47 protein-coding genes and 2 pseudogenes (1 of these 49 running past the window's edge) are annotated in these 57,671 nt (G+C 62.0%); 30 read left to right on the forward strand and 19 right to left on the reverse strand.

Translation table 11 applies throughout. The features are described 5' to 3' along the window. From dnaA to ACZLIF_RS00075, 15 genes and pseudogenes are all read left to right on the forward strand, one after another. Complete coding sequence (gene dnaA / locus ACZLIF_RS00005; protein WP_053517222.1) at positions 1-1,332, forward strand: chromosomal replication initiator protein DnaA; 1,332 nt, start codon at positions 1-3, stop codon at positions 1,330-1,332. 275 nt (positions 1,333-1,607) lie between these two features. Next, positions 1,608-2,708 (forward strand): DNA polymerase III subunit beta, encoded by a 1,101-nt coding sequence (gene dnaN / locus ACZLIF_RS00010; protein WP_005411731.1) that lies wholly within the window; start codon positions 1,608-1,610, stop codon positions 2,706-2,708. 703 nt (positions 2,709-3,411) lie between these two features. After that, positions 3,412-4,506 carry a DNA replication/repair protein RecF gene (gene recF / locus ACZLIF_RS00015; protein ID WP_128987815.1) on the forward strand — a complete coding sequence of 365 codons (1,095 nt, stop codon included), beginning with the start codon at positions 3,412-3,414 and terminating at the stop codon, positions 4,504-4,506. Between the two features lie 112 nt (positions 4,507-4,618). After that, a complete protein-coding gene (gene gyrB / locus ACZLIF_RS00020; protein ID WP_065174070.1) occupies positions 4,619-7,078 on the forward strand; it encodes a DNA topoisomerase (ATP-hydrolyzing) subunit B in 2,460 nt (819 codons plus the stop codon). 67 nt (positions 7,079-7,145) lie between these two features. Continuing rightward, entirely contained in the window at positions 7,146-7,991 is an 846-nt protein-coding gene (locus tag ACZLIF_RS00025) for a CPBP family intramembrane glutamic endopeptidase (RefSeq protein WP_128987816.1), read from the forward strand. A 70-nt stretch (positions 7,992-8,061) separates the two neighbouring features. Beyond that, positions 8,062-8,868 carry a M48 family metallopeptidase gene (locus tag ACZLIF_RS00030; RefSeq protein WP_478462235.1) on the forward strand — a complete coding sequence of 269 codons (807 nt, stop codon included), beginning with the start codon at positions 8,062-8,064 and terminating at the stop codon, positions 8,866-8,868. A gap of 132 nt (positions 8,869-9,000) precedes the next feature. Next, positions 9,001-10,194, forward strand: coding sequence for a tetratricopeptide repeat protein (locus tag ACZLIF_RS00035; RefSeq protein WP_128987818.1), 1,194 nt, complete (start codon positions 9,001-9,003; stop codon positions 10,192-10,194). Between the two features lie 143 nt (positions 10,195-10,337). Further along, positions 10,338-11,006: an energy transducer TonB gene (locus ACZLIF_RS00040; protein ID WP_053517215.1), complete on the forward strand. Its 669-nt coding sequence runs from the start codon at positions 10,338-10,340 to the stop codon at positions 11,004-11,006. Between the two features lie 92 nt (positions 11,007-11,098). Next, positions 11,099-11,860, forward strand: coding sequence for a TonB-system energizer ExbB (gene exbB, locus ACZLIF_RS00045; protein ID WP_053517213.1), 762 nt, complete (start codon positions 11,099-11,101; stop codon positions 11,858-11,860). Between the two features lie 61 nt (positions 11,861-11,921). Next, complete coding sequence (locus ACZLIF_RS00050; RefSeq protein ID WP_053517212.1) at positions 11,922-12,347, forward strand: ExbD/TolR family protein; 426 nt, start codon at positions 11,922-11,924, stop codon at positions 12,345-12,347. A gap of 3 nt (positions 12,348-12,350) precedes the next feature. Next, positions 12,351-12,764 carry an ExbD/TolR family protein gene (locus tag ACZLIF_RS00055; protein WP_053517211.1) on the forward strand — a complete coding sequence of 138 codons (414 nt, stop codon included), beginning with the start codon at positions 12,351-12,353 and terminating at the stop codon, positions 12,762-12,764. Positions 12,765-12,924: 160 nt separating this feature from the next. Next, entirely contained in the window at positions 12,925-14,388 is a 1,464-nt protein-coding gene (cls, locus tag ACZLIF_RS00060; protein WP_065182132.1) for a cardiolipin synthase, read from the forward strand. Between the two features lie 40 nt (positions 14,389-14,428). Further along, positions 14,429-14,698 carry a hypothetical protein gene (locus ACZLIF_RS00065; protein WP_053517208.1) on the forward strand — a complete coding sequence of 90 codons (270 nt, stop codon included), beginning with the start codon at positions 14,429-14,431 and terminating at the stop codon, positions 14,696-14,698. Between the two features lie 9 nt (positions 14,699-14,707). Beyond that, positions 14,708-15,451, forward strand: a complete 744-nt coding sequence (locus ACZLIF_RS00070) for a pyridoxine 5'-phosphate synthase (RefSeq protein WP_111187091.1) — start codon at positions 14,708-14,710, stop codon at positions 15,449-15,451. A 77-nt stretch (positions 15,452-15,528) separates the two neighbouring features. Next, positions 15,529-15,765: pseudogene (locus tag ACZLIF_RS00075) on the forward strand (radical SAM protein); the annotation flags it as partial. Positions 15,766-15,924: 159 nt separating this feature from the next. Here the strand turns inward: ACZLIF_RS00075 and ACZLIF_RS00080 are convergent. Next, complete coding sequence (locus ACZLIF_RS00080) at positions 15,925-16,149, reverse strand: helix-turn-helix domain-containing protein (RefSeq protein WP_012478633.1); 225 nt, start codon at positions 16,147-16,149, stop codon at positions 15,925-15,927. A gap of 80 nt (positions 16,150-16,229) precedes the next feature. Between ACZLIF_RS00080 and ACZLIF_RS00085 the strand changes: the two genes are divergently transcribed. The 7 genes from ACZLIF_RS00085 (at position 16,230) to ACZLIF_RS00115 (ending at position 25,451) form a co-directional block, all read left to right on the forward strand. Further along, the gene (locus ACZLIF_RS00085) at positions 16,230-16,565 is read left to right on the forward strand and encodes a hypothetical protein (RefSeq protein ID WP_012478634.1); all 336 of its coding nucleotides are present in this window, start codon (positions 16,230-16,232) and stop codon (positions 16,563-16,565) included. Between the two features lie 150 nt (positions 16,566-16,715). Beyond that, positions 16,716-17,807 carry a PA0069 family radical SAM protein gene (locus ACZLIF_RS00090; protein WP_021204599.1) on the forward strand — a complete coding sequence of 364 codons (1,092 nt, stop codon included), beginning with the start codon at positions 16,716-16,718 and terminating at the stop codon, positions 17,805-17,807. Positions 17,808-18,106: 299 nt separating this feature from the next. Beyond that, on the forward strand, positions 18,107-18,895 hold the full coding sequence (locus ACZLIF_RS00095) for a hypothetical protein (RefSeq protein WP_254620664.1): 789 nt from the start codon (positions 18,107-18,109) through the stop codon (positions 18,893-18,895). A 118-nt stretch (positions 18,896-19,013) separates the two neighbouring features. Next, on the forward strand, positions 19,014-19,487 hold the full coding sequence (locus tag ACZLIF_RS00100) for an NIF family HAD-type phosphatase (RefSeq protein WP_021204601.1): 474 nt from the start codon (positions 19,014-19,016) through the stop codon (positions 19,485-19,487). Between the two features lie 619 nt (positions 19,488-20,106). Then, positions 20,107-21,408 (forward strand): tyrosine-type recombinase/integrase, encoded by a 1,302-nt coding sequence (locus ACZLIF_RS00105; protein WP_012478638.1) that lies wholly within the window; start codon positions 20,107-20,109, stop codon positions 21,406-21,408. A gap of 90 nt (positions 21,409-21,498) precedes the next feature. Then, positions 21,499-23,340 carry a hypothetical protein gene (locus tag ACZLIF_RS00110; protein WP_021204602.1) on the forward strand — a complete coding sequence of 614 codons (1,842 nt, stop codon included), beginning with the start codon at positions 21,499-21,501 and terminating at the stop codon, positions 23,338-23,340. Between the two features lie 44 nt (positions 23,341-23,384). After that, complete coding sequence (locus tag ACZLIF_RS00115; protein WP_478462237.1) at positions 23,385-25,451, forward strand: integrase; 2,067 nt, start codon at positions 23,385-23,387, stop codon at positions 25,449-25,451. On the opposite strand, the gene ACZLIF_RS00120 is transcribed toward ACZLIF_RS00115, so the two are convergent. The 11 genes from ACZLIF_RS00120 to ACZLIF_RS00170 all read right to left on the reverse strand — a co-directional run bounded on the left by ACZLIF_RS00120 (position 25,414) and on the right by ACZLIF_RS00170 (position 39,186). Next, positions 25,414-25,839: a hypothetical protein gene (locus ACZLIF_RS00120; protein WP_125892599.1), complete on the reverse strand. Its 426-nt coding sequence runs from the start codon at positions 25,837-25,839 to the stop codon at positions 25,414-25,416. The two genes, ACZLIF_RS00115 and ACZLIF_RS00120, sit on opposite strands and share 38 nt — an antisense overlap. A gap of 244 nt (positions 25,840-26,083) precedes the next feature. Next, complete coding sequence (locus ACZLIF_RS00125) at positions 26,084-27,505, reverse strand: UvrD-helicase domain-containing protein (RefSeq protein WP_012478642.1); 1,422 nt, start codon at positions 27,503-27,505, stop codon at positions 26,084-26,086. Then, positions 27,495-29,222, reverse strand: a complete 1,728-nt coding sequence (locus ACZLIF_RS00130; RefSeq protein WP_005414983.1) for an ATP-dependent nuclease — start codon at positions 29,220-29,222, stop codon at positions 27,495-27,497. Before ACZLIF_RS00130 ends, ACZLIF_RS00125 begins: the two co-directional genes overlap by 11 nt. 686 nt (positions 29,223-29,908) lie before the next feature. Next, positions 29,909-31,243 (reverse strand): MFS transporter, encoded by a 1,335-nt coding sequence (locus tag ACZLIF_RS00135; protein WP_005414984.1) that lies wholly within the window; start codon positions 31,241-31,243, stop codon positions 29,909-29,911. Between the two features lie 165 nt (positions 31,244-31,408). Then, a complete protein-coding gene (locus ACZLIF_RS00140) occupies positions 31,409-31,648 on the reverse strand; it encodes a hypothetical protein (RefSeq protein ID WP_005414985.1) in 240 nt (79 codons plus the stop codon). A 39-nt stretch (positions 31,649-31,687) separates the two neighbouring features. Next, complete coding sequence (locus ACZLIF_RS00145; protein ID WP_012478643.1) at positions 31,688-32,326, reverse strand: hypothetical protein; 639 nt, start codon at positions 32,324-32,326, stop codon at positions 31,688-31,690. 19 nt (positions 32,327-32,345) lie between these two features. Next, positions 32,346-33,077, reverse strand: a complete 732-nt coding sequence (locus tag ACZLIF_RS00150; protein WP_012478644.1) for a HupE/UreJ family protein — start codon at positions 33,075-33,077, stop codon at positions 32,346-32,348. Then, positions 33,074-36,211 (reverse strand): efflux RND transporter permease subunit, encoded by a 3,138-nt coding sequence (locus ACZLIF_RS00155; RefSeq protein ID WP_423171099.1) that lies wholly within the window; start codon positions 36,209-36,211, stop codon positions 33,074-33,076. The genes ACZLIF_RS00150 and ACZLIF_RS00155 overlap by 4 nt, the downstream gene beginning before the upstream one ends. A gap of 9 nt (positions 36,212-36,220) precedes the next feature. After that, positions 36,221-37,456, reverse strand: coding sequence for an efflux RND transporter periplasmic adaptor subunit (locus ACZLIF_RS00160; protein WP_005411786.1), 1,236 nt, complete (start codon positions 37,454-37,456; stop codon positions 36,221-36,223). Then, a complete protein-coding gene (locus ACZLIF_RS00165; RefSeq protein ID WP_012478646.1) occupies positions 37,453-38,703 on the reverse strand; it encodes a TolC family protein in 1,251 nt (416 codons plus the stop codon). The genes ACZLIF_RS00160 and ACZLIF_RS00165 overlap by 4 nt, the downstream gene beginning before the upstream one ends. 90 nt (positions 38,704-38,793) lie before the next feature. Then, the gene (locus ACZLIF_RS00170) at positions 38,794-39,186 is read right to left on the reverse strand and encodes a hypothetical protein (RefSeq protein ID WP_229298500.1); all 393 of its coding nucleotides are present in this window, start codon (positions 39,184-39,186) and stop codon (positions 38,794-38,796) included. 397 nt (positions 39,187-39,583) lie between these two features. On the opposite strand from ACZLIF_RS00170, the gene ACZLIF_RS00175 reads away from it, so the two are divergent. The 4 genes and pseudogenes from ACZLIF_RS00175 (at position 39,584) to ACZLIF_RS00190 (ending at position 43,103) form a co-directional block, all read left to right on the forward strand. Beyond that, the gene (locus tag ACZLIF_RS00175; protein WP_012478648.1) at positions 39,584-40,171 is read left to right on the forward strand and encodes a cyclin-dependent kinase inhibitor 3 family protein; all 588 of its coding nucleotides are present in this window, start codon (positions 39,584-39,586) and stop codon (positions 40,169-40,171) included. Positions 40,172-40,291: 120 nt separating this feature from the next. Continuing rightward, positions 40,292-41,146 (forward strand): annotated as a pseudogene (locus ACZLIF_RS00180) (PA0069 family radical SAM protein); the annotation flags it as partial. Positions 41,147-41,766: 620 nt separating this feature from the next. Further along, the gene (locus ACZLIF_RS00185) at positions 41,767-41,985 is read left to right on the forward strand and encodes a hypothetical protein (RefSeq protein ID WP_128987638.1); all 219 of its coding nucleotides are present in this window, start codon (positions 41,767-41,769) and stop codon (positions 41,983-41,985) included. A gap of 605 nt (positions 41,986-42,590) precedes the next feature. Beyond that, entirely contained in the window at positions 42,591-43,103 is a 513-nt protein-coding gene (locus tag ACZLIF_RS00190; protein WP_241685915.1) for a hypothetical protein, read from the forward strand. 710 nt (positions 43,104-43,813) lie between these two features. Here the strand turns inward: ACZLIF_RS00190 and ACZLIF_RS00195 are convergent. The 3 genes from ACZLIF_RS00195 to ACZLIF_RS00205 all read right to left on the reverse strand — a co-directional run bounded on the left by ACZLIF_RS00195 (position 43,814) and on the right by ACZLIF_RS00205 (position 47,060). Further along, positions 43,814-44,524, reverse strand: coding sequence for a 2OG-Fe(II) oxygenase (locus ACZLIF_RS00195; protein ID WP_074902476.1), 711 nt, complete (start codon positions 44,522-44,524; stop codon positions 43,814-43,816). Between the two features lie 107 nt (positions 44,525-44,631). Continuing rightward, positions 44,632-45,648: a class 1 fructose-bisphosphatase gene (locus ACZLIF_RS00200; protein WP_128987639.1), complete on the reverse strand. Its 1,017-nt coding sequence runs from the start codon at positions 45,646-45,648 to the stop codon at positions 44,632-44,634. Positions 45,649-45,857: 209 nt separating this feature from the next. Further along, positions 45,858-47,060, reverse strand: coding sequence for an amino acid aminotransferase (locus ACZLIF_RS00205; protein ID WP_053516086.1), 1,203 nt, complete (start codon positions 47,058-47,060; stop codon positions 45,858-45,860). A gap of 171 nt (positions 47,061-47,231) precedes the next feature. Here ACZLIF_RS00205 and ACZLIF_RS00210 point away from each other — a divergent pair, with 171 nt between their 5' ends. After that, entirely contained in the window at positions 47,232-49,346 is a 2,115-nt protein-coding gene (locus ACZLIF_RS00210) for a TonB-dependent receptor family protein (RefSeq protein WP_478462239.1), read from the forward strand. Between the two features lie 25 nt (positions 49,347-49,371). Here ACZLIF_RS00210 and ACZLIF_RS00215 read toward each other — a convergent pair whose 3' ends face one another. Further along, positions 49,372-49,716, reverse strand: coding sequence for a hypothetical protein (locus ACZLIF_RS00215; protein WP_065182172.1), 345 nt, complete (start codon positions 49,714-49,716; stop codon positions 49,372-49,374). A 145-nt stretch (positions 49,717-49,861) separates the two neighbouring features. Here ACZLIF_RS00215 and ACZLIF_RS00220 point away from each other — a divergent pair, with 145 nt between their 5' ends. From ACZLIF_RS00220 to ligD, 3 genes are all read left to right on the forward strand, one after another. Further along, positions 49,862-50,260: a hypothetical protein gene (locus tag ACZLIF_RS00220; RefSeq protein ID WP_053516083.1), complete on the forward strand. Its 399-nt coding sequence runs from the start codon at positions 49,862-49,864 to the stop codon at positions 50,258-50,260. Positions 50,261-50,364: 104 nt separating this feature from the next. Continuing rightward, positions 50,365-51,285 carry a non-homologous end joining protein Ku gene (gene ku / locus ACZLIF_RS00225; RefSeq protein WP_065182127.1) on the forward strand — a complete coding sequence of 307 codons (921 nt, stop codon included), beginning with the start codon at positions 50,365-50,367 and terminating at the stop codon, positions 51,283-51,285. 3 nt (positions 51,286-51,288) lie between these two features. Then, entirely contained in the window at positions 51,289-53,742 is a 2,454-nt protein-coding gene (gene ligD, locus ACZLIF_RS00230) for a DNA ligase D (RefSeq protein ID WP_128987641.1), read from the forward strand. Between the two features lie 36 nt (positions 53,743-53,778). Here the strand turns inward: ligD and ACZLIF_RS00235 are convergent, their stop codons facing one another. The 3 genes from ACZLIF_RS00235 to ACZLIF_RS00245 all read right to left on the reverse strand — a co-directional run. Next, positions 53,779-56,580: a TonB-dependent receptor gene (locus tag ACZLIF_RS00235; RefSeq protein ID WP_128987642.1), complete on the reverse strand. Its 2,802-nt coding sequence runs from the start codon at positions 56,578-56,580 to the stop codon at positions 53,779-53,781. 119 nt (positions 56,581-56,699) lie between these two features. After that, entirely contained in the window at positions 56,700-57,095 is a 396-nt protein-coding gene (locus ACZLIF_RS00240) for a hypothetical protein (RefSeq protein ID WP_128987643.1), read from the reverse strand. A gap of 36 nt (positions 57,096-57,131) precedes the next feature. Beyond that, on the reverse strand, positions 57,132-57,671 hold the 3' portion of the coding sequence (locus ACZLIF_RS00245; protein WP_053516073.1) for a M48 family metallopeptidase. Its footprint extends 240 nt past the window's final position; 540 of the gene's 780 nt are visible here — the last part of the coding sequence; its start codon lies beyond the right edge, outside the window; the stop codon is at positions 57,132-57,134.

A 57,671-nucleotide genomic window follows, 5' to 3' on the forward strand; every position in this document is an offset into this window, starting at 1 on the left:
ATGGATGCCTGGTCCCGTAGTCTCGAACGCCTCGAAGCGGAGTTTCCGCCTGAAGACGTTCACACCTGGTTGAAGCCGCTGCAGGCCGATCTGCGCGTGGACAGCCTGGTGCTGTATGCACCGAATGCCTTCATCGTCGACCAGGTGCGCGAGCTGTACCTGGCGCGCATCCGCGAGCTGCTGGCGCATTTCGCCGGATTCAGCGACGTTTTTCTTGAAATCGGCTCCCGTCCGCGCCCGGTAGAGGCGCAGACCGCGCCGGTTTCCACGCATTCGGCGCACGCAGCCAGCGAACCCCAGGTGCCGTTCGCCGGCAATCTGGACAGCCATTACACCTTCGCCAACTTCGTCGAAGGCCGCAGCAACCAGCTCGGCCTCGCCGCTGCGTTCCAGGCAGCGCAGAAACCGGGCGATCGCGCACACAATCCGCTGCTGCTGTACGGAGGCACCGGACTGGGCAAGACCCACCTGATGTTCGCCGCCGGCAACGCCATGCGCCAGGCCAATCCGGGTGCGAAGGTGCTGTACCTGCGCTCGGAACAGTTCTTCAGCGCGATGATCCGGGCCTTGCAGGAAAAGACCATGGATCAGTTCAAGCGCCAGTTCCAGCAGGTCGACGCGCTGCTGATCGACGACATCCAGTTCTTCGCCGGCAAGGATCGCACCCAGGAAGAGTTCTTCCACACCTTCAACGCCCTGTTCGACGGCAAGCAGCAGATCATCCTGACCTGTGACCGGTACCCGCGTGAGGTCGAAGGGCTGGAAGCGCGCCTCAAGTCGCGGCTTGCCTGGGGACTGTCGGTCGCAATCGAACCGCCTGACTTCGAGACCCGTGCGGCGATCGTGCTGGCCAAGGCGCGCGAACGCGGTGCGGAGATTCCCGATGATGTTGCGTTCCTGATCGCCAAGAAGATGCGCTCCAATGTGCGCGACCTCGAAGGCGCGCTGAATACCCTGACCGCCCGCGCCAACTTCACCGGCCGTGCGATCACCACCGAGTTCGCGCAGGAAACCCTGCGTGACCTGCTGCGCGCCCAGCAGCAGGCGATCAGCATTCCCAACATCCAGAAAACCGTTGCCGACTACTACGGGCTGCAGATCAAGGATCTGCTGTCCAAGCGCCGCACCCGCTCGCTGGCCCGTCCGCGCCAGGTCGCCATGGCCCTGACCAAGGAGTTGACCGAGCACAGCCTGCCCGAGATCGGCGACGCATTCGCCGGTCGCGATCACACCACGGTGCTGCATGCCTGCCGTCAGATCCGGACGTTGATGGAAACCGACGGCAAGCTCCGCGAGGACTGGGACAAGCTGATCCGGAAGCTGAGCGAATGATGCACGGACGCCGATGAGGCGTCATCGCACAAAACGGTGCAGAATCCGGTAGCAAGCGCGGGATGAGTTGTGGATAAAAAAGGCGCCTGACAACGCGCGGAATTTATCCACAACTTTCCCCACCCTCTGGGGGGCGGTAATACAGAGGGTTTCGAGGCCAGAAATCCTTTTTATTACAAAGACTTAACGTTGTTTTCCAGCGATTCTGTCTCTACCAGCACCACCAAGCTTTTGATTTATTCCACATTTTTTAAAGCATAGGGGCACGGAACCACATGCGTTTCACACTGCAGCGCGAAGCCTTTCTCAAGCCGTTGGCACAGGTCGTCAACGTGGTCGAACGCCGCCAGACCCTTCCGGTTCTGGCCAATTTCCTGGTCCAGGTGCAGAACGGCCAGCTTTCGCTGACCGGTACCGACCTGGAAGTGGAGATGGTGTCGCGGATCGCGGTTGAAGATGCCCAGGACGGCGAAACCACCATTCCGGCGCGCAAGCTGTTCGAGATCATCCGCGCCCTGCCCGATGGCAGCCGGATCACTGTTTCGCAGACCGGTGACAAGATCACCGTGCAGGCGGGTCGCAGCCGCTTCACCCTGGCAACGCTGCCGTCCAACGACTTCCCGTCGGTAGACGAGGTGGAGGCCACCGAGCGCGTGGCGATCGGCGAAGCGACCCTGAAGGAGCTGATTGAACGCACTGCGTTCGCGATGGCCCAGCAGGACGTGCGCTACTACCTCAACGGCCTGCTGTTCGACCTGCGTGGCGATGCGCTGCGTACGGTGGCCACCGACGGACACCGCCTCGCCCTGTGTGAAACGGATCTGGCCAAGCCCAGCGGCTCCAAGCGACAGATCATCGTGCCGCGCAAGGGCGTGACCGAGCTGCAGCGCCTTCTGGAGAGCGGCGACCGGGAGATCGAGCTGGAGGTAGGCCGCAGCCACGTGCGCGTGAAGCGGGACGATGTCACGTTCACCTCGAAGCTGATTGACGGTCGTTTCCCGGACTATGAAGCCGTGATTCCGATTGGTGCCGACCGCGAGGTGAAGGTCGACCGTGAGGCACTACGCGCCTCGCTGCAGCGTGCGGCCATCCTGTCCAACGAGAAGTACCGCGGCATCCGCGTGGAAGTTTCGCCGGGCAACCTGAAGATCAGCGCGCATAACCCGGAGCAGGAAGAGGCGCAGGAAGAGATCGAAGCCGATACCACCGTCAGCGATCTGGCCATCGGCTTCAATGTGAATTACCTGCTGGACGCCCTGTCCGCATTGCGCGACGAAGAGGTCATCATCCAGCTGCGCGATTCCAATTCGTCGGCGCTGGTGCGCGAGTCCAGCAGCGAGAAGTCCCGCCATGTGGTGATGCCGCTGCGTCTCTGACGGTTGCGCTGTTCCACGTGGAACCAGAAGACGCCCGGAACGTTCCGGGCGTTTTTTTTGCGGTTCCACGTGGAGCATTCCTGTTCTCCATCGCGCTGCAACAGGCCAGTCCCCTGTGTGACAGATCCCTGTAGCTGTTCTGGCTGTCTGGATCCGCGTAGCTGCTGCTGTTGCTGACGCCACTATCCACAGACGTCGTTACAGGCGGTCTATGTCCTTCCTAGCTTCTAAATCTGGGTATAAATCTAAAGCTAGGTGGTGATGGTAGAGCCAGATTTCGTGGAAAAGAGGGTCATCTCGTTGATTTAATTGGGTTTTAGTGTGATGAAACCCCCTGCATATCGGCGCCTGGGGCTGGGGGGGAACCTGTGGATAGATTTCAGGCAGGGCCAAAGCGGCTTTTTTATCCACAGATTGCCCATACCTTGTGTATAAGTAATACCGGGCCGCTGTGCATAGCGTGAAACCGCTTGCTTGAAATTCTTGAAATCTGTGGAACCGCCACGGGTGTTGGTGCGCAGATTTCAAGGAAATGCGGCAGGTTCTTTGCGGGCCGTCGTCCGTAAGCCGGTCAGGACACGTTCGCAACCGCGCCATGGTCTGCAGGGCGATAGCCTGACGCCCACGGCGGACTTGACCGATGCAGTAAGCTGATGGATTCCCTGCCCCTTTACCGCTTCGTGCGGATGGTCCTTCGCACCCCATGCAGATCCGTCGCCTCGTCCTGCACCATCTGCGCCGCTTCGCCGTGGTGGAGCTGTCGCCACAACCGGGATTGAATCTGCTGACGGGCGACAACGGTGCCGGCAAGACCAGTGTGCTGGAGGCGTTGCATCTGATGGCTTATGGGCGCAGCTTCCGTGGCCGGGTGCGCGACGGCCTGGTCCGCCAGGGCCAGGATGCGCTGGACATCTTTGTGGAGTGGGATGAACAGCGCGGCCAGTCATCGCCGCACCGCCGCAAGGCCGGTCTCCGCCATAGCGGACAGGACTGGAAGGGGCGCTTGGATGGTGAAGATGTCAGCCAGCTTGGCAATCTATGTGCAGCACTGGCGGTGGTGACATTCGAGCCGGGCAGCCATGCCCTGGTCAGCGGTGGTGGTGAGCCCCGTCGGCGTTTTCTCGATTGGGGATTGTTCCACGTGGAACCGGATTTTCTGTCCCTGTGGCGCCGCTACTCACGGGCGCTCAAGCAGCGCAATGCCCTGCTCAAGCAGGGAGGGCCAGCAAGGATGCTCGATACGTGGGATCACGAACTGGCTGAGGCCGGCGAACCGTTGACCAGCCGACGTCAGCGTTATCTGGAGCGGCTGCAGGAGCGCACCATCGCGCTGGCGGCCAGTCTTGCCCCCCAGTTGGGTATCCAGGCGCTGGACCTGAGTCCGGGATGGCGCCGCCACGAACTGCCGCTGGCCGATGCACTGCTGTTGGCACGCGAGCGGGACCGGCAGGCGGGCTATACATCCGTTGGGCCCCATCGGGCGGACTGGAGCGTGGACTTCAGCCATATTCCAGGGCGGGACGCGTTGTCGCGCGGCCAGGCCAAACTCACGGCCTTGGCGTGTCTGCTGGCCCAGGCCGAAGACTATGCGGAACAGCGCGGGGAATGGCCGGTTATTGCTCTGGACGATCTGGCCTCCGAACTGGATCGCACTCACCAGGCGCGGGTGCTGGAGCGCCTGCTTGCCGGCCCGGCGCAGATATTCGTCACGGCAACTGAAACGCCGGCCGCGCTGCAGGCGCTGACTGACATCACCCGGTTCCACGTGGAACATGGACAGATCGTGGCTGTGCCATAGTGCGTACAACAGGGCCGCTCGACCCTGGCTGGTATAATTCGGGTTGCAATCCTTTCATTCTCGGCGCACCGCTTCCTGTGGTGCCCGACCTGCGGAGCCTACGGCAAGCGCAATGAGCGACGAACAGAACACCCCGGTAAACAATGGCAACTACGACGCCAACAGCATCACCGCCCTGGAAGGCCTGGAGGCTGTCCGCAAGCGTCCCGGTATGTACATCGGCGACGTCCATGACGGTACCGGCCTGCACCACATGGTGTTCGAGGTGGTCGACAACTCCATCGATGAGGCGCTGGCCGGTCATGCTGACCATGTCGCGGTGACGATCCACGCCGACGGTTCGGTGTCGGTCTCCGACAACGGTCGTGGTATTCCGGTCGGCAAGCATGAGCAGATGAGCGCCAAGCTGGGCCGCGAAGTCTCGGCAGCCGAAGTGGTGATGACGGTCCTGCACGCCGGCGGCAAGTTCGACGACAACAGCTACAAGGTTTCCGGCGGCCTGCATGGTGTGGGTGTCAGCGTGGTCAATGCGCTGTCGCAGAAGCTGCTGGTGGACGTATTCCAGGGCGGCTTCCATTACCAGCAGGAATTCAGCAACGGCGCTGCCGTCAGCCCGCTGGCCAAGCTGGAAAGCACCACCAAGCGCGGCACGACCGTGCGCTTCTGGCCGTCGACCGTCGCGTTCCACGACAACGTCGAATTCCACTACGACATCCTGGCCCGTCGCCTGCGTGAGCTGTCGTTCCTGAACTCCGGCGTCAAGATCGTGCTGGCGGACGAACGCGGCGATGGCCGTCGCGACGACTTCCACTATGAAGGCGGCATCCGCAGTTTCGTCGAGCATCTGGCCCAGCTGAAGACGCCGCTGCATCCGAACGTCATCGCGGTCAGCGGCGAATCCAACGGCATCACCGTGGAAGTGGCGCTGCAGTGGACCGATTCCTACCAGGAAACGATGTACTGCTTCACCAACAACATTCCGCAGAAGGACGGCGGCACCCACCTGGCCGGTTTCCGCGGTGCGCTGACCCGTGTGCTCAACAACTACATCGAGCAGAACGGCATCGCCAAGCAGGCAAAGATCAACCTGACCGGCGATGACATGCGAGAGGGCATGATCGCGGTGCTGTCGGTGAAGGTGCCCGATCCCAGCTTCTCCAGCCAGACCAAGGAAAAGCTGGTCAGCTCGGACGTGCGTCCGGCCGTGGAAAGTGCCTTCGGCCAGCGTCTGGAAGAATTCCTGCAGGAGAATCCGAACGAAGCGAAGGCGATTGCCGGCAAGATCGTCGATGCCGCGCGCGCGCGCGAAGCGGCCCGCAAGGCTCGTGACCTGACGCGCCGCAAGGGCGCGTTGGATATCGCCGGCCTGCCGGGCAAGCTGGCCGACTGCCAGGAGAAGGATCCGGCGCTGTCCGAGCTGTTCATCGTCGAGGGTGACTCGGCAGGTGGTTCGGCCAAGCAGGGTCGCAACCGCAAGAACCAGGCGGTACTGCCGCTGCGCGGCAAGATCCTCAACGTGGAACGTGCGCGCTTCGACCGCATGCTGTCGTCCGACCAGGTCGGTACGCTGATCACCGCGCTCGGTACCGGCATCGGCCGTGATGAGTACAACCCGGACAAGCTGCGCTATCACAAGATCATCATCATGACCGACGCCGACGTCGACGGCGCCCATATCCGCACGCTGCTGCTGACGTTCTTCTACCGTCAGATGCCGGAGCTGATCGAGCGCGGCTACGTCTACATCGGCCTGCCGCCGCTGTACAAGATCAAACAGGGCAAGCAGGAGCTGTACCTGAAGGATGATCCGGCGCTGGACAGCTATCTGGCCAGCAGCGCGGTGGAAAACGCGTCGCTGGTGCCGGCCGCCGGCGAGCCCGGCATCGAGGGCGTTGCCCTGGAGAAGCTGCTGCTGGCCTACGCCTCCGCGCAGGACGCGATCGAACGCAATGCGCATCGCTATGATCGCAACCTGCTCGAAGCGCTGGTCGACTTCATGCCGCTGGAACTGGACACCCTGCGCAATGCCGGACAAGGCGAAGGCCTGGACGCGCTGGCCAGGCGCCTGAACCAGGGCAGCCTGGGCAGCCCGCGTTTCAGCCTGGAACTGCAGGAGGCCAATGAACAGCGCCCCGCGGCCGTGCTGGTGACCCGACGTCACATGGGCGAAGAGCACATCCAGGTGCTGCCGCTTTCGGCCCTGGAAACCGGCGAACTGCGCGCGATCCATCAGGCAGCCAAGCTGTTGCATGGCCTGGTACGCGAGGGGGCGACCATCACCCGCGGTGCCAAGTCGATCGAGGTTGATTCGTTCGTGAAGGCGCAGAACTGGTTGCTGGATGAAGCCAAGCGCGGTCGCCAGATCCAGCGCTTCAAGGGCCTGGGTGAAATGAATCCGGAACAGCTGTGGGATACCACCGTGAATCCGGATACCCGCCGCCTGCTGCAGGTACGCATCGAAGACGCCGTTGCCGCCGATCAGATCTTCAGCACCCTGATGGGCGATGTCGTCGAGCCGCGCCGCGACTTCATCGAAGACAACGCACTGAAGGTCGCCAACCTGGATATCTGACACAATCGGGACGTGGCCGGTGCGCGGGGAGGCGCGCCGGCCCTTGCCCCTTGATCGCAGGTATCTGATGTCCGCTTCCGCTCCGGTTTCCGCACCGCCGCCGGTTCCGCCGGTGACCGCTGCCCCCCGCACCGCTTCGCCACTGGCGGGATTCTTCATCGATCTGGGCATCGCCGCCGTCACCCTGTTCGGCCTGAGCCTGATCAGTGGCCTGTTCTGGGGCGTGTACCGCGGCTTGATGGTCGGCTACGCAAACGCGAAGGCCAACGGCGCCGCACCCGATCCCGGCACCCTGACCGAAGCACTGGGTCAGCCGGGTGCCCTGGCGCAGATCCTGATGGCGCTGTTCGCTACCGGCGGCGCGGCCCTGCTGCTGTATTTCTGGCGACGACCGGCCAATGCGGCCGAACGCCAGGCGTCGCGTGACGCGCTGCGCCGGCCCTCCACCTGGGGCTGGACGCTGCTGGTGGCCACGTTGATCGTGGTGGGCAGCAACGGCATCGCCTTCCTGTCCCGGCAGTTCGGCATCGAACCGGTGCCGACCAACGTGGAACTGATGCAGAACGCGGTCGCGCGCTTTCCGCTGTTCCTGATGCTGTTCGCGGTGGTGCTGGCGCCGGCCTACGAGGAACTGCTGTTCCGGCGCGTCCTGTTCGGGCGCTTGTGGCAGGCCGGTCGCCCCTGGCTGGGCATGATACTGAGCAGCCTTGCCTTCGCCCTGATCCATGAAATTCCCGGCACCAGCGCCAACGGCCCGGCCGAGATCGCCCAGCTGTGGCTGGTCTACGGCGGCATGGGCGCTGCATTCTGCTGGCTGTACCGCCGTACCGGAACGCTGTGGGCGGCCATCGCCGCACATGCCCTGAACAATGCCGTGGCACTGGCGGCGCTGGTGTTCTTCGGCGCGACGTAACGGCTGCCCGCTTGACGAAAGATTAAGCAGCGACGATACACACTGCGCTCATGAACACGGGGGTGGACCCATGAAACAACTGCTGCTGGCCCTTGTCATCACCACCCTGGTCAGCGCCTGCGCGACCACCACCTCGCCGACCGGACGGCGGCAGATGATCGGTGGCGTCTCGCAGGCACAGCTTGACCAGCTCGGCGCGCAGGCGTTCGCCGAGACGAAGCAGAAGGAAAAGATCAGCACGGACGGCCGGCAGAACGGCTACGTGCAGTGCGTGGTCAACGCGCTGGTCGCCCAGCTGCCTCCACAATACCGTAGCGTACGGTGGGAAACCGCCGTGTTCGTCGACAAGGAACCCAACGCTTTCGCCCTGCCTGGCGGCAAGGTGGGCGTGAACACCGGCATCTTCACCGTAGCCAGGAACCAGGACCAGCTGGCGGCCGTGATCGGCCACGAGATCGGCCATGTCATCGCCCGCCACCACGAGGAGCGCATCACCCGGCAGATGGGCGCGCAGACCGGCCTGGCGGTACTCGGCGCACTGGCCGGCGCTGCCTATGGCGAAGGCGCGGCCAGCACGGTCAACCAGCTTGGCGGCATGGGGGCACAGACGGCGTTCCTGCTGCCGGGCTCGCGGACCCAGGAAAGCGAGGCGGACGTGATCGGCCAGCGGCTGATGGCGCAGGCCGGTTTCAACCCGGCGCAGGCGGTGGACCTGTGGCAGAACATGATGGCCGCCAGCGGCGGACGCAGCCCGCAATGGCTGTCCACCCACCCCGATCCGGCCAACCGGATCCAGGAGCTGCGACGTGATTCCCCTGCCCTGATGCCGGTCTACCAGCAGGCGCAGGCGGCCGGACTGCGACCAAAGTGCGGATGAGTGCGCAGTTTCATGCTGTATTGCAGCACATAAAACGATTTCTCACGCCATCTGTTTCTGATACGTTTGGCGGCTCAGATTTTTCTGACAGTCCGACTTTGCCGCTATCCGGCGGTTCGATCGAGGTGAACGATGATTTTCCGTAAACACAAAGCTGTGCTTTCCGTCCTCGTCGCGACCGCCCTGACCGGCGCCGTGGTCACCGATGCGCTCGCGCAGTCCTCGCGTTCCTCCGACCGTGGCAACCGCGGCGGCAGCAGCAAGCAGGCCAAGGCCGAACCGCTGTACCCCAATGCGACCCGCCAGGAGCCGGCGGCCAAGTCCTCGGCCAAGATGGGCGGCAAGCTGCAGAAACTGGTAGACAGCTACAACAAGGAAAAGTTCCCGGAGACCCGCACCCAGGCCGACGCCATCCTGGCTGACAGCGCCGCGAACGAGTACGACAAGTCGCTGGCCGCGCAGCTGGCTTCGCAGGCCGCCTACCAGACCGACGATGTCGCCGCCGCCATCGCCTACCTGAAGCAGGTGCTGCAGTTCAACGGCCTGGACAACAACGGCCACTTCCAGTCGATGCTGATGCTGGGCCAGCTGCAGCTGCAGGAAGACCAGACCGCCGAAGGCCTGGCCACCCTGGACAAGTACTTCGCCGAGAGCAAGTCGACCAAGCCGGAAGAGCTGATCGCGAAGGGCCAGGCGCTGTACCAGCTGGAGCGCTACCAGGAAGCGATCCCGGTGCTGAAGCAGGCGATCGCCGGCTCCACCGAGCCGAAGGACAGCTGGAACCAGCTGCTGATGGCAGCCCTGTCCGAGGCCGGCCAGACCGGTGAAGCCGTGCAGGCCGCCGAGGCCCTGGCGGCGAAGAACCCGAACGACAAGAAGGCGCAGCTGAACCTGGCCAACATGTACATGCAGGCCGACCAGATGCCCAAGGCCGCCGCGGTGATGGACAAGCTGCGCAGCAGCGGCCAGCTCACCGAAGAGCGCGAGTACAAGCAGCTGTACTCGATCTATGCCAACACCGAGAACAAGGAAAAGGACGTCATCGCGGTCATCAACGAAGGGTTGCAGAAGGGCATCCTGAAGCCGGATTACCAGGTCTACCTGGCGCTGGCCCAGTCCTACTACTACTCCGACCAGGTGCCGCAGGCGATCGATGCGTGGCAGAAGGCCGCCCCGCTGTCCAAGGACGGTGAGACCTACCTGAACCTGGCACGCGTCCTGCATGCCGAAGGTCGCGTCCCCGAGGCCAAGCAGGCCGCCCAGCAGGCGCTGGCGAAGGGCGTGAAGAACCAGGCTGATGCCAAGAAAATCATCAACCTGAAGTAAGTAGGAATAACGCCTGAACGCCTGCTCAGTTGATGCGCAGGCGCTCAGGATTGGTATAAGCTTGGAGGTTCCTGCGGTGTCATGCACCGCTGATCAGGGATTCCGCCCCCGGCATCCCGGCCCCACTATTGAGCTCTTGGCGCATGACGGAACAACTAGTCGTTCACCGGTACGAACAACCCGATGACAAGGGGCTGAGCTGGCCTCGCATCGTCGGCATCGCGTTTGTAATCGCCCTGCATCTGGCCGCCTTCATGATGCTTCTGATCCCTGCCGTGGCTCCCAAGGCCGCTGCGGAGAAGGAACGCAATGTGATGGTGACCATCGTCGACGCACCGCCGCCGCCGCCCCCGCCGCCGCCGCCGCCGCCGCCGACAGATACTCCGCCGCCGCCGGTGAAGAATCTGTCGCCGCCGAAGCCGTCGCCGGTCCCGCCGCCGCCGCAGGCGCCGGTCGTGGACGTGCCGGAACCGCGTCCGAACGATATCGTCACTCCGCCGACCCCGCCGTCGCCGCCAAGCCCGCCGGCGTCGATCGAGGCCAGCGTGGACATCTCGTCCAAGGCGATGAATCCCCCGCGTTATCCGCCGGCAGCATTCCGCGCAGGTATCCAGGGTGAAGTGATCCTGATCATTGATGTCGATGCCAGCGGCAACGTCACCAATGTCACGGTGGAAAAGTCCAGCCGTAACCGCGACCTGGACCGTGCTGCGATGGAAGCAGCACGCAAGTGGCGCTTCAACGCCGCTGAATCTGGCGGTAAGAAGACGGCAGGTCGCGTTCGCGTCCCGGTCAACTTTGCGCTGAACTGATGCGTTCGGGTGGCTTCGGGCCACCCCCGCTCCGGTTCGATTGTTTAGCTTAGCTACACCCTTTATCACCACACACAACAAAGGTAAGCGTCATGCTGCAGGAAATTTTCATCGCCGCTGCTGCCGGGGGCAATCCGTCCAACGCCCTGTCGCAGATGGGCTTCGAGCACCTGATCCACGAAATGACCACCAAGCCGGGTGATTTCGCTGTTTCCTGGGTCGTGCTGCTGACCCTGGTGATCATGTCGGCCATGTCCTGGTACTGGACCGTCATCAACATCTTCCGCGCCACCCGCCTGAAGAGCGCTGCCGATCGCGTCGTCAGCCTGTTCTGGGACACCCCGAACGCGCAGGACGCCATCCGTGCGATGGAAGAGCAGCCGGCTTCGGAGCCGTTCTCGAAGATCGCCCTGGACGCTGCCCAGGCAGCTGCCCACCACCAGCGCGCTGAAGGCGGCGGTACCGGTGGCCTGGGTGAGAACCTGAGCCGTTCGGAATTCGTCGACCGCGCCCTGCGTCAGGCCGTCACCCGCGAAAGCAACAAGCTGCAGTCGGGCATGACCCTGCTGGCCACCGTCGGCGCGACCGCACCGTTCGTCGGTCTGCTGGGTACCGTGTGGGGCATCTACGGCGCGCTGATCAAGATCGGTGCCACCGGCTCCGCTTCGATCGACGCCGTTGCCGGCCCGGTGGGTGAAGCGCTGATCATGACCGCGATCGGTCTGTTCGTCGCGATCCCGGCCGTGTTCGCCTTCAACTTCTTCAGCAAGATCAACAGCGCGACCATCAGCAAGTTCGATACCTTCGCGCACGACCTGCACGACTTCTTCGCCACCGGTTCGCGCGTCCGCTGATTGCGGCGCGCTTCCACCCGCGACGAAGCAAGTAGTCATCAAGATCTAGACGGAGCCCGTTATGGCTTTCAGTAGTGGTAACAGCGGCGGCCCCATGGCCGACATCAACGTTACGCCCCTCGTGGACGTGATGCTGGTGCTGCTGATCATCTTCATCATCACGGCGCCCCTGATGTCCCACAAGGTCAAGGTGGATCTGCCGGAAGCCAACCTGATCCAGAATCCGGATGACGCCGAAAAGCGCTCCGGTCCGATCACCCTGGCAGTCAAGGAAGACGGCTCGATCTACTGGAACGACGAAGAAATCACCAAGCAGACGCTCGAGTCGCGCTTGGCGACCGCCGCCCAGCAGACCCCGCAGCCGCCGCTGAACCTGCGTGGTGACCGCACCACCAAGATGCGCGTCATCAACGACCTGACCAAGGTCGCGCAGGAGCAGGGCATGCTGGACGTCGGCTTCGTCGCGACCAAAGAAAAGGGGCAATAAGCCATGGCATTCAGTAGTGGTGGTGGCAAGGGCCCCATGGCCGACATCAACGTCACGCCCCTCGTGGACGTGATGCTGGTGCTGCTGATCATCTTCATCGTGACCGCGCCGATCATGACCTACCCGATCGCCGTGGACCTGCCGCAGCGCGTGCTCAACCCACCGCCGCAGCTGGTCGAACCGCCGCCGCCGATCGAACTGAAGATCGACGCCAGCAACCAGGTCTCGTGGAACAACAGCCCGATCAGCACCAGCGAGCTGCAGCAGCGGATGGAACAGGAGGTCCAGCGTGACCCGACCAACCAGCCGGAACTGCGGATCGATGCAAGCCCGGATTCCGAGTACGACGTGATGGCCAAGGTTCTGGCTGCCGCGAAGAATGCTCAGATGAAGAAGATCGGCTTCGTACAGCAGTAAACGCAATACCGCAACACAACAGTCATGACGCGACTGCAGACGCCCCTGGAGACAGGGGCGTCTTTTTTTGTGCCTGCGAAGCCCGACGGGGTCAGATCCCTTTCCCTGCGGAAAAGGGATCTGACCCCCTCTGACTTCACGCGCCCGCTATGATCGGCGCATGCTCGCCCTCTTCGACTCCCTCCGCCACTGGCTTGATGGCATTGCCCACCTGGGTTCGATCCTGGCCGTGGCCTACCTGCTGTACCTGCTCGCGCTGGCGGGCTGGATCATGCTGCAGAAGCGCGAACCGGTAGCCACGCTGAGCTGGATCCTGTCGCTGGCCCTGCTGCCCTACCTCGGCCTTTTCATCTATTACCTGCTCGGTCCGCAGAAGGTGAAGCGGCAGCGCCTGCGTCGTGGCCGCGCGCGATCGGGGATGGAGCATTACAGCGACGTCTGCCCGCCCGATGCCGATTGCACCGAGCTGGCCAAGATCGCCCAGGCCACCACCGGACTGGCGCCGAGCAGTGCCACCGAAGTGACCTGGCTGGTCGATGGCGCGGCGACCTATGCCGCGCTGCTGGAAGCGGTGGCGCAGGCGCGTGACCACGTGCATCTGGAGTACTACATCTTCAATCCCGACCATGCCGGAACCGCACTGCGTGATGCCCTGGTCGAACGTGCCCGCGCCGGCGTGCAGGTGCGGCTGCTGCTCGATGCAGTGGGCTCGTCCGCGGTGCCGCGACGCTTCCTGCAGCCGCTGCTCGACGCCGGCGGTGAAGCGGTCTGGTTCCATCCCCGCCAGCTGCTGAAGCCCTTCAAGCGACCGTGGCTGAACCTGCGCACCCACCGCAAGCTGGTGATCGTCGATGGCCGCCTCGCCTTCACCGGCGGCATCAACATCACCGATGACGAGGATGAGAGCCGCAACGCCAACGCCTATCGCGACCTGCACATGCGCATCCGCGGTCACGTAGTCCGCAGCCTGCAACTGGTGTTTGCCGAGGACTGGCTCTACGCCAGCGGTCAGGACCACTCGCATTTCGACATCGCGCGGATGTGGCCGGCGGACATGCCGCTCCGCGGCGAAGGCTCGATCAACGCACAGGTGCTGGTGTCCGGCCCGGACTCGGGCTGGGAGACCATCCACCGGCTCCACGTGGCGGCCATCCAGGAAGCGCAGGAGCGCGTGTGGCTGGTCACGCCCTACTTCGTGCCGGGCGAAGCCGCGCGGATGGCGCTGACCTCGGCCGCGCTGGGGGGACTGGACGTGCGGCTGCTGGTGCCGAAGATGAGCGATTCCTGGTTCGTGACCCAGGCCGCACGGTCCTACTTCGACGAGCTGCTGCACGCCGGGGTGAAGATCTACGAGTACGGCCCCCGCATGCTGCATACCAAGGCCTTCATCGCCGACGACGATGTCTGCATCGTCGGCAGTGCCAACTTCGACCATCGCAGCTTCCGCCTGAACTTCGAACTGTCGATGATGATCAGCGACCGCGAGCGGGTGGCCGCCCTGGCGGGCCTGCTGGAGGCCGAGTTCGAGCGCGCTACCCGCGTGCACGACCAGGCCGCGGCCCGCTCGCTGTGGCTGCAACGCCTGCCCGAGGCCTTCGCGCGTCTGGCCTCGCCGCTGCTGTAAGGCGGCGCTACACTGCGGCGATCATCCGGGGAGCCTGACTATGTACTGGTTGTACCTGCTGCCGGCGCTGGGCTGTTTCGCCTTCGCGCTGAAAACCCCAAGCCCGGGGCTGATGGCGCTGGCGCTGCTGGCGGCCCTCGCCTTCCTGCTGGCCTGGGTGCGTGGCCGCTACGTGGCCCGGTTCGGTGATCTGCAGAGTGATCCCTCAACCCTGATCGATGCCGACGAGCTGCGCCGCCTGCGTGAGCAGGCCGAGGCCCGTGGCGCGGATCAACGCGACGAACACGATCCGTCCCCTCTTTCCAAGTAGTACCGTTCGATGACCCAGCTCAGTGTCAACGTCAACAAGATCGCCGTCCTGCGCAATTCGCGCGGTGGTGCCGAACCCGATGTGGTGCGTGCCGCCCAGGCCTGCCTGGATGCCGGCGCCCATGGCATCACCGTGCATCCGCGACCCGATCGACGTCATATCACCGCCGAGGACGTAATGGCGCTGTCCACGCTGACCCGCGTCCGTGGCGTCGAATTCAACATAGAAGGCAATCCCTTCGCACCGCCACGCGACGGCTACCCGGGGCTGCTGCCGCTGTGCGCGCAGACGCGTCCGGCGCAGGCCACCCTGGTGCCGGACGGCGATGGCCAGATCACCTCCGACCACGGTTTCGACTTCGAGCGCGACGGCGAGCGCCTGCGTCCGCTGGTGGCCGAGCTGAAGGCGATGGGCTGCCGGGTCAGCCTGTTCGTCGATGCCGGCAACCCGCTGCTGGAACAGGCGGCCGAGGTCGGCGCCGATCGCATCGAGCTGTACACCGGACCCTATGCCGAAGCGCACGCCGCAGGCGACGCCGCAGCGATGCTGGCGCTGTTCGCCACGGCCGCGCGCCGCGCGCAGGCCGTTGGGCTTGGTGTGAACGCCGGCCATGATCTGTCGCAGGACAACCTGCGTGACTTCCTGGCGAACGTGCCGGAGGTGCTGGAGGTCTCGATCGGGCATGCGCTGATCGGCGAGGCCCTGTATGACGGGCTGGATGCGACCGTTCGGGGCTATCTGGCGCTGCTCTGAGGTAGCGCCGGACCCTGCCCGGCGGGGCCAATACTGTTGTCGCAGCCGCTGAGACGGCAGCGGCGTAGGCTACCCACATGGGTATCGCGATCAAAGGCCGAGGGTCCAGCTCCCACCTTGCCGGGCGCTTCGAGAGCACCGTCAGCGAGGCAGTGGACGACGGCTGGGAAGTGGATGAAAGCGAAGAGTTCGCGGCCCCCCGCCTGCGCACCGAGGTACGCGCTGAAACCGCGCGCAGCATCATCAGCCGCAATACCTCCCCGGACGTAGGCTTCAGCCAGTCGGTCAATCCGTATCGTGGCTGCGAGCACGGTATCAATACCCCCTGATTGTTCACTAGATAAATCCATATAGATCAACAGGTTAGAGAATAATCAGTAAACACATTGCTATCGGCACAATCCCCCGCGCAGTGCCGGCCAAACACGCCCATCCTGGAGAGGTTGGCCAACCTTCGTGGTCTGCAAAGAGTGTTAGAGCCCTGCGGCGCGCAGCAGGGCCGACATCGAGGTACCCATGCCTTTAGCAACTCGCTCCAAGGTAGCGAGAGTGAGGTTCTTTTCGCCACGCTCGATCTTGCTGTAGTAGGCGCGGTGCATCTGGATGTGGTCAGCAAAGGCTTCTTGGCTGACACCCAGATCAATGCGATGCGCGCGGATCACATCTGCAAGTTTCGCTTGGTTCGTATGCTCGACCATACGAAGCAGCTTGTGGTTCCAGTACTTTAAAGACTACGCCTCTAAAGGTAGTCTACTTATAAGTACTAATTGCATCTCCCATGAACTTTTACCTCGTATGTCCGGAACTGGAGTTCACTCTTGAGCTTCCCTTTTCTCCCATGGGCAGGGAGCAGGTCGCTATGCAGATGCGTCGAATGCAAGAAGAGGAAGGGCAAGCAAGAGGCTTTGAGTACCGCCTGGCAGAAGAGCTCTCAAAGCTCATCCCCCAGCTAACGGATTGGGACATCAAGCCGCCCACGGGTGCACAGATGGCATATGCGACTTCGCTCTGCGCACAGTTGGGCATTCCACTGCCTGCAGCAACACGTCGATCGCGGGCATTGATGCAGATCTTCTTGGCGGAAGCCAAAGCGCTCCATGGCCAACGCAGCTGATAAAGGCCTTGCCAGCCGAAGCTGTGGATAAGCCTGGGCAGAACCTACTCGCCAAACGACCGTATGGCCTACAGCTAGCTGAATTTCACGGTGTTGCGGCGCCTGTGGTTAGCAATAATACTAACGGCCCGACCTTCCCAAGTTGTCGCCATGGAACAGGATGCTCGAAAGGCCCAAGTTCCCCTCAAAGGCAGAGGGGCCGCATCGCGTGTCCCAAGCCGTTTCGATACCACTGCAACAGTGGGAGTCGACGACGGCTGGGAGTCGGTCTACCAGGAGATGGAAGACGCGCCACCGCTGAGAACTCAGGTGCAGGAAGAGCGAGCGCGCACAGTGATCAGCCACAACTCATCCCCTGACGTTGGCTTTAGCGCGTCGGTCAACCCGTACCGCGGCTGCGAGCATGGCTGTGTTTACTGTTTTGCTCGCCCTTCTCACTCCTACTTGAGCCTTTCACCAGGCTTAGACTTCGAGACGCGCCTGTTTGCAAAGACAAATGCCCCGGAGCGCCTCAGAGCAGAAATTAGCAAGTCGAACTACAAGTGCACCCCGATTGCGTTGGGGATAAACACAGACGGCTATCAGCCGATTGAAAGGAATTACCAAATTACACGCCAATGCCTTGAGGTGCTTGCTGATGCCAAGCATCCGGTGAGCTTCGTCACCAAGAGTGCCTTGATCACCAGGGACGTCGAACTGCTGGCGTCGATGGCCAAGGATCGGTTGGTTACGGTCTACTTCTCGGTCACCACGCTCGACAGGAAGCTATCTGCAAAACTGGAACCACGAGCTGCTGCTCCCCACGCAAGGCTGCGAGCAATGAATCAGCTGCACGAGGCAGGAGTACCGGTAGGGGTTTTGATCGCGCCGGTCATTCCCATGATCACCGACCATGACCTAGAAGCCATCCTTGAGGCTGCTCACGAACACGGCGCTCGGGCAGCAGGCTACGTGCTTCTCAGGCTACCCAACGAGATTAAGGACATTTGGAGAGAATGGCTCGAGCTGCACTATCCGGACCGCGCTGCGCACGTGCTTAGCTTGATGCGACAGATGCATGGTGGAAAGGAGTATGACGCCAGCTTTGGCACCAGGATGTCCGGAACTGGCCCTGTAGCGGACTTGATCCGGAAGCGCTTTGAAAAGAAGCATCGTGAACTCGGTTTCACTAGGCTGCCAGCGCTGGCCACTCATCTTTTTCAACCTCCCCAAGACAAGTCGCCACAGGGGCAACTTTTCTAGCCGAACGGAAAACGAGGCTAGCATCAGTACAAAGCTATGGATGCAGTCCGAGCGGCGCCTACAGGGACAGAGCGTCCTAGGTTTCTGAGTACTGATACCATCTCCCCGAAAAGGAAATAGCATCTCCTCCGCAGCAAGCTTAGACGGCTTTCCAAACATATTTGGTTATCCCGCTTCCTCATGAAAAGGACCAGCGTATGCCCAAGCAAGTGAGAGGTTTATCAGTCTACCGAAGCACGATTGAGCGGCTGCCACAGTTTCGCATTCTTAGCGGCCCACTCACAGAACACCAAGCGGCGATGCTGGGATTCGACGACCTTCCGCTCGCAGGCGCTTCCATTGTGCCAAGCGCCGAAGGACCCGCGACGTTATTCAATGCCCGAGGCAAAGAGATCATCCGAAAGGACCTTCCGATGGTCACCAAGTCTCGATCAATCAATACCTCGTGGAAGGACTGGCACGGACACACTCACCACGGTACTCAGACAAGATCCTATGAGACCTATCCCAGGGAATACGTTGCACCACCTGGTGAATTCCTCACTGCTGTAGATACAGACAGTGGTATCGCAATGGCTACTAGGATCATTGACCGGACGGAGCCAGAAGAGAGCATTGCAAACCTCCTCAACATCTACCTGGAATGCTTCCAACACTTCGAAATCGTTGACCCGGACCTCGCGGTGCCGGTCAGGGTCGAGAAGATCAACTGGCGCATTCTCTCTCCGGGGAAGTTCCCGTTCGATAGAGCGATGCAGGTATTGGATAGTTATCTGAAGCAGTTGACCGACAGCGACCGCGCAGTCGCTAAGCAGCGCATCCGGACCATCACTCGTCACGAGCCCGACTTCATGGCAGTCGGATTAGGCGGTTTCAGTGAGTACATCGTTTTTGGGTTCACGGGAAGGAATCGATACGTGTTCGAGAGTCCCGAGTCAGGCAATGCCACTTACATCTTCAGGAACGAGTGGGAGGCGGTGTCTCAGCTCACCAAACGCCAGATCCTTCAAGAGCAGCTGCAGGAGACCAGGATCATCCACACCTCGCGTTGGGCCGTAGAGGTCTCAGAAGCAATCCAACGGAAGTGAAGTGGTTGGGCAAAGTTTCAGAGGGGCGTAGCCCGAACCGGTACCCTGTGACCCACGCCATGGATAGCTACCTACCGATGCGTTTACTCAGGCTTAGAAGCTTAGACAGGAACTCCCAATGAAGCCAACCATCCTGGCACTGGACCTCGAAGGCACGCTCATCTCCAACGCAGTCAGTCAGATTCCTCGCCCTGGGCTTCACCGGTTCCTAGAGGATGTCCGATCGCAGTTCGAGGAACTTGTACTGTTCACTACGGTTCCCGAGGCACTTGCAAGAAGAATTGCCGGACTCCTGGCTAGGGAAGGCAGTGTTCCGGCATGGTTTGTCGAGCTTCGATACATCCACTGGTCTGGAAGGACAAAGGATCTTTCCTATGTCTCCCCCCACGTGGGTGAAGCCCTTCTCTTGGATGACCATGGCCCCTATGTGCATGATGGGCAGGAGAGACTGTGGGTCGAGATCCCGCTGTTCGGCTCCCCGTACTCGTCAGACGATGACGGGTTGCAGATCGCAGCTGAACGCCTGACCGATCGCATCATTGAACTGCAGAGTGCATCCGACCTCGGCCACATGATCGCCGATCATGGCTGAGCAGCGCGTTGTCTCGATGGCTCGTTGAAAGAGCGCGTATGCAGCGGCCGTCCTCTCGCACATTCGGCACAGTTAGGGATCAGCACGCGGGCAGCACTCGAGAAACTCTTTGATAGCGTCGCTCCGGAGAACCCGGAGACGGCCAACCAAAGGTTGCCAGCAATCAAAAGTGGTGCAGTGGCGTTGCGGCAACCTTACCTTTGCCGGCAGCAATTGAATCGGTAGCTCCAGGCGTACCCACTGCCCAGCCAACACGCTTCCCTAAAGAACGCGCAGTAGCAACCGCGGCGTCTCCCGATTGATGATGTCAACTCACTGCCAGCCTTGGGTAGCCATTGACCGCGCGCTACCGATTGCCGCGCCAAGCGGACACCAACATTGGTACTGAAGGAGCAAATCTAGCCTGCGCGACGAACGAACCCACCTCTCTGTTGCGCACTTCCCCCGTACCAGCGAGCAGGTCTTCCTTCACACCGAGCGTACCAGTAGGGTCACGATCACGCGTAAATATATGAATCAATGGAAGTAAAAAGTAGGCATGATTCTCATTTCAGTTGTTAACGTACCGTAAGGCTCACAGCAAAAAAAACTTTCCGTATACCTGATAGCTTTCGGCGCCATGGTCTATGACGTCGAAATATGCACCGCACGTGCAATCGCTTCGGAAGCGACAGGAATCAAGTGTGCGCAAGGCGTACCCTTACCCGAAGGCTTCTGCTTTTTGGTCAGCAGGTCTGATGGAACGATCGTTCAGCCCGCTTTTGAATTCTTTGCAGATGCCCATCTAACGATCGGTCCAAAGCCAAAGCTTGCCTGCAGCAAGAACACAACCGCAGCTATCGCGGCTGACCTCACCGACTTCCATCACTTTCTTGACGCAAGAAAAAAGCTCGTTTCCGACGTAGATGAGGATCTCCTCAGATCCTATGCGGACACCTTGACTGACCTGGACTCTGCGGTGACCTTGGATAAGCTCGCCGCCGCGACTATTCATCGAAGATGGTCGACCGTGACCAAGCTAATCGCATTCTGCGTGAAACGGGGATACCTGAGGAAGGCACCAGCGCTGCTGAGCAAGCAGACGAAGCGAGGAACTGTTCAAGTTCTCGACGTTGGCGTCGACCTTCCCGGGCTGAACGACGCTGACGAACTCATCACTGCGCTCCATCCCGAGACCGTCGTCGGTATTCTTGACGAACTAGGTCCAAACCCTGTGCTCGAGCGAAACGGTCTGGTTGAACTGGCATACGCAACCACGGCGCAGCGATTGATGGCTGAGCTTTGCTATCAAGCAGGACTGAGGCGGGCGGAAGTGTGCGATCTCAAAGCGAAAACCATCCTTCAGGCCCGTACGGAAGGGCGCGATCCTCTCACTGCAGTCGCCATCCCCGTGCTCGGGAAAGGTAACAAGAAGCGCAATGTTCCCGTTCCAGTCTGGCTACTCAACGCGTTGAAGCGCTATGCCAAAGGTGTTCGGCAGCGCCTCGTTGACCTCCGACTGGGATACCACAAGCTCGAGGATCACGGCGTCCTATTCGTCCTCGACGCAAACAACCGCAAGCATGCGGGCAATCCGATAACCCCGCAGATCTTCGACCGGCATTTCGCCCAGGCCAAGGACAGGCTGCTCAAACGGCTCTCCAAAGAGCGTGACCTGGCTCGCTACGAATCCACGCAGCGCGAGCGAATAACCATTCACGCCCTTCGACACACCTTCGCCTTGTACACGTACATGGAGAAGCGCGCAAACGGTGACATGGATGCGATCAAGTATGTTCAGTCGGTACTGGGACACAGTCTCAGGGATACGACTGAGTCCATCTACCTGCGAAGCGCGAACGCATTCGAGAGCGAAACCAGGGAATCGATCAGACTGCACCTTGAAGGTCAACCCTTTATGCGAATCGGCGTCGAGGCCTGACGAGTTGGAGCTCACACGGCTCCACGGCCAGCATACGCACTACTCCTCGCATGTGACCGACTCACCTTATCAAATCAGATTGAACACGGATTGGAGCGTTACGTGGCAGGAAGAAGATCCGCCCAGCTGCGGCACGCCGTAGTAGTTGAGGAAAAGGTAGGCAACACAAAGAAATGGGATGTCCGCGAGAGCGCTGGTCGCCTAGAAGTCGCGTTCAGGCGCGCCGGAGACCTGCGCGACAACATCGTTAATCTCAGCCGGTGGAAGGGCATAGGTGCAGCGGCACCGCTCTTCGCCGAGGCGTTCTGCCGAGCTAACAAGAACAGCAGGGAGACGACTAGATCCTCTTCAGCTAACAACATCGTGAGTGGCCTGGTGCAGTACCTAACCGTAAAAGGGGTAAAGATAAGCGGCCCAGACGACACTCCAATGGATCTCGGCGAGTCCTTTCTAACGTATCTGAAAGGTAGGGATACCACGCACCCGACAGTTCTCTCGGTGGAGACCCAGCGCCACTATTACGGGACCTTCAAGAAGGTCGTTCTTGCGCTGCACGAGATGGATCCACGGTGGAAGGTGATCCGTATTCCGCCAAAGCCGTTCGCAGGACTGCCACGGAAGAGCAAGCCGAAAGAGCTGGACCGTGCGGCTTGGGCCAACGTCATGAAGGCGGCGGTCGAAGAATGCATATCGACAATGGACGAAGTGTGGCCGCTTCTAGATAGGGTTCACAGTGCCCTCGCTCAGAAGAAAAAGGGCGACGCTGTATCGCTAAGCGATCCGGCAGAGGCAATTGCTCAAATATTGGCAAACTTTGACGGTCATCTTCCTCGCCAAGGCGCGGTTCACAAGCTCCCAGGCGTAGGAAAGATCAGCGAAAGCGAGTACTTCCGTCTGAGGAGACTAGCGCACCCGATCGGCGGCGATCTGATCCCATTCTTTCTCGTACTAGCCATGCACTCGGGCTTCAACGAGCAGCCACTTAGAACACTCACCCTGAATGGCATATCGGAGCACTACCCGCTTGGACAAAAGCGAACGGTGATCAAGTCCTCCAAGCGCAGGGCTGGAAGTTCCGCTCAGGGCGCGACACAGCGAGCAGCCTTCCCCGCTAGCGATCACCCGCTAGCGCCTGAAAGATTGATCAGTTTCGTTATTGCTTGGACCAAACGAATCAGAGACTACGCTGCTGGTGAGCTTGCCAATGACTTCTTCCTCCACGCAGTTTCCGAAGGCGGGCGGCACAAGCGCCGAGGAATGCACATCGACTCCTACTCAGCCAGAACCGACGACGTGACCACGCGGGTGACCGGTTACATCACGTTGTTCTGCAAACGAAGGGGGCTTAAGTACTCTGGCTCTCAAGCAAACAGGCTTGCGTTCTCCGAAGCGGTTGATGGGCTGACCGACGGCGACGCCTTCGAGCTCCGAGCAATGCTAGGCCATCGGCTACTGTCAACTGGTCAAGACAGTTACCAGACAACCACGATGCAGCATCGGCAAAAGGAACAGCTGGCAGGAGCCATGACCGCACAGGAGCGCTGGGTGACTTCAAATGGAAAGATCGACACACGCTCCGCCCGAAGTGATCGTGAGCAAACGGCAGCCACGCAGGGCTTCTGCTGTGCAGATCCATTCCAAAGTCCTCAACCAGGGCAGCGCCATGGAAAGCTCTGCACCAGCTATGGTTCCTGTCCTGCATGCCCGCTCGCCGCAGCTGATCCAAACGAAGCCTACGCGCTCGCGCGCTTTCTTCAACTGCAGGAGCTATACGAAGAAGCCAGGGCAGAGCTCGGCAGCGAGATCTGGAGGCGAAAGTTCGAGAATGCCTATCTCGCTCTCCGCGATTCATGGATCCCAGCAGTGAGCACAACTGCGAATCGACAATCAGCGATGATGATCATGCTGACGCCCCTGCCTGGACTTGAATAGTCCGGCTGTACCGCCACTAGCGAATCAATTCTAGAGATATGGCTATGCCCGCAGCAAGAAAGGTCGAAACAGCGCAGGCAGCGACCCTGCATCCTTCCTTCCAAGTTGACTATGACAGTGATGTCTGGACCTTTGCCCAGACCACGGTCGGCCAACAGAAGGAGTTTGTCACAGTTGACTGGGCAATCCCTGTGGCACGCGGAGAGTTGCTCACGGACTACAAGCACAGAGGACTGCTCTCTGAGCTGAAGTGCTACCTCAAGACCGCCATCATTGAGGACACCGTACGTATGACGGTTGGGTCTATCCCTGGCACTTACATGGGCATGAAGGAGCTGGTGAAGTTCATGGGAGAGCGGGAGATCCACTCCCTCTTCGATATCACCACGGCGATGAGCTGGGACTACGTCGAAGGTCTCGAAGAGCAGTACATGACGGCCCGAAGTGATGCCGGTCGAGACAGGGCGTGGACGCATGCGACCGCCTACAAACTCATCCATCCACTTACACAGATCTACGAAATCGCGGACAGCTTGCGCGCCAGAGGCGGACAAGCACCGTGCGAAGCGCCGTTTGACGGAAGAAAGACCTACGACGTCGTGACAGAGCCGCTCGGGCTTGCTCGAACGGGTGGATTGATGCCTGTCCCGGACGAGATCTCGGTACCGATTCTTTCCTACGCATGTGAATGGATTGAGTACGGCTCGGAGGATGTGATCAGACTTCAGGCTGAGGTCATCCCGATGCTGATCGACGCAAGAAGTGCTACGGGACCGAGACGAATCGCCTGCTTTCGTCAGATCAAACGGCACATCGAGGAGTTCCAGATGAGCCCGATCCCAGGGACACTGACACCCTGGCATGAGCCATTGGCCACCATAGATCGGATTGATGACGCTGGTGACGAGCGCGAGATTAGCGGAACTCAGGGCCTGAGACGCCTAATACTAATGACTCAAAGCGCATGCAGTGTCTTGCTGCAGGGATGCACCGGGATTCGAGCTCATGAGCTGATTGGCCTCTCCCTGGACCACGATCCGACGCTACAGCACGGTGTGGTCAAGTCAGTGACGTCGCTAGACGGACTAATGGAGGTGTTCTCCATCTGTGGCATTTCCGCCAAAAGGGAAGCGACTCGCCATGAGTGGACTGCCGGACTGCGCCCGTTGGGCACGAATCACCTGCCGATCGTGCTGAAATCCGTCGAGGTGCTGGTGCGGCTAATGGAGCCTTGGCGAGCACTATCGGGCACTAAGTCACTGATGCTCAGCTTCTCCCACGCCAAGTCCCTTCCATCGGGTCCCGATGGAATCGGCCGAATGACAGCATCCAGAAATTCTCTGCTGCAACGTGAGTTTGCCGTCGAAGCCCTCACGAAGAAGCGTGGCATCGAAACGACGCAAGCTGTTTACGAGGTGAGGTACCTACGCCCGCAGCGATGGAGGATCACCTTTGCGCACTATGTGTTCCGATCCAAGCCGGAACTAATGCCAGCGCTACGGACGCACTTCCGTCACATGAGCGAGCAGATCACGGATCAAGGGTACATTGGAAACGATGCGGCTCTGCTCGAGAACTTGGAAGGAGAGAGAGTCATGGAGACCTCTCGGTTCCTAGTTCAAATCACCCTCGGCAGGCCGATCGGAGGTGGACCGGCGCAGCGTCTTCTCATGCAGCATGCCGAATCAATGACCGAGGCACTGTCCAAGATGGACGGAGAGACGCCGATCGATAAGGCCGTGGCATACGTGAAACTCACCGACCTGCGGATATGGACAGGGACCTACGCAAGTTGCCTGATTGATATGTTGCCTGACCGTTCCAGCTGCAACCCACAAGCAAGCCTCCTCACTGTCCGCGCCTCGCCGAACTTCGGCCTACGGTCGCCCGGCCTGTGCGCGGGGTGCAAGTGCTGCATCATCCTGCCAGAGCATAAGGACTTTTGGGAGGATCGCCTCCTGAAAAATCAGGCCATTGTCCAGATGGAGCGGACCAACTCTAGGGATCAGTATTCCAAGATTGCTATGAGCCGTGTTGTTCAGAGTCGAGCAGTGCTGAGGATGATATCCAACGCTACCGGGGACGCTTCCGATCGTTCCGGCGAAAGTTGACGACATTTGCTCCATCGTCTCTCTTGGTACTCTGCTTCTGAAGCCGGGACACTGCGAGTTGGAGAGATGCGTTGTGGATGTTGGTCTTGTAAAGCAGAGCCTTCAACCTTGCGTTCTCAGCCTTAACCCTGGCGAGCTCTTCAGCTACTGAGCCTCGCCTCTCCTCCTCAGCCAGCTCCTGAATTTTAAGCCAGACGTGCCCAAGTCGAGCGTGCCTTGATCCAAAGCTCCCTCTATTTACTCCTGCCTCTGCCGCGACCGCGGTAGGCGTGATGATCCGATGACCTGCGGCCATCTTTGCCTTCAGCAGTTCATTGGTCGGGCGTCGCTTCACCAGGCGGTCAAGAGCGGCCAATGCCTTATCCTCTACTGAGTTGGGTCTGCTCATTCTGCTGTCCGCTGACGCATCATTGGTAAGCAGATAGCCTACGCCACCTTCGCCGCCCAATCATCTAGGTGGGACAAGGAGAACCTTGAAATCAATCCTGATGCAGTCGCTGCCCGGCGAGACCCACGTTCTTCAGACCCAGATGTTCAGCAACGACTTTGGGACAAGGTCCATTGTGACCATTGCAATGATGAAGCGCCGCAAAGCTTCGTGCCTGATAGGGCGCAGAATGGTTAGGTTGAGGCTATGGGGTCGGGGTCAGCGTTGGGGTACTGGAGCAGATCACCAGCCCTTTCGCACCACGCGTGAGGGCTACATAGAGGTTCTGCACGCTCATGCTCTCCGGATAGAGGACCACGGCAATGTCTGCCTCGAGACCTTTCAGAAGGAGAGTGCTGCCGACTGCTCTGCGCGCAATGGGGCGGCTGAGGTGACGATTTCGCTCGCGGGCATGAAGTGCGGCTCCTAATAGATCTTGCTCTCCGTTGATAACGCTTCGCATGGCTGATCGACAGCAGTGCAGAATCTCGGGCCGATAGACCCGAGTGCCTGTCTGTTCGGCCAAAGCGTCCACCAGCCGCAAGGCGCGCGTCATGGTCCGCTCGGACTCAAAGGCGACTGCCTCAGCTTCTACAGGAGTTGGAGGTGTCCTGGCTCTCCCTCTACGAATGGTACCGACACGCGTCACTAGATTCGCCGTGCCGACGCCCGTCATCATGAGAGCGGAGAAGGTGGCCAAGTCTTGCAGCGCACTAGGAGCCTGAAGATTGAATTGCCTGGCGAAGTTGACGAGGTCTCGCATGTCCACGGCTTCTACCGCCATTGCCCCAGGCGTTTGGCTGGTGAGTTGGTGGCGGCCTTGAACATTCATGGACTCGCCAATTACCAGAACCGTTCCTTGGCTACCAGGCGCATTGGTCCGTGCCGCAGTCAATCTTTGCTGCACTTCACTACCGGCAACCAGCTGGATCCAACGAACGGATGACGGAGCCGTAGTTAGATCAATGGGTAAGCCGGCCGTAAGAGCATGCCTTTGGGATAGCAGCCACTGGCCCAGCTCTTCATTACCTGCAATTTGCCAGCGCCAAGGGGTTCGAAGGCTACCCGCTGCTGGGAAGGACGATTGAACGTCTTGTTCCCAGTGAACCAGCCGATTTCCGCCAAATCCGAAGATGGCCTGCAGAGGGTCACCGAGGACGCACGTGGGCAAAAGCGCAGCGAGGGTGGACACGATGGAGTGCTGAACGGTGCTGCAATCCTGATACTCGTCAACCAAAAGCCGGGCGTAAGTGGCTGCGATGGGTGCAGCGATATGCCCCGAGTCCAAGAGTTGCCGGAATGATTCACGGATCGCGGGGTAGTCGCTACCCGCGTTGTTGAGCTCCAAGAGTTGGGGATGATGGCCACTGCGCGCCGGGAACTTGGCGATGAGACGCATAGCGAATCCATCAATCGTCGACAGCCGATAGGCAGAGCTGGGCACCCCCGCGCGTTTCAAGCGTGTCCTCAACGCGGTGACGCCAGCATTTGTGTGAGTCAGAACAAGGATCGGTCTGTTCCCAGAGTGGGATGCCAGCGCCTCGGCAATCAGCTGGGTTTTGCCGCATCCTGCTGGGGCGGTGATCGATCCGCGTTGGATAGCTAGCAGATCGATTTCAGGCAGCACGGGTAAAGGCCCAGAGTTGGTCTACTACTGCCTTGAAGCTAGCGTCCGCGTTTGCGTAGCCCCGAGAGACGATATCCAGGACGATTGACTGGTAAGTCGTAAGCGACTTGAACCAGCTATTCTTTTTGATACGGGAGACTTCGCCAAGCAGTACGCGAATATCAGGCGGATAGGGTGAATTCGGCCTCAGCGCTTCGATGGACGCCAAAGTTGTTAGACCGTTCGATTTGGCAACCAGCTGTTGGTTCATAAGATCTTCGCCAACACGCTCTTTAGCCTTCAGGAGCAGGGCATCAATCGATGTGTCAGGAAGGCAGAGGAACAGCTCGTCCTCCAACGTCATTCCTGCCCGCCAAGTCACGAGGCTGCCGCCTGATTGAAGATATGCTTCTGCAACACCTGGAGCGGCAGGTTTGTCAGCGTCTATGAAGACGAGGACTCGGTAACCCAGATCCATAAGCGCAGTCGCTCGGGCAAAAGCGTTGTCCGGAGTGCCTCCGCCTGCATTGACGTATGCACCACCTAAAGCCAAGAAAGAGGATTCTTTGCTGGCTACCCCCCATAGATCGAGGCCACGCACAAACCCTACCTCGCTTGCTCCCTCGCACACAATCACAGACTTCGCCAGAAAGGCCTCCGGGTCAGTGCGCAGCGTGCTTTGAATCTCGTCGGTCGAGCCAGCGGAAATGACGACATGGCCAGCCGGTCGTGGCCGAACTACAAGCAGCTGCTCACCTGAAAGCTCACGAAGTGCCACAGGGGAGTGTGTTGTGAGAAACGCTTGGAGAGGCGGCGGCGTCTCCTTGGCTCCCAAGGAATCCAGCAGCCGCATGAGCCGATGGGGCTCTAACCCATATTCCACCTCATCCACCAAGGCAATCGGCGCTGACTCCGCCGCGGCCCGTTGAAGTCCCGTCACCAAGAGTCGAGAAGAACCCGTACCAAGGGACCGAAGGGGGATGCCTGCCTCGCTGTGAAGCGCGATGGCGCCTTCGCCGATGGAGACGGAGTGCGAGTCGAGTAAGGCCTGCGGCATCGATCCGACGTCAACTCCAAGGCTCTGGGCAGTTGTCCGGACGATTCCGAGTGTCTGACTCAGGTGGGGCGATGCTTGAGCGCCAAAGTTGGCGCGCGCCTGACGCGCTGCTAGAGCGAGCTGGGCTCCCAATTCTGCGCGCTCGTCTGTTAGCCGGTTGAGCACCGACCCGCGGCTCCAAGATAAGTTGGAGCTTGTAAAGCTGCCGATGCGTGCCGGAGCTAACACGATGCGTTCTTTCCAAGGCAGGCTTCGTTCCAAGCCTTGTTGAAGCGACCTATCGGAGATCAGCGTCCAGCTGGGCTCAAGGTCCGCCCCGACTTGAAGCAGCAGCGTAAGCACTGTCTCCAACCCCGCGGCGGGTTCGTCTTCTAGGGTGTCAAATACCGAATCGAATCCTCGCAAGAAGTCGCCATAGACATCAATGTCCATCAGCGATGCCGGCAGTTCCCCGAATGTCACGGCAATACGAATGGGCTCTGAGACATCGAGGTCAAAAAAGTCCATGTCGCCGAAGGAAATGCTTCGTCGAGCACCCAAGCACAGGTCGATGGCATCGAGGATGGTGGACTTGCCACTATCGCCAGGACCGATCAAACAGTTGATGCCCGGGGCGGGCGACCAGTCGAGCGCCTTGATGGATCGAAAGTTCCGAATGGCCAAATGGCGAATTCGAGGCATGGGGCGTCCTGTAAGAGGCTTGGTCAACGGTCCGTGTAGGACGCAGACTGACACCAACTCCTACTACGCCCCTGAGGCAATCCTAGCCCTAAAGCGTTCTGCCAGTCATTGGCTCATTGGTGGAACTTGGCGCCACGCCGAGCTGCTTCGCGAACTTCCCTAACCTGTAACGCGGCAACACTGAGAGAGCGGTTCCAGGTCGCTTCTTCCGTGGTCACCTGCCCGCTTGCAGGCGACGGAGGTCCGTTCATCGCCAACAGCGGACTTCCCTGAGCGAAGGAAATTGGTTCGCGAAGCTGAATAGGCTTGAGCTGGTGTCCGCCCGGCGCGCGGCGGTGCTAGGATTCGGCCATGGACATCGGTCGGACAACCTTAACCGTCGGCGTCGCCATAGTCGCGGTTTCTTGCGGCGGGTCCCAGGGGCGCTGGACTGCCTTTGTCTATCCGCCCGGCGCGTCCACTCAGGAAGTCCGTCACGCTGTTTATGGCGATTACGACACCTTCGAGCATTGCCAGGCGGCTGCAATAGCCGCCCTGAGAAATAGCCCTCCACTGCCAGGGGCGCAGGAAGTGGGATCTTACGAATGTGGGCGCGCGTGTCGATATGACGTCGACATGGACTTGTACGTCTGCGACCAAACTCGCAAGTAGGTAGCTCCGTGCTCGCCGCCCGCCTGGCGCCTTGGTCAGCCTGGCCAGCGTGTGTGAAGTTGATCGATGACAAACCGGTGACGGTGCGTGCCATCCACGTCTCGGTGTGCCAAGAGGTGCGGGTCGTCCTCAGCAAGATGTTCGTGCTTATGCGCTATCTCCTCTGGATCGTGCGCCGGCCATCTGCGCCACGCGGCGACCAAACCGAGTGTGGCCAGAATCCCCAAGGCGGCCAAGGCAACATGCAAGCCGTAGCGCGCACCAACCCACCCGGCGAGTGGATAGGCGATCAACCAGCAAACATGCGATAGGGAAAATTGGGCAGCGAAGAGGAATGGTAGATCGGCGGACTCAGCCGAACGCCGCAGCAGCCGCCCGCCGGGGGTAACCAAGCCGGCATACGCCATGCCCAGCAGCGTCCAGGCCGGAATGACCGCCGTCCACCCGGGATGTCCCTTCAGGGCAAACCAGACGCCAAGGAAGGTAACCAGGACAACTGACATGAACAGTCCTGCAGCCAACATTACTGTCCGGTCCGAAATGCGGTCGAGAACCTTCGGAAGAAGAAGTGCGACCAGCATGGACCCGCCTCCGAAGGCCGCCAGCGCCCATGCAACCTGCTCCTCCGCCCCGCCCAGAACGGTGCGGACCATAACCACCGTATTGACGAACACCATCGCGCCGCCGGCTGCGGCGCAGAGGTTCAACGCGAGCAGGCCCTGCAATCGCGGTGTGCGGAGGTAGATTCGCATTCCACGGATGGCTCGGGCATAGGGACCGTCCTTGGAAGAGACCGCAGCGAGGGCCGGGAAGGTGGTGGACGCGACGAGCAGCGCCGAGAGGATGAAACCTACCGAGGTACCAGCGAACAGCCCGTGGAAGCTAATGATCGTCAGCAGTGCGGCAGCAAGCGCCGGGCTCAGCAGGCTTTCAAGGTCATATGCCAATCGGGAAAGTGAGAGCGCACGGGTGTAATCACGCTCTTCTTGAAGAATTTCGGGGATGGTGGATTGAAACAGCGGCGTGAAACATGCCGATGCCGACTGCAGCACAGCGATGAGGACATACACCTGCCAGATCTCGGTGACGAAGGGCAGGCAGACCGCCACAACCGCACGAACCAGATCGAGTGCGATCAGCACCCGCTTGCGCAGCCGTGCAGGGACCAACGCTCCTGAAACGGGCGCCAAGGTCACGTACACGACCATCTTGATCGCCAGCGCGGTGCCCAACACCGCTCCGGCCTGGCTGCCAGCGAGGTCGTAGGCCAGGAGGGCAAGGGCGACAGTCGCCAAGCCGGTTCCGACCAGGGCGACTATCTGGGCACCAAACAGGCGCCGAAACGCCGGGTGACTCAGTACTTCGAGCATGGGATTGTCCTGGTAGCAACGTTCTGACGGCACCAACCCGTGTGCGCCCTTTTGCCCGGATTCAGGGCAGAGGCGGCAGACAGGCGGAGTGTACGCCCACCACTGTTCGGGTCGAGGTGACGACCCCGCCGGAATGGCAGGGTCGTTGGCTAAATCCGAGTGGATTTACTTCTTCTTCGGAGCTGCCTGTGCGTCGCAACGTTCCTTCAGCGCCTTGGTCTGGGCATCCTTGAGGTCCACCTTGTACTTCGAACGGTCGGCAAGCTGTTCGCAAGTCGTCGGCTTGGCCTTGGGAGCAGCCGGGGGAGCCGGATCGGCATGGAGGGCAGGATCATGAGCGGATGCCGTGGTGAAAAGGGACATGCTGAAAAGCAGGCCGGCAATTACTGCGCTATGAGTTTTCATGTTGTTTCTCCTCGGGTTGGGTCGGCGAAGTGCCGGGTGTTACGGCTGATAGATGTCGGCTTGGTAGCCCACAAGTTCGATGCTCACGGTCACCGGCGTGTCGCTTCGGTTCTGCCAGTACCACCCATGAGTTCCTTCAAATGGCGCGACGAAGGTGCCGTGCGCCTCCCGCTGCGCAGCTTCGACGGCGTAGCTGGTCCATGCACCCTTCACGTCGGGCCGCTCACCATGCATATCGACTGCTACATCACCGGTCGCCTTCCAGCTGAACAGAATTCCCGCGCCAGCAGCCATGTGGGATTTGACCTCTTTGCCTTTCCCCGGCTCCAGCGTGATCGTCATCGCGTCCTGGCGAAGCTCACCGTTGGTGAGCGATACCGCGGCTGGATCAAGCGATTGCCCCTTGTTCGCCCCGAACGCAGCCGCAGCCTTTTCCGCCAAGGTGGTCGCTGCGTCCGATGCTGTCGAGGACGTCGGCGTAGCCGGGTCTGCGGCGGTGCTTCCGCCGTCTGCCAGGGCAGTCAGGCCCAGCGCTCGGCCGATCCCGGTGGGATCAATGCCGTACTCCGCCGGCAGAACGGCCGTAACGAGAAGCGCGCCGGCAATGGCGGCAGCGACAAGGGTCGACTTCAGCAGGCGGCCAGTCGTGGGAAGTGGTTGATTGATAGTGATTGACATGATGGGTCTCGGTCAGAAATCAGGAAGCGAAGTAGCCGGTGAGCTGCATGCCGATGAGCACGAAGCCGGCCGTCATCAAGATGGTGTTCACGCCGTAGGCCTGGCGGTTGAAGGAAGGCAGCCGACGCCAGAAGCCCATCACGATCAAGATGCCGGCAAGCGCCAGAAGTTGGCCGAGCTCAACGCCCACGTTGAACGCAAGCATGTTGGGGACCAGCCCGTCCGGCGATAGCGAGAAGTCCTGAAGCTTCGTGGCCAGGCCGAAGCCGTGGAAGAAGCCGAAGACAAGGACTGCAATCTTGGTGTTGGGTTGCACGCCGAACCACCGCTTGAACGCGCCCATGTTGTCCAAGGCCTTGTAGACCACCGAGAGACCGATGATCGCGTCGACCAGATAGGCGTCGACATGAAAGCCGCCGAGCACGCCGAGCAGCAGCGTCGTGCTGTGGCCAATGGCGAACAAGGTGACGTAGATGCTCACGTCCCGCATGCGGTATAGGAAGAAGATCACCCCGAACAGAAATAGAAGGTGGTCGTATCCAGTCACCATGTGCTTGGCGCCAAGGTAGGTAAACGCGATCAGTTGCCTACCGGTGCTTTCTTCAAGGAAGGCCTGGTCTCCCTCGCTTACACCGTGCGCGAACGCCGCAAACGGCAGGAGGACTGCGGCAAGCATCGAAAGCCAAGCAAAGAGCTTGTTGGAAGAAGTCAAAGACAAGTTCCTTGTGCAGAAAGGGGACGGGTGGTTCATGAGGAGCGACTTTCCAGAACAGAATCTTCGCGGTGAACCAATCGATACAGCGCCGGCAGCACGAGAAGTGTCAGCAGCGTTGAAGAGATGATTCCGCCGATAACAACAGTGGCGAGCGGACGCTGAACTTCCGCGCCAGCACCGACGTTCAGGGCCATAGGAAGGAAGCCCAGACTCGCCACCAAGGCCGTCATCAGGACTGGCCGGAGGCGGGTAAGAGCACCTTCGGTGACAGCCTTGTGCAGGGGGACGCCTTCTTCCCGCAGGTTCTTGATGAAGCTGATCATTACCAGGCCATTGAGCACGGCAACGCCCGAAAGAGCGATGAAGCCCACACCTGCGGAGATGGACATGGGAATGTCGCGCAGCCACAGCGCCACCACGCCCCCGGTCAGTGCAAGCGGCACGCCACTGAATACGATCGCAGCGTCCTTCCCTGAGCCGAATGCCATGAACAACAATCCGAAGATCATCACCAGAACCACTGGCACGACGACGGACAGCCGCTTGCTTGCCGAGATCAACTGCTCAAACGTGCCGCCGTACTCGATCCAGTACCCTTCCGGCAGCTGGACCTCCTGTCCGACCTTGGTGCGCAACTCCTCGACAAAGGACCCTAAGTCGCGCCCGCGCACATTGCTTGTGATCACCACCCTGCGTTTACCATTCTCACGGCTGATCTGGTTCGGACCAGGCGCGATCTCGACCTTGGCCAACTGGCCCAGCGGCACGAAGCTGCGCTCTTGGCCTGTGCTCACCCCGGGCGCGACGGCCACAGGTAGTGACGCCAGTGTCCGGACGTCCTGGCGAAGGTTCTCCGACAGACGAACCACGATATCGAAGCGCCGATCGCCTTCGAACACCTGGCCGACCGATTCACCTCCCAGCGCCACCGAGATGGTCTTCTGCACGTCGTCAATGGCTACGCCGTATCGTGCAAGTGCATCCAGGTCCGGCGTGATCGTCATCAATGGCAGACCGGTGATCTGCTCAAGTTTCACGTCGGCCGCTCCCTGGATCTCACTGGCAACGTTCTCTACCTGGCTGCCGATGGTTGCCAGTTGCTCCAGGTCGTCGCCGTACAGCTTGACAGCAACCTCAGCCCGAACGCCCGCAATGAGCTCGTTCATCCGCATCTGCACCGGCTGGGTGAACTCATAGTTGTTGCCAGGAATGGCGCGAACCACTTTCTCGAGCTCGGCAACAAGCTGTGCCTTCGGCTTGCGCGGATCAGGCCATTGGTCCCGATCTTTGAGCATGATGAAGGTGTCGGCTACGGAGGGGGGCATGGGATCGGTGGCCACCTCGGCAGTGCCGATCTTTGCGACGACTTCATCTACCTCGGGGAACTGTTTGATCGCCGCTTCCAGCTGACGTTGCATGCCGATCGCCTGGGTCAAGCTGGTCCCTGGAATTCGAAGCGCATGCAAGGCGATATCGCCCTCATCCAGGTTCGGAATGAACTCGGTGCCGAGGCGACTTGCAAGCAGGCCCGCCAGGACGGTGAGCACCGCAGCAGAGGCCACCACTACCTTGCGTGCATTGACGGCACGCTCAAGCATCGGGCCATACACGTTGGTGACTCGGCGCATGGCTTTGGTTTCCTTCTCCGAAACCTTTCCCGTTACGAACTGAGCCACAGCGGCAGGTACGAATGTCAAGGACAGTGCCATGGCACCGGTAAGCGCGATGACCACGGTAAGCGCCATCGGGTGGAACATCTTCCCTTCCACGCCGGAGAGGGCAAAGATCGGGATGTAGACCGCCGCGATGATGAAAAGGCCGAACAGGCTTGGCTTGATCACCTCTGCACTGGCACTTGCCGCCAAGGAAAATCGTTCTTCCCGAGTCAACAAACGGCCCTGAAGGTGTTGCCGCTCGCCAAAGCGACGCAGGCAGTTCTCTACGATGATGACTGCCCCATCGACGATCAAGCCAAAATCCAGTGCGCCCAGGCTCATCAGATTCGCAGAGACGCGATTCTGGACCATGCCTGTGATCGTCAGCAGCATCGTCAATGGAATGACCGCCGCAGTGATCAGTGCCGCACGAAGATTGCCCAAAAGCAGGAAGAGCACCGCGATGACGAGCAAGGCGCCTTCGAGGAGGTTCTTCTTCACCGTCTCGATGGTCCGATCCACCAGTTCGGTTCTGTCATACACAGGATGCGCCCGAACGCCGTCAGGCAGCGTAGCGTCGATGTCCTTGAGCTTGGCCGCGGTTCGCTGAGCCACGTCCCGGCTGTTTTCGCCGATGAGCATGAACGCCGTACCAAGGACCACTTCGTTGCCATCCTTGGTTGCCGCGCCTGTACGAAGTTCGGTGCCTTCTACAACTTCTGCCAGATCGCCAACACGCAATGGCATGCCATCACGGTTAGCCACTACGATCTTGCGCAAACCCGCCATGTCGGCCACTTGGCCCGGCACGCGTACCAAGTACTGCTCACCGCTTTTCTCGATGTAGCCGGCACCCACGTTAGTGTTGCTGCGGGCCACGGCTTCGAGCACATCCTGCAGCGTCAGTCCGTATGCTTGGAGCTTCTTCGGGTCCGGCGTGATGTGAAACTGGCGAACATAGCCTCCGACGGTGTTGACCTCGGTTACGCCTTTCAAGTGGCGCATCTGCGGTCGGATCACCCAGTCCTGCAGCGTACGAAGCGCCATTGGTGTCCACGTCTCTTCAGCACCGGACTCCGCTTCCACGGTGTACATGAAGATCTCACCCAGGCCCGTCGCTACCGGTCCAAGGCTTGGCTTTAGTCCCACGGGCAATTGGGATCCCGCTTGCTGAAGTCTCTCTGCGACCTGCTGACGGGCGAAGTAGATATCTGTGCCATCTTCAAACACGACCGTGACCTGAGACAGGCCGTAGCGTGAGATGGAACGGGTGTGTTCCAGCTTTGCCAACCCGGCCAACGCTGTTTCGACCGGGAAGGTGACCCGTTGCTCGGCCTCCAGCGGTGAGTAGCCCGGAGCTTCGGTGTTGATCTGCACCTGGACATTGGTAATGTCAGGAACGGCGTCGATGGGAAGCTTGCTGTAGTTCCAGATCCCAAGGCCTGAGAGGGCCAGGACCAGAAGGAGCACAAGCCATCTGTGCGCGATAGACGCGCGAATGATTCGCTCTAGCATGGTGCGTCCTTAGTGGTCGTGGCTTGCGCCGGACTTTTCGATGTCGGCACGAATCAGGTAGCTCTGCTCGGAAACGTACCGGGTTCCCGGCTTAAGCCCTTTCAGTACCTCCACGCGATCGCCATCGCGCCTACCCAGTTCAAGCATCCGCACCTCATAGCTGTTGCCCACTTGGGCGAATACCACGGTGAAGTCCCGAAAACGCTGCAGGCCCGATTCCTTTACTGTTAATGGAACCTCCGTTTCCGCGATGACGACTTCGGCGGATACGGCCATTCCTGGTCGCCACCTGCCCTCGCTGTTGGTAAGGGCCACACGTGCCACCACGGTCTGGCCAGCGCTGGCCAACGGAAGGATGCCCTGCAGCTTTCCCGTTGCTTCCAAACCGCCTGTTGCCGAGCGAATGGTCACCATCTGGCCTGGCGACAGTCGCTCGGCATCGCTTCCCAGCGCACGCAGGTCCACCCAGACCTCCGAAAGGTCGGCAATTTCAAACAGCGTGTTGTCGGCAGCGACATCGCCTACCGACGTGCTGCGCGCGAGTACGACTCCACTGAAAGGTGCCGTGACGGAGTAGGTCCGCATGCTGTCATTGCCCTCGACTGTGGCCAACGTCTGACCAGCCGAGACGCGTTGTCCCATCTCGACCGCCACACTGCGGACCACGCCAGGGAAGCGTGCCTTGACCGCAGCAAATCGGCCGGTGTCGACCGCGACGTTGCCCATGAGGGAAACGGTGTCCCGGATGGTCCCCGGTTCGGCGGACTCGACCACGACACCTGCGTCGGCAGCGGCTTTCGGATCTATCGTGGTGCGCCCTTCATAGGAGGCGTAAGACCAGGCGTAGTTCTTTCCACCCACCACCGCATCGGCTTTGACATCAAAGGAATGCGGCTCGACCACCTCCCCGCTGCCGACCAGGTAGTCCTTCTCTGGAATAAAGCTGAAGTTGTTGACTTCGCCGTCCAGACGCTTGAGTTGTATCGTCGCTTTGACTTCTCCAGGTGCCAGCGGTTTGTCGTTGCGATAGGCATACAGCCGGAAATGAGGCGGGGTATTGGTTTCGTAAACAGTTACTTCAAGGGCGAAGTCGCCGTCGCGAAGCATGCGACCGCGATGCGGCCCTCGCTCATAGTCGCCTGCGGTCGCAGCAGTGTCCTCTGGCTTTGCTCGTTGCGACGATTCGTTGCCACCGCACGCAGCCAGGGCAATTGGAAGCAGGATCAGGAATACGTATCGGTTCATGGGCGAATGTCCAAGGCAGAAGCGGTGAGGCGGTCGGCCTCGACCAGGAGACGGAGATAGCGCGCGGCGGCTTCGACTTCCCGTTCGCGAAGATCGAAGAGCCTTTGCTGAGCCTGGCTGAGTACCAGGAAGGAGAAGCGTCCTTCCTCAAAGCCCCTGCGGCTCTGATCAAAGGCCTGCTGGGCCTTTGGCAACTGACGCTGGCGCACTGACTCCACTTCCGATTGCGCTTGCTTGAGCTGTTGGTAGATGCCAAACAGCTCCTGACGCATTTCCAGCATCTGCGCCTGGCGCCGGTATTTGAGAGAGGTGAGTTCGTAGTCCGCTTCAGCCACGGAGAAGTCCGATCGCCGACGGCTCCCCAACGGGACGGAGACGGACATCACCAGGCCGCTGTCCTTGGTGGCTTCCAGTCGGCGGATGCCGAGGCCAACGCTGACATCCGGCTTGGCGCTAGCGCGGGCGATCTCCCTCCTTGCATCTATAACTCCGGCTTGAGCGTCCAAGGCGCGCTGTTGTGGTGTCGTGGCGAGGCGCCGGCTCAGATCATCAAAATCATCCAGAGGGGGAAGGACCGCGGTATCCCCTGCAACCGAGCCGAAATCCGGACTTGGCGCCCCCCACGTGGCAGCCAGCGACATTCGCGCGCTTTCCAGAGCCTGCAATGCCTGCTCCCGCTTCAGCTCGGCATCGAGCAGGGCGATCTCGGCGGATCTCAGGTCCGAGTCGGGATTGCGGGCGGCCGCGACCCAACGGGCCACTTCACGGCGCATGGCGCTGGCCATTTTGATGCGCTCTTCGGCGTGCTCGACATGCTCCTGGGCGGCCAGCACGTCGACGAAACGCCCTGCGGCCAAAGTTGCGATAGCGATACGGGTGACGTCCGCTTCGCTTCGGGCAGCGTCCACCTCGGCGCCGCCGAGCGCTTGGCGCGCAGCCCGCTTCCCACCCAGTTCTAGAACCTTGGAGATGCGGAAGGTGGATTCGGCGGCGTCTAGGCCGCTCAGGCCGCCTGAGCCAGCCACGTTTTCAAGCTCGCCGCCCAGCACGAGCGGCGTAGGCAATGCCTCCCGGCCCGCCCGGCTTCTGACAGCTTCCAGTCGAGCGGTGTCTGCCTGGACGCTGGGATGGGTGCCGAGGGCGCGGGCGACCACATCCTCCAAGCGCAGCACTTCAGCGGCATGGCCAGGCACGGCCACACCGTAGGCGCCGGCTATGGCGAGCGCCCACAAACTACGTAATTTCACGGAAAATCTCCGACGATGGTCATGACGACGCGCTGCCGGCCAACATTGGGTGGACAGCGCGCTCAGGCCGCTACAGCGCGGCAGGTGTCGTCAGACGATCGGAGGTCTGAATGGCGAGCCGCGATGACCAGAGGGCTCATCGACGGAGTGCAGGCCGGGCAGTAAAGATGCCGGCGGAACAGTTGCTAGGTTCAGATTCGAAGACACCAGCATGCCGGCAAAGCTCACATCGGCCTGGTGAAGGACGCTGTGCACGCCCGATGCATGCTTCGGATCTACGTTGTCGCCAGTTCCAGGACCGTGTGAGTGCCCGTGCTCTGCCGTTGCAGCGATGTCGTGCTCGGCAGTATGGAGCTCGCCCTGTTGGATCACGATCGGCCGAACAACGACGCTCAACAGCATCAGCACGAAAAGGCTGAACCGGATGAGTCGACGGTGGCGGGCCGAGAAGGCGGACATGAAAGGAAGAATAGAGGCAGTCAAGCTGAGTTGTCGAGAGCCCTGAGTTGGAGCCCCCCCTGATCCAGTTATGGCTTGGCGCTCGAGGGAGGGCGTCGCTTAAGCCCACTCCGATCAGATCGCATTGCCTCAGGTATCGCCGCGCCTGCTGCCGCTTCTGGCCGATAGCGGCCGCCCAGTAAGGATGGTGCCGGCCAGAGGCTGGAACTGGGCCTCACTGCTCTCTGGAACCGCGTCCTCCAGGCTCGTTCCAACGTCGAATGGGGCCTGGCCCCTCTCTCAGGCGTTGGGCGATTCTGCGCTGCTTATGGGATTCAGTAAGACCATATCCGTACCACTAGGCTCACCGTTGGACTTTCAGGTTAAAAGGGCGCAGCGTTCGCTTCTCGCCCAACAGGGCCATTGATTTCGGAGAGCGCAGGTGAGCAGAACAAGTAATTCTCATCCACTGCAGATTGCGACGCTGCCTATCGGCGTGAATGGCGGTGCGATCGGCGTTACCTTTGCACCGGGAAAATATCAGGACGTCGCAATGACGGGGTCTTGGGCCCGAGACTTGGATATCGATCTGGCGTCGATAGTCGCGTGGGGAGCACAGCATCTGATCACGTTGATTGAGCCGTGGGAGTTCGAAGAGCTACGAATTACCTCCTTGGCAGAGCGTGCCAAAGCGCATGGCTTGATGTGGCACGGCCTACCGATTAAGGATGGTGCGGCTCCTGATGCACGGCTGCTTCTGCCATGGCAATCCACAGGACCCCAGTTCGCAGCCGAGCTCTTGTCCGGAAGCAGGATCGTGGTGCACTGCAAAGGAGGCCTAGGGCGAGCGGGGACCGTGGCGTCGATGCTTCTCATTGACACGGGCTGCGCTCCAGACGGCATCGATGCGATCGCTAAGGTGCGCTCGGTGCGCCCTGGTGCAGTGGAGACTGCGGAGCAGGAAGAATTCATCCTGAATTGGCCTGCTCGCAGAGCCTCAAGTCTGGGGGTAGTCGCAATGCCCGGCTAACCTACCCTTTACCGCCTTGGGCTGGAATACAAGAGGACGGAACTCCGCAGGTAGTCTGTAGGGAAGCCGCCGTAGGGGACGCAGTGCTGAACACTTTTCCTCGAACACATATAGTGTTGTTGTTCCTACTGCTTCGCGCGCCCGTCGCATGCCTATCTGAACCTGTCGCCGGGCCTGGATTTCGAGACCAAGCTGTTTGCCAAGACCAATGCGCCGCAGCTGCTGCGCAAGGAGCTGTCCCGGCCAGGCTACGTCCCGCAACCGATCGCGCTCGGCATCAACACCGATGCGTACCAGCCGATCGAGCGCAAGTTCAAGCTGACCCGTCAGTTGATCGAGGTGATGCTGGAGACGAAGCATCCGTTCTCGCTGATCACCAAGAACGCGCTGGTCGAGCGCGATATCGACCTGCTCGCGCCACTGGCGGCGGAGAACCTGGTCAGCGTGCATTTTTCGGTGACCTCGCTGGATCCACGCCTGTCGGCAAAGCTCGAGCCGCGCGCCTCTGCACCGCACGCGCGCCTGCGCGCGATGAAGCGTCTGCATGAGGCGGGCATTCCGGTTGGCGTGATGGTCGCGCCGGTGATTCCGTGGATCAACGACAGTGAACTGGAAAGCGTGCTCGAAGCGGCGCACGAGGCGGGTGCGCGCACTGCCGGCTATGTGCTGCTGCGCCTGCCTCTGGAGGTTGCACCGCTGTTCCGCGACTGGCTGGACGCCCACCATCCGGATCGCGCCGCGCACGTGATGAGCACCATCCAGCAGCTGCGCGGTGGCAAGGACTATGACAGCCGCTTCGGCACGCGCATGCGTGGCCAGGGGGTCTATGCGGATCTGTTGAACAACCGCTTCAAGCTGGCGCGCAAGCGCCTGGGCTTCGACGCCCAGAACAGCCACTGGCCGAAACTGGATTGCAGCCGCTTCCAGAAGCCGCTGCCGCCGAAGGTGGATTCGCCGCAGGGGTCGTTGTTCTGAAGTAGTGCGCTACTGCGGAACGCATATGGAAAACTTTGATCGCGATCTGCGCCTCGGCGACGGATGCGACATCGCGCCTGCACACATCGCTCTGTTCAACTGTGTGAACTCCAGATTACTATCCACTTCCTCAGACCCGGACGAAGCCGCCAGAGGGTAGAAGGACAACGTGACGGACCCTGCTTCGCCTCTGCGATTTTGGAAAGCAAACATTATGAAAGCGCTTTTCTGGCTTGGCATCGCGCTTCTTGTGATGCTCCCGGTGAACTTCCTTGTGGTGACTATTGGCAGACTTCTGTCAGGCGAAGTCTTTGGGGCAAGGGAAGTGGTAGGTCTTGGCATGGCGATATTCGGGGTGGCGGCAGCCGTCATTCTGTACAGATGGCGCTCACTCGGAAGCTCTCGACGACAAGGGAATCGTTGACAGTGGATTCGGACTGATACGGTCGAAGCCGGTATGGGTGGTAGTCACGGCAACATTCCGGGCAAGGAGCGGTGCGTGCATCCACATGGCTTCGAGAGCCATATCAATGCCCTGCGGCTAATCGCCGGTTGGATCGCCTTCTGCAACCAGCAGTGACCTCATCAGGCCCTCCACATGATGACCCCAGATGCGGCCCATGCTGCTGCATCAACTGCATGGAGAGAAAATGAGCAATTCGCTATTGAGCGCTCTCATCCATCTGCTGGGATTCGTGGGTCTTGGCGCAGTGGTTACTCTCCCGCTCCGTTCATGGCTGGAGCTGCGGAGGCTTGCAATGAAACGGAGCCAAGGCGACTGGGAATCGAGCGATCTTTTTATCGATGCTGGTTGTGACCAGCGCAGCCCTCTGGAGTGAGCTGCAGATCCTGCGACATCTCTTCAACTGCCTTACCGGGGAATACTGTGGTCCAAATGTCGGAAGCGGATGGAGCTATCTGGCGACACTGGGGGCAATCTACGCACTGTTCGAGATGTTGGTTCTGACAACGCATGCAACGCTCAGAAGCAAGGGCTGACTTGTCGGTCTGCACTTTCGGTCTACCTCGATTTTTCGGAAAGACGAAAGCTGCCGATGCAAGCGGGATGGACCAGATGAGACCCCAATCGCGGTGACAATAGGCTGCATTCATGGAAGCTGCGACCACCAGCTATGGAAGAAACATCAATCAGGATCTGGAAGAAAAATGTGAATAATGCCAATTTTGTAAAGATCCTTCTTTTGACGGCGAGGGCTACGAGTGTCGGCGCCTTGGTCTATTTCTACAGTAGGGCGTCGTCGCTCTACCGTCTTGTCAGAGAGTGCCTTGATCACGTGGAGGACGTCCCTGCGTTTGAAGCCTGCAAGCGTCATCCGGACTCAATTCAGTTTGAGCTCATTGGTATGACGGTGGCGTTCTTCGCGATTTTTGCGCTGACAAACTGCAAGATTTTATCTGCGGAAAAGTAAGGGAAAACAGAGTCATGTCCGATCTCGGAGAGAGACGGCAGTTGGGGAAGTGGATGGTAAAGACCAAATCGTTTTTCCGGTCGCTGCTTTACGTGGCGGTGGCTGTCCTGATAGGTGCGACCTACCTCTCAATGGGCCGTTCGATAGGAGGCGGAGATTGGAATGGGAAGCCAACGGAAGCAGAGTTGCGCGGGGCTGCCAGGACGTTCGTGTTGCCTTCTGGATTCCCTCCGACTGATGTCCAGATGCTGCAGAAGGTCACCTTCCTGGCGGTGGTCTTCGACGCTGAGCTCGAATCTGATCCAGAGCAGGTCGCTGCATTCTTCTTGAAGCAGGCAGCAGAGAACAAGTGGCAAGTGAAAATGGACAGACAGCAGACCGACTACCGCCTGATGGTGTTCTGCGATGGCCGCTTGGCACGCTCGGTGGAGCTGACCGTCAAGGGGCGGATCGTCAAGCTGTATGGCGGGATCTACTGGGAGTCGAACAGGAACAGCGACATGTATTGCTCGACGGCTCTCCAGTAGGCAATGGCAGAATCACAGACCTGCCAGAACATATTCGGGGCTGTCCGTGACGTCTCACCCAGTACCGAACTACTTCTGCGCGCTTCTGCAATCAAAGCAGCACACAACAATTCTGGCGCATTGGCGGCTGCGGCTGTAGTGGGAGAGGAGATACGCAATTGAAATCCCCATTCAAATTTTCATGCCCCAGTTGTGGTGCTCCGAGGCAGGGCTTTCCGCTTCGCCGTTCGATCGAGAAGAAGGTAAGGACCGAATGCAGTAGCTGCGGAACCGAAATCGTTTCGGAGCTGGGCCACGTTAGATATGCAATCTGCTACGTAATCGCTTTGGTTTCTGTGGCGCCCATTGGTATTGTCCTTGTTGCGGGAATTTTGACCGCACAGTGGCTATGGGTAGCTGCAGCACTCATCCTTGCCAGCCTCATTTGGACGCCGACCATGCTTTTCCATTCGCGGAACGCCAAAGTGCTCATCGCCGACAGGCGACCGGAGCGATATGGGCGAACGCACACGCCAAGCACGTAGCTCCTGGTGGTGCCCCCCCACTGACAGCTTCTGCGTATTCCGGGCGGGGTCCAGTTCGTTGCGATGAATCTGCCGCCGCCGGGCATTGATTGCCAACATGGCAGGACTGCGGTCGGTGCTGCGACTGGAACTCCACACCATATGGTGTGGGATGACCGTCTGATGGGGTAATAAATCAGTGATGCCTCACCCACCCCCAAACAACTTCTGCGCACTCTGGAACAGGATCCAGCTCGTCGCGATGAACTTGTCGCCGCCCTGCGGCCGATTGCCGCGATGGGTGTGGGTGAAGGCGGTCGGGGCGATCAGCAGGCTGCCGGTACGCGGTGCGATCTTGCGGCCCTGGAACAGGAACTCGGTTTCGCCTTCGTCGAATCCATCATTGAGGTACAGCGTCCACAGTACATGCCGGTGCAGCGTTTCGGCCTGCGCATCCTTCGGGTACAGCTCGCAGTGCCAGTACGGGTAACCGCCCTCGCCTGCGGCATACCACTGCAGGTTGATCGCGCCCGGGCGCAGGCAGGTGCGCGCCAGGTCGGCCAACTGCTGCTCCGGCATGTCGGGGAAGTCCTCGGCCGACAGGCGTCGCGGCTGACCGTCGCTGTCCTGGATCTGCAACATCAACGGTGCGATCAGCGCCTGTGGATAACGGCGTAGATAAGTCAGCAGGCCCTTGAACACGGCCTGCTGCAGCTGTACGTCGACGTCCTGCCAGCCCTCCAGGCCGCTGATGCGCAGGTCCTTGCTGTGCTTGAGTTCCGGGAACACGCCGCTGCCGACGGCACCTGGCATCAGGCCGCGGGTGGCACGCAGGCGCTCGACGATGGCAGCACAGACCTCCGTGGGCACCGCGTTGTGGATGACTTCGATGAAATCGACCGGGCCCTGCTCGTGCATGCGTGCATTCCTTCGGCGGCAAGGGCTTGATGGTGCCGTTTGCCGCCGTCGGTGTCACCCCACGGTCATGTCATCGAACTGCCATGAGCGTGGCCGCAGTGCGCCGCTCAGGCCTGTGCGGCGTCGTGCTGGTGGTGGTAGCACACCGCCTCGGCCACTTCCTCGCGCGAGCCGAGAAACACCGGCACGCGCTGGTGCAGCTGGTCGGGCTGGATGTCGAGGATACGCTCGCGGCCGGTCCAGGCGGCACCGCCGGCCTGCTCGACCAGCAGGCCCATCGGGTTGGCTTCGTACATCAGGCGCAGCTTGCCGGCCTTGGACGGATCCTTCCGGTCCCACGGATAGATGAAGATGCCACCGCGCGTCAGGATGCGATGCACATCGGCCACCATGCTGGCGATCCAGCGCATGTTGAAGTTCTTGCCACGCGCACCTTCCTTGCCGGCCAGCAGATCGCCGACGTAGGCCTGCATCGGTGCTTCCCAGTGGCGCTGGTTGGACATGTTGATGGCGAATTCCTGGGTGGCCGCCGGAATCTGCATGTTCTCGGTGGTCAGCACGAACTCGCCCTTCTCGCGATCCAGGGTGAAGGCATGCGTTCCGTGGCCCACGGTGAGCACCAGCTGGGTGCTCGGCCCGTAGATGCAGTAGCCGGCCGCGATCTGCTTGCTGCCCGGCTGCAGGAACGCGTCATCGCCCGGCAGTTCGACGTTGGTCGGGCAGCGCAGCACCGAGAAGATGGTGCCGACGGAGACGTTGACGTCGATGTTGGAGCTGCCATCGAGGGGATCGAACAGCAGCAGGAAATCGCCGCGCGGATAGATGTCCGGCACCGGCTGGCTGTGGTCCATTTCCTCCGAGGCGCAGGCGGCGAGGTGGCCACCCCAAGCGTTGGCTTCGAGCAGGATCTCGTTGCTGATGACATCCAGCTTCTTCTGCGCCTCGCCCTGCACGTTGCCGGTACCGGCGTCGCCGAGCACGCCGCCGAGGGCGCCCTTGCTGACGGCGATGGAGATGCTGGTGCAGGCGCGGGCGACGACCGCGATCAGCTGACGCAGGTCGGCATTGATGCGGCCGGCGTGCTGTTCCTGGATCAGGAAGCGGGTCAACGAGGTACGGGACATGGGCGGACAGGTCTCGGCAGCGGGAAAACGCCTATTGTCGCCCGTCTGGCCGCTGCGTGCGTGAGCGCGGGAAGGCGTAATCGTTTCCAGATGCGCTCGTAGCGCCTTCCTTTTGTCGAGGCTCGTGGGAAGGGGAGGCGATGCAGGACACGCTGCAAAAACAAAGGCGCCTTCCGGCGCCTTTGTCTTCAAGCCACTGGAGCGTGGGTTCAGCCCTTGGCCACGGTGGCCACGGCCTTGGCGACATACTCCAGGTTGTTCTGGTTCAGCGCAGCCACGCAGATGCGGCCAGTGCCGACGGCGTAGATGCCGAACTCGTCGCGCAGGCGCTCGACCTGCTCGCGGCTCAGGCCGGAGTAGGAGAACATGCCCGCCTGCTCGTTGATGAAACCGAACTGCGGGGCGCCGGCGGCCGCCAGCTTCTCGACCAGGCCCTGACGCAGCGCGTGGATGCGTTCGCGCATCTCGGTCAGCTCCTGCTCCCACATCGCACGCAGTTCCGGGTTGGTCAGCACACCGGCCACCAGCGCTGCACCGTGGGTGGAGGGGCTGGAGTAGATGGTGCGGATCACGCGCTTGACCTGCGACTGCACGGCCTTGGCGTCAGCGGCGGTCGGCGCCACCATCGACAGTGCACCCACGCGCTCGCCGTACAGCGAGAACGACTTGGAGTACGAGTTGGCGACGATGAAGCTGTCGATGCCGGCTTCGGCGATGATGCGCACGGCGGCGCCATCCTGCTCGATGCCCTTGTCGAAGCCCTGGTAGGCCATGTCGATGAAGGGGAACAGCTGGCGGTCCTTCAGCAGCTGCGCGACCTGCGTCCACTGCGTGACCGTGAGGTCGGCACCGGTCGGGTTGTGGCAGCAGGCGTGCAGCAGCACCACGCTGCCCGGCTGCAGCTTCTGCAGGTCGGCCAGCATGCCGTCGAAGTCGACACCGTGGGTCGCGGGATCGAAATAGGTGTAATCCACTACCTCGAAGCCGGCGGCACTGAACACCGCGCGGTGGTTTTCCCAGCTCGGGTTGCTCAGCGCGACGGTGGCGTGCGGCAGCAGCTTCTTGAGCACGTCGGCGCCGACGCGCAGCGCACCGCTGCCACCGACGGTCTGTGCGGTGGTGACGCGGCCTGCGGCCAGCAGCGGCGAATCCTTGCCGAACACCAGCTCACGCGTCGCCTGCGTGTAGGCCGGAAGGCCGTCGATCGGCAGGTAGCCGCGCGGTTTGGCTTCGGCGGCGAGCTGCTGCTCGATCTGCTTGACGGCGCGCAGCAGCGGAATGCGGCCACTCTCGTCGTAGTAGATGCCCACACCCAGGTTGACCTTGGTCGGGCGGCTGTCGGCGTTGTATGCCTCGGTCAGGCCCAGGATCGGGTCGCCTGGGACCAGTTCCACGTTTGCAAAGAAGGACACGGCGGTACTCGTTCGGTAGACGGAAAGGGGGAGGAATTGCGCCACGCGGCTTGCGGCATTTCGGCCGAAACCGGCCCATCGTAACAAAGCCTGCCGGGGCTGGCCGCCACCATCGTCATCCGCAGCCCCGTACCATGGCGTGCGTTGCCGACCGATCCATCAACCTGAATCATGAATCCTGCCCCACGCCGCAATCGCCTGCCCCTGTCCGCCCTGCTGCTGTCGCCGCTGGTCGCGATGGCGGAGCCGTCCACGACCGCCCTGCCCCCGGTGCAGGTGCAGGCAGCCCGTGTGCAGGGGATCGATCCGTTCGCCCTGCCCGCCAGCCAGGACACGGTCTGGATCGATGCTGACCGCGCCGGCACCGGGGCGCAGCTGTCCGAAGCATTGGGCGGGGTGCCGGGCCTGCTGGCCCGCGACCGGCAGAACTTCGCGCAGGACACCCAGCTGTCGATCCGGGGCTTTGGCGCCCGCTCGACGTTCGGCGTGCGCGGGGTACGCGTGCTGATCGACGGTGTGCCGGCGACCATGCCCGATGGGCAGGGCCAGCTGTCGCACGCCAGCCTGCTGGGTGCCGAACGCGTGGAGGTGCTGCGTGGACCCTTCTCGGCGCTGTACGGCAATTCCTCCGGTGGCGTGCTGCAGGTGTGGAGCGCGCAGGGCCGGGCGGGCGACCCGTGGCGGCTGCGGCTCAGCGCGGGCGCGGACACGACCCTGAGCGTGGGTGCGCAGCTGCGCGGCGCGGGTCAGGTGCTGGACTACAACATCGCGGCCAACCACTTCCGTACCGATGGCTGGCGCGACCACAGCCGTGCACGGCGCGAATCGCTCAACGCCCGCGTCGGCGGCGAACTGGCAGGCGGGCGGCTGGAGCTGCTGCTCAACGCGCTGGATGCGCCCGATGCGCAGGATCCGCTGGGTCTGACCCGCGCGCAGGTCGCGGCCGACCCGCGCCAGGCCACCGCCGTCGCTCATCAGTACAACACCCGCAAATCAGTGCGCCAGCAGCAGGCCGGCCTGCGCTGGAGCCGCGAGGCCGGCGCGCAGCGGTGGCAGCTGATGGGCTATGCCGGCCAGCGCTCGGTCACCCAGTATCTGGCGATCCCGCCGACGGCCCAGGCCAACCCGTTGCATGCCGGCGGTGTGATCGACCTGGACAGTGGCTATGGCGGCCTGGACGCGCGCTGGAGCTGGCAGGGCGAGGTGGCCGGCCGACCGCTGGACCTGGTCGCCGGGCTCAGTGCGGACCGCCAGCGCCAGCAGCGCACCGGCTACGAGAACTTCGTCGGCAGCACACTGGGCGTGCGCGGGCGCCTGCGCCGCGACCAGATCGACATCGTGCAGAACGTAGACCAGTTCGCCCAGGCCTGGTGGCAGTGGAGTCCGCGCTGGTCGCTGCTGGCCGGTGTGCGGCACAGTGCCGTGCGCTTCGAATCGGACGACCGCTACATCACCGACCGCAACCCGGACGACAGCGGCCACCGCCGCTACCGGGCCACCACACCCGTGGCCGGCATCAGCTTTGAAGCCCACCCGCAGTGGCGCCTGCATGCCGCCGTGGGCCGTGGCTTCGAGACACCGACCTTCAACGAACTGGGCTATCGCGCCGACGGCCAGGCCGGGCTGGCGCTGGATCTGGCGGCGGCGCGCAGCCGCACGCTGGAGATCGGCAGCAAATGGCATGCACAGGATGGAATGCAGCTGGATGCAAGCCTGTTCCGCGCAGATACCGACGACGAGCTGGCCGTTGCCAGCAATATCGGTGGCCGCAGCACCTACCGCAACATCGGCCGTACGCGGCGCCAGGGCATCGAACTGCAGTACCGGCAGCCGCTGGCCGAGCAGCTGGAACTGCAGCTGGCCTGGACTTGGCTGCAGGCACAGGTGCGGTCGCCCTATCTGACCTGTGCCGGCAGCGGCTGCCGTGTGCCCGATACCCGCGTGGATGCCGGTAGCCGCCTGCCGGGTGTTCCACGCCAGCAGGCCTTCGCCCGCCTGCAGTGGACGCCTGCGGACTGGCAGTGGGCGGTGGAGGTCACCGCGAGCAGCGATACCGTGGTGAACGACCTCGCCGACGAACGCGCGCCGGGTTACGCCCTGCTGCATCTGGAAGGGGGCCGCCAGTGGCGGCTGCCCGGAGGCGAGCTGCGTGCCTTCGCCCGGCTGGAGAACGTGCTTGACCAGGCCTACATCGGCTCGGTCATCGTCAACGATGGCAATGGCCGCTACTACGAGCCCGGCCCGGGCCGCCGCGCCAGTGTCGGCCTGCAGTGGTCATGGCGCTGACCTGACCGGCGGCGCCTGCGGGACGTCAGTCGGGCGCCTTGGCCGGCACGAACGGTGACGTCGGGTCGCTGGCCGGGAACGTTTCCTCCAGCGCCTCGTCCTGGTTGTCGCTGGCGTGCTGCTTGCGTTCGCGTCGCTTGAGCGGGCTCTCCTGCCCTCCCCGATGGCGGTCGCCGCCGTCCTTGCGGTCCAGCGCGGCCTGTTCAGCCTCGCGCTTCACCGGCAGATGCTCGCCGGACTGTGCGGCGTCGAAGAAGGGCGCGCCCGTGCCACGGAAGTCGGCATCATCGTTGTCGTGCTTGCCGCGCTGCTCGCCGGGAATTGGCGCACGGTTCTCGCGGAGCGGGTCTCGGGAGGTCTCTCGGCTCATGATCAGGTACCTGGGCATGGGGAGGACCACTACACCTCCACCGAGGTAAAGGCACCGCGAACCCTGCGTCATGAACATCTCTGTCACGGCTGGATAACGCTGCCGCCGGTATTCCTGCCCACCCGACCCGCTGCAGGAGCCGGTCATGCCCCGCCTGGAACGCCCCGCCCCGTCCGTGTTCAACGCCCTGCTCGATCCGCTCGGCCAGCGCACCGCGCAGCGCCGGACGCGTCGCCACGAAGATCCGCAGGCCGTGGCCCAGGATTACCTCCAGTACATGCTCAGCGACTACGAGGAACGCCGTGGTCACGGTCATCGCAACTGGCGTGACCTGTGCCCGGTGTATGCCTTCGCACTGACCACACATGCGGCGGACTGGCCGCGTGGGGATGCGGCCGATACCTGCGAGGAGCTGGCCGAGCATTGGGAACAGATGCGAGGGCAGTCGCGACTGGGCTGGTCGCAGGCGCGGCCGGTGGTGGAAGACGCATGGCGCGCGCTGGATCATATTCCGGCAGCGGCGGTAAGACCCCTGCTGCAGTGACCTGGCCGGGATGCTGCGCGCCGACCCGGCGTGCACGGCATCGACACGGGTGGTTTACACCCGGCACCGGAAGCTGACGGTCCTGCTCAAGCACAGGTGCGCGCATGGCCCGCCCGATCTGGACCGGAACACTCTCCTTCGGCCTGCTCAACGTGCCGGTGTCGCTGATGTCCGGCGAACGCAAGGTCGATCTGCAGTTCCGCATGCTCGATTCGCGCGACCGCAAACCGATCCGCTTCGAACGGGTCAACGCCGATACCGGTGAGGAAGTTCCGTGGAAGGACATCGTCAAGGCCTACGAGTACGACAAGGGTAGTTATGTCGTGCTGGAGGAAGGCGACATCCGTTCGGCGGCGCCCGAAAGCCATGAGACCGTGGAGGTGGAGACCTTCGTGGACGCGGCGCAGATCGATCCGCGCTACTACGAAAAGCCCTATCTGCTGGTGCCGGGCAAGAAGGCCGAGAAGGGCTATGTACTGCTGCGCGAGACGCTGCGCAGCACCGGCAAGGTCGGCATTGCACGGGTGGTCGTGCGTACCCGCGAGTATCTTTGCGCGGTGATGCCGCACGAGCACGCCCTGGTGCTGATGATCCTCCGCTATCCGCAGGAGCTTGTCGATCCGGAGGACCTCAAGCTGCCCACCGGCACCCTGTCCGAGTACCGCATCACCGGCAAGGAAACGGCGATGGCCGAGCAGCTGATCGAGTCGATGGCTGGTGACTGGGATCCGTCGCAGTATCACGACGAGTTCCGCGAGCGCCTGCAGCAGGTGCTCAACAAGCGGATCAAGGCCAAGGGGGGCACCACCCGGGTGGACGAAGAACCTGCACCGCGCGAGGACGCCACCACCAATGTGGTCGATTTCATGGCCCTGTTGCAGAAGAGCCTGGATGCGAACAAGCGAACCCCCGCGAGCAAGACGGCCGCGCGCAAGGCGCCGGCGAAGAAGGCGGCCGGCAAGACAGGCAGGAAGACCGCGAAGAAGGCAGCGAAGAAGGCAGCGCCACGGCGCAAGGCAGGGTGATCCATGTCGCTGCATCAGTACCGGCGGAAGCGTCGGCTCGGCGGCGGCAACGGGCAGACGCCGGAACCGGACGACCAGCCGGCGCCGGGTGATCCGAAGCGGCGGCCGATCTTCGTCATCCAGCTGCATCACGCCAGTTCGCGCCATTTCGATTTCCGCCTCGAAATGGACGGCGTGCTCAAGAGCTGGGCGGTACCCAAAGGGCCGTCGCTGCGCGTTGGCGAGAAGCGGCTGGCGGTGGAAGTGGAAGATCATCCCCTGTCCTATGCCGGCTTCCAGGGCGATATTCCCGAGGGCCACTACGGTGCTGGTCACGTGGAGGTCTTCGACCACGGCACCTGGGCATGCGCGGGTGATCCACTGCAGGCGCTGGCAGCGGGCAAGATCGATTTCGTCCTGCATGGCCAGCGGCTGGCCGGGGGATGGAAACTGGTGCGGACCGCGATGAAGGGACGCCAGGTGCAGTGGCTGTTGATCAAGCGCGAGGACAGCGAGGCCCGCGACGCAGAGGCCGACGACCTGCTGCACGCGCCATTGCGTGAACACCCCGGGAGCGCGAAGAAGATGACGGACAGGAAGACACGCAAGGCGGAGTCGCGCTGGCACGCGCGCGCGCTGAAACTGCAGGGCGCCCGCGACCGCCCGTATTCGCGTGCATTCAAACCACAACTGACCGACCACCGCGACGCCGCGCCCGATGGCGATCGTTGGCTGCACGAGATCAAGTGGGATGGCTATCGCCTGCTGGCCGATCTGCACGGCGGTGAAGTGAAGCTCCGCTCGCGCAACGGGCTGGACTGGACCGGCGACCTCCCTGAAGTCGTGCAGGCCGTGCAGGCGCTGCCGGTTGATGACGCGCGCCTGGACGGTGAACTGGTAGTGCTCGACGAGAAGGGGCGCAGCGATTTCGCCGCCCTGCAGCGGGTCATCGATGGCAGCTCGAAGGCGCCGCTACGCTACCTTCTCTTCGACCTGCCCGGCGTGGCGGGAGTGGACATCAGCGCGGCACCGCTGCTTGAGCGAAAGACGCTGCTCAAGGCGTTGATCGGCGACACGCCCGGAACGCTGGCGTTCAGCGATCACGTGCTCGGCCATGGGCCGCAGGTCTTCGCCGCCAGTGGTAAGGCCGGGTATGAGGGCATCGTCAGCAAGCAGGTGGACGCGCCCTACGTCAACGTGCGTGCGCGCAGCTGGGTGAAGGTCAAGCATGAGGACACCGATGAGTTCCTGATCGTCGGCCATACCGCGCCGAAGGGCTCGCGCGTGGGGTTCGGATCGTTGCTGCTGGCAACTCCCGACAAGGACGGCCTGCGCTACGTGGGTCGCGTCGGCACCGGCTTCGACGATGACAGCCTGCGCGCGCTGGCGCGGACGCTGAAGCCGTTGGCGGTGGAGGACGCTGCGGTGGCGCTGCCCGCGCACGTCCCGTTCCGCGCCGCCAGCGTGCACTGGGTGAAGCCAGTGAGGGTGGCCGAAGTGGCCTTCCGTGGCTGGGGCAAGGAGGGGCTGCTGCGACAGGCCAGCTTCAAGCGGCTGCGCAGCGACAAGAGCGGCGAGGATCTGGCGATGCCTGCAAAGACCACGAGTAGCGACGACGCGGTTCCCATCAGCCACCCTGAGCGTGTGGTCTTCGCGAAGAAGAAGATCCGCAAGGGCGACGTGGCCGACTACTACCGGCAGATGGCGCGCTGGATCCTGCCCGGAATCGTGGGCAGGCCCCTTTCGCTGCTGCGCTGCCCTGATGGTGCGGGCAAGGCCTGCTTCTTCCAGAAGCACCACGGCCCGGGCCTGGGCGACGCCGTGCATGCGGTCCCCCTGCAGCAGAAGAGCGGTCGCGAGGACTACGTCTACATCGACGATGTACGCGGCCTGCTGCAGCTGTTGCAGATGAACACGCTCGAGCTGCATCCCTGGGGCGCCACGGTTGCCGATCCCGAACATCCGGACCGGCTGGTATTCGATCTGGACCCCGGTGAGGGCGTCGGCTGGAACGAGGTCAAGGCCGGCGCGCGCGACGTGCGCGACCGGTTGCAGGAGATCGGCCTGCGCAGTTTCGTGCGGCTGTCCGGCGGCAAGGGCGTGCATGTGGTGGTCCCCCTGCAGCCCGCCGCCGACTGGGAACAGGCCAAGGCATTCTGCGAGGCCTTCGCGCAGGCGATGGCACAGCAGGCGCCCGAACGCTATGTGGCAACGATGAGCAAGGCCAAGCGCGGCGGTGTGATCTTCATCGATTGGTTGCGCAATACGCGTGGCGCGACCAGCGTCTGCTCCTGGTCGCTGCGCGCCCGCGAAAGTGCGGGCGTGGCGGTGCCGCTGCGCTGGGAAGAGCTTGCGCGGATCAAGGCGGCCGACGCCTTCCCGCTCGACAAGGCGCTGGCACGGGCCAAGCGCCTGAAGGCCGATCCGTGGCAGGGCATCGATGCGGTGAAGCAGACCCTGCCGTCGCTCGATCTGTAGGGCCGGGGCATTGGCCACGGCCCTGCAGCGGCGGGCTCAGAAGTCCGCGCGGATGCCGAAGGTGATGCGACGGCCGGAGAACTCGTACTGGGTCGGGAAGGCCTTGTCGATGGTGTAGCCGGTGGTCTTCTCATCAAGCAGGTTGATCGCCTCCAGGTTCAGCTTCCAGGTGTCGGTGAGGCGGAACCCGATAGAGGCATCGAGCTGGCCATAGGCATCGCGGTAAACCGGATACATGTTCAGATGGATGTACTCGACGTACTTGTCCTTGTAGTTGTACGAGGCGCGCGCGCTGAAGCGATCGTTCTCGTAGTACAGGGTGAAGTTGTACGCCTTCTCGGCCAGGCCTTCCGGCGGCGTCGGGATATCCAGGTCGGATGCACCGGTCAGCGAATTGTCGAGCTGGGTGTAGTTGGCATTGATGCCCCAGCCTTCCAGCGCCGGGTGCAGCATCGACAGCGGCAGCTGCGCGACCAGCTCCACGCCGGTGACCTTGTAGGAACCGGCGGCGTTGACCGGCTGGTAGACCTCGAAGTCGTAGTAGCCGTCCAGCGAACCGTTGGCGTTGAGCTTCTCCACGTTCGGCACGATACCGGTCAACGACTGCCGCACTACGCCGTCGATCTTCTTGGAGAAGTACGACGCGGCCAGCAGGCCACCGTTCTGCAGGTACTTTTCCAGGCCCACTTCCCACTGCCTGGCGGTGGTCGGCTTCAGTGCCGGGTTGCCATCCATGAAGCGGAAGCTGCTCCAGCTGACGGTGCGTCGGTAGGCGATGTCGGTCAGTGATGGACGCATCAGCGTTTCCGAGGCAGCACCGCGCAGCACCAGGCCGTCGGCGATCTCGGCGGTCATGTTGAAGCTGGGCAGGATCCTGCTGTAGTCGCCGCTGCTCGAAATCGGCGTCGGCGTGTAGCCGTTGCTGCCATCGGCGTTCTGCACCGGATGGAAGCCTGACGAATCGACGTCGGTGTCGATCGAACGCACGCCGAGGTTGGCGTACACCGGTACCTGTCCGATATCGAAGTAGAGATCGGCCATGGCATACAGCGCCAGGGTCTTCTCCGTCACCTCGTAGTACTGGCCCGGATCGATCGGGGTTTCATAGCCCGGGTAGCGGAACGTAGCGCGCGCATAGGCGTTGGAAACCTGCTGCCAGTCCAGGTCGCTCGGGCGATACGCACCACCCGGTGCCAGCTGGCTGATCCACACCGGGTTGCTGTCGGCCAGCGTGCGCGTATTGACCCACGCGGCGCTGCCGGCGGCCGGGCCCTGGATCTTGCCGCTGCCGAACGCGCGTTCCTTGGTCTTGTCGGTGTAGCGCGCGCCGAACTGCACGCCGCTCAGTGCCGGGAAGAAGGCCAGGTTCATCTGCCGCCTCAGGTCGAGCTGCGCGGCGTACTTGTCATCCTTCACCTTCTCCAGCTCGGTTTCGTACGCTTCGAACAGGTACTTGTCCGCGGCGTTGTACATGTCGAAGCCGCCGGTTGTGCTCGGCACGGTCTCGCCGCCGTTGCGGGTCCAGCGCGTGCGCGACGGCGCGTAGGCCACGTGCTTGAGGTTGGCGTAGTCCGAGTCCTTGCGCGCGCCGGAGTAGCCGACCAGCGCGTCGATGTCCCAGTTGCCCACCTTCCAGTCCAGCGTGCTGCTGAACTGACGGTAGTCGGTATTGGCGTTGCGTTCCTTGCTCAGGATTTCGTGCTGGGTGGCGGTGTAGGACACGTCCTTCAGCACGGTGATGCCGTAGGCCGACAGCGTGTCACGGTCGTAGTCGTGGATGGTGTCCAGCGTGCTGCGGCTGGAGGCCGAGTACGCTGCGGCATCGTACTCGTCCTCGTGTGTGTCGTAGCCGCCGAGCATGGCGTCGAAGCTGAGCGAGAACGTGTCGCTGGGCTTGAACTGCAGCGAGGCGGTGGCGCCCCACTGGTCCTGCTCGTTGAGGTAGACGCGGTCGCCGACCTTGTCCTGGAAGACAATCCGGCTGGTTTCATCCTTGTCCATCCGGTTGCTGACGACGATGCCGGCATCGCGCGCCAGCACCGCGGCGGCCTGCGAACCGCGCGTACCCGACGCCTCCAGGAAGCGGCCCATGGGACGGAAGTTGATGCCTGAGTTGGAGTCGGTGCGGTTGGTGCGCTTGGCCTTGGAGAACGACACCAGGCCGCCCCAGTTGCCCCAGGTGTCACTGGCGAGGAAGGAGATCTTCGGATCGATCTTGCCGTTGATCGAGTTGTGCGAAGCTTCGGCCGACGCACTGAACTTCGGCTCGGGGAAGTCGAATGGCTTGGCCGTTTCGATGTAGACCGAGCCGGCGATGCCGCCTTCCTCATCGGCGGCGGTCGGCGACTTCTGCACGGTCACCGTCTGCACTACGTCCGAGGCGAAGATGTCGAACTGCACGTCGCGTCCGCCACTGCCGGACGCCGTCGCCAGGTTGTTGATCGAGACCAGGGTGAACTCGCTGGGCAGGCCGCGCACGCTGACCCTGCTGCCCAGGCCCTTGTTGCGTTCGATGGTGACGCCCGGCATGCGCTGCAGCGCTTCGGCGAGATTCTGCTCGGGAAAATCGGCCACGTCGGTGGCGACGATCGAGTCGGAGAAGCCGATGTTGGCGCGCTTCAGGTCGACGGCGCGCTCCAGGCTCCGTGCATAGCTGCCGGTCACGGTGACCGTGTCCAGCTGCTGCAGCTGTTGGCGGGTATCGCCTTCGATCGCCTCCTCGGCCATCGCTTCGACGGGCAGCACGGCCAGGCCGCCGATCAGCACCGCATGTACGGCGCGGGACAACAGCTTCGCTTGGGGGGCCGCGACGGCGGCCTCCCGGGTCTGGTAACGCATCGGATGATTCCCCGGTTCCCTGTGGTGTCTTACGCCGCGCCTGTTCCCGGGTTCCGTGGGTACAGGCCCCTGCGCCGCGTTGCCGACGTTCGGCGGGCACCGAGCCTAGGGGGAGATTGTTAAGCCCGTGTTGCGCTGCGTGAGGGCCGGCGTCCGAACCCCCATCCCAGCAGCAGCTGCACCGGCAGTGACACCAGCAGGCCGATGACGAACCAGCGTGGGAAATCCGCGCCGAGCGTCCACAGGCCGTAGCCTGCGCCCAGCACCAGCAGCGACCAGATCGAGGTGCCGTGCGCGCGCGGCCAGCAGGGCGCGTAGTAGGTGGCGAAGGCGATCGCGGCGATGCCGCCGAGCACGGTGAACGCCAGGTCCCAGCCCAGCTGCGCTTCGCTGCCGGGATGCAGGCCGAGCAGCGCAGGCAGCCAGCCACCGGCACTGGTGACCAGGGCAAGCGCGAGCAGCGCGCCAACCAGGGCGACGATGGAAAGAAAGACAGTCTTGAGCATGCCGGGCATGGCCGCATTGTACGGCCGGACCGGCAGGGTGATGGCTTACAGCAGCTGCCTCAGCATCGCCTTCAGGCGTCGCCCTTCCTGCTGGAAGTAGTCGCGCTGCTCACGCCAGGCCGGGAACCGTTGCTCGACCTCCTGCCAGAACGCCGGCGAGTGGTTGGGCTGGATGAGGTGGCAGAGCTCATGCACCAGCACATACTCGAATGCCTGCGGACGCCCCAGGACCAGCGCAAGATCCAGGGCCATGCTGCCATCGGGAGCCAGCGAACCCCACTGCGAGGACATCACCTTCAAGCGCAGGCGGCTGGGTGCCCGTGGCAGGCCGGGCAGGTAGCGCGGCAGCCAGCGGCCCACGTCGGCGCGGGTCTGCGCCTCGAAGAACTCGCGCAGCAGACGGCGCAGGGTCGCGTCACCGGCACGGGTCGGCCACTGCAGGCAGGCGCCGTGCTCGTCGATGTCCAGGCGTGCGTAGCGGCCTTCCTGCCAGCGCAGCGGCAGCAGCTCCCCGCGCAGGGGCAGCACTCCGTCCACGCCGGGCTGCAGCGGTGCGGGCAGGCCCTGGCCCTGGTACTGGCGCAG

The organism is Stenotrophomonas sp. 2201_Sma, assembly GCF_056486685.1.

Excerpts from the sequence above, each read along its gene's own strand:
- dnaA (WP_053517222.1), top strand. The coding sequence starts at position 1 with ATGGATGCCTGGTCCCGTAGTCTCGAACGCCTCGAAGCGGAGTTTCCG.
- dnaN (WP_005411731.1), top strand. The coding sequence starts at position 1,608 with ATGCGTTTCACACTGCAGCGCGAAGCCTTTCTCAAGCCGTTGGCACAG.
- recF (WP_128987815.1), top strand. The coding sequence starts at position 3,412 with ATGCAGATCCGTCGCCTCGTCCTGCACCATCTGCGCCGCTTCGCCGTG.
- gyrB (WP_065174070.1), top strand. The coding sequence starts at position 4,619 with ATGAGCGACGAACAGAACACCCCGGTAAACAATGGCAACTACGACGCC.
- ACZLIF_RS00025 (WP_128987816.1), top strand. The coding sequence starts at position 7,146 with ATGTCCGCTTCCGCTCCGGTTTCCGCACCGCCGCCGGTTCCGCCGGTG.
- ACZLIF_RS00030 (WP_478462235.1), top strand. The coding sequence starts at position 8,062 with ATGAAACAACTGCTGCTGGCCCTTGTCATCACCACCCTGGTCAGCGCC.
- ACZLIF_RS00035 (WP_128987818.1), top strand. The coding sequence starts at position 9,001 with ATGATTTTCCGTAAACACAAAGCTGTGCTTTCCGTCCTCGTCGCGACC.
- ACZLIF_RS00040 (WP_053517215.1), top strand. The coding sequence starts at position 10,338 with ATGACGGAACAACTAGTCGTTCACCGGTACGAACAACCCGATGACAAG.
- exbB (WP_053517213.1), top strand. The coding sequence starts at position 11,099 with ATGCTGCAGGAAATTTTCATCGCCGCTGCTGCCGGGGGCAATCCGTCC.
- ACZLIF_RS00050 (WP_053517212.1), top strand. The coding sequence starts at position 11,922 with ATGGCTTTCAGTAGTGGTAACAGCGGCGGCCCCATGGCCGACATCAAC.
- ACZLIF_RS00055 (WP_053517211.1), top strand. The coding sequence starts at position 12,351 with ATGGCATTCAGTAGTGGTGGTGGCAAGGGCCCCATGGCCGACATCAAC.
- cls (WP_065182132.1), top strand. The coding sequence starts at position 12,925 with ATGCTCGCCCTCTTCGACTCCCTCCGCCACTGGCTTGATGGCATTGCC.
- ACZLIF_RS00065 (WP_053517208.1), top strand. The coding sequence starts at position 14,429 with ATGTACTGGTTGTACCTGCTGCCGGCGCTGGGCTGTTTCGCCTTCGCG.
- ACZLIF_RS00070 (WP_111187091.1), top strand. The coding sequence starts at position 14,708 with ATGACCCAGCTCAGTGTCAACGTCAACAAGATCGCCGTCCTGCGCAAT.
- ACZLIF_RS00080 (WP_012478633.1), bottom strand. The coding sequence starts at position 16,149 with ATGGTCGAGCATACGAACCAAGCGAAACTTGCAGATGTGATCCGCGCG.
- ACZLIF_RS00085 (WP_012478634.1), top strand. The coding sequence starts at position 16,230 with ATGAACTTTTACCTCGTATGTCCGGAACTGGAGTTCACTCTTGAGCTT.
- ACZLIF_RS00090 (WP_021204599.1), top strand. The coding sequence starts at position 16,716 with ATGGAACAGGATGCTCGAAAGGCCCAAGTTCCCCTCAAAGGCAGAGGG.
- ACZLIF_RS00095 (WP_254620664.1), top strand. The coding sequence starts at position 18,107 with ATGCTGGGATTCGACGACCTTCCGCTCGCAGGCGCTTCCATTGTGCCA.
- ACZLIF_RS00100 (WP_021204601.1), top strand. The coding sequence starts at position 19,014 with ATGAAGCCAACCATCCTGGCACTGGACCTCGAAGGCACGCTCATCTCC.
- ACZLIF_RS00105 (WP_012478638.1), top strand. The coding sequence starts at position 20,107 with ATGGTCTATGACGTCGAAATATGCACCGCACGTGCAATCGCTTCGGAA.
- ACZLIF_RS00115 (WP_478462237.1), top strand. The coding sequence starts at position 23,385 with ATGCCCGCAGCAAGAAAGGTCGAAACAGCGCAGGCAGCGACCCTGCAT.
- ACZLIF_RS00120 (WP_125892599.1), bottom strand. The coding sequence starts at position 25,839 with ATGAGCAGACCCAACTCAGTAGAGGATAAGGCATTGGCCGCTCTTGAC.
- ACZLIF_RS00130 (WP_005414983.1), bottom strand. The coding sequence starts at position 29,222 with ATGCCTCGAATTCGCCATTTGGCCATTCGGAACTTTCGATCCATCAAG.
- ACZLIF_RS00135 (WP_005414984.1), bottom strand. The coding sequence starts at position 31,243 with ATGCTCGAAGTACTGAGTCACCCGGCGTTTCGGCGCCTGTTTGGTGCC.
- ACZLIF_RS00140 (WP_005414985.1), bottom strand. The coding sequence starts at position 31,648 with ATGAAAACTCATAGCGCAGTAATTGCCGGCCTGCTTTTCAGCATGTCC.
- ACZLIF_RS00145 (WP_012478643.1), bottom strand. The coding sequence starts at position 32,326 with ATGTCAATCACTATCAATCAACCACTTCCCACGACTGGCCGCCTGCTG.
- ACZLIF_RS00150 (WP_012478644.1), bottom strand. The coding sequence starts at position 33,077 with ATGAACCACCCGTCCCCTTTCTGCACAAGGAACTTGTCTTTGACTTCT.
- ACZLIF_RS00155 (WP_423171099.1), bottom strand. The coding sequence starts at position 36,211 with ATGCTAGAGCGAATCATTCGCGCGTCTATCGCGCACAGATGGCTTGTG.
- ACZLIF_RS00160 (WP_005411786.1), bottom strand. The coding sequence starts at position 37,456 with ATGAACCGATACGTATTCCTGATCCTGCTTCCAATTGCCCTGGCTGCG.
- ACZLIF_RS00185 (WP_128987638.1), top strand. The coding sequence starts at position 41,767 with ATGCTGCTGCATCAACTGCATGGAGAGAAAATGAGCAATTCGCTATTG.
- ACZLIF_RS00190 (WP_241685915.1), top strand. The coding sequence starts at position 42,591 with ATGTCCGATCTCGGAGAGAGACGGCAGTTGGGGAAGTGGATGGTAAAG.
- ACZLIF_RS00195 (WP_074902476.1), bottom strand. The coding sequence starts at position 44,524 with ATGCACGAGCAGGGCCCGGTCGATTTCATCGAAGTCATCCACAACGCG.
- ACZLIF_RS00200 (WP_128987639.1), bottom strand. The coding sequence starts at position 45,648 with ATGTCCCGTACCTCGTTGACCCGCTTCCTGATCCAGGAACAGCACGCC.
- ACZLIF_RS00210 (WP_478462239.1), top strand. The coding sequence starts at position 47,232 with ATGAATCCTGCCCCACGCCGCAATCGCCTGCCCCTGTCCGCCCTGCTG.
- ACZLIF_RS00215 (WP_065182172.1), bottom strand. The coding sequence starts at position 49,716 with ATGAGCCGAGAGACCTCCCGAGACCCGCTCCGCGAGAACCGTGCGCCA.
- ACZLIF_RS00220 (WP_053516083.1), top strand. The coding sequence starts at position 49,862 with ATGCCCCGCCTGGAACGCCCCGCCCCGTCCGTGTTCAACGCCCTGCTC.
- ku (WP_065182127.1), top strand. The coding sequence starts at position 50,365 with ATGGCCCGCCCGATCTGGACCGGAACACTCTCCTTCGGCCTGCTCAAC.
- ligD (WP_128987641.1), top strand. The coding sequence starts at position 51,289 with ATGTCGCTGCATCAGTACCGGCGGAAGCGTCGGCTCGGCGGCGGCAAC.
- ACZLIF_RS00235 (WP_128987642.1), bottom strand. The coding sequence starts at position 56,580 with ATGCGTTACCAGACCCGGGAGGCCGCCGTCGCGGCCCCCCAAGCGAAG.
- ACZLIF_RS00240 (WP_128987643.1), bottom strand. The coding sequence starts at position 57,095 with ATGCCCGGCATGCTCAAGACTGTCTTTCTTTCCATCGTCGCCCTGGTT.